General features: G+C 48.1%; 35 protein-coding genes and 4 pseudogenes. 9 read left to right on the forward strand and 30 right to left on the reverse strand.

The window, feature by feature from the left end:
* The 5 genes from KBW69_RS19640 to KBW69_RS19660 form a co-directional block, all read right to left on the reverse strand.
* Positions 1-947, reverse strand: a 947-nt coding sequence (locus tag KBW69_RS19640; protein ID WP_257281965.1) for a hypothetical protein, incomplete at its 3' end; no start/stop codon positions are given.
* A gap of 273 nt (positions 948-1,220) precedes the next feature.
* On the reverse strand, positions 1,221-1,730 hold the full coding sequence (locus KBW69_RS19645; RefSeq protein WP_257281966.1) for a rhodanese-like domain-containing protein: 510 nt from the start codon (positions 1,728-1,730) through the stop codon (positions 1,221-1,223).
* 200 nt (positions 1,731-1,930) lie between these two features.
* The gene (locus KBW69_RS19650; protein ID WP_257281967.1) at positions 1,931-2,677 is read right to left on the reverse strand and encodes an RNA polymerase sigma factor FliA; all 747 of its coding nucleotides are present in this window, start codon (positions 2,675-2,677) and stop codon (positions 1,931-1,933) included.
* A gap of 2 nt (positions 2,678-2,679) precedes the next feature.
* Positions 2,680-3,489: a P-loop NTPase gene (locus KBW69_RS19655; RefSeq protein WP_257281968.1), complete on the reverse strand. Its 810-nt coding sequence runs from the start codon at positions 3,487-3,489 to the stop codon at positions 2,680-2,682.
* A 722-nt stretch (positions 3,490-4,211) separates the two neighbouring features.
* On the reverse strand, positions 4,212-5,669 hold the full coding sequence (locus KBW69_RS19660) for a sigma-54 dependent transcriptional regulator (protein WP_257281969.1): 1,458 nt from the start codon (positions 5,667-5,669) through the stop codon (positions 4,212-4,214).
* Positions 5,670-6,084: 415 nt separating this feature from the next.
* Here KBW69_RS19660 and KBW69_RS19665 point away from each other — a divergent pair, with 415 nt between their 5' ends.
* Positions 6,085-6,393 carry an SWIM zinc finger domain-containing protein gene (locus tag KBW69_RS19665; RefSeq protein ID WP_257281970.1) on the forward strand — a complete coding sequence of 103 codons (309 nt, stop codon included), beginning with the start codon at positions 6,085-6,087 and terminating at the stop codon, positions 6,391-6,393.
* A 56-nt stretch (positions 6,394-6,449) separates the two neighbouring features.
* On the opposite strand, the gene KBW69_RS19670 is transcribed toward KBW69_RS19665, so the two are convergent.
* From KBW69_RS19670 to KBW69_RS19680, 3 genes are all read right to left on the reverse strand, one after another.
* Positions 6,450-6,635, reverse strand: coding sequence for a hypothetical protein (locus KBW69_RS19670; protein WP_257281971.1), 186 nt, complete (start codon positions 6,633-6,635; stop codon positions 6,450-6,452).
* An 18-nt stretch (positions 6,636-6,653) separates the two neighbouring features.
* Entirely contained in the window at positions 6,654-7,856 is a 1,203-nt protein-coding gene (locus tag KBW69_RS19675) for an OprO/OprP family phosphate-selective porin (RefSeq protein WP_257281972.1), read from the reverse strand.
* Positions 7,857-8,143: 287 nt separating this feature from the next.
* Positions 8,144-9,334, reverse strand: coding sequence for a hypothetical protein (locus tag KBW69_RS19680; RefSeq protein ID WP_257281973.1), 1,191 nt, complete (start codon positions 9,332-9,334; stop codon positions 8,144-8,146).
* Between the two features lie 383 nt (positions 9,335-9,717).
* Here KBW69_RS19680 and KBW69_RS19685 point away from each other — a divergent pair, with 383 nt between their 5' ends.
* On the forward strand, positions 9,718-10,755 hold the full coding sequence (locus tag KBW69_RS19685; RefSeq protein WP_257281974.1) for a hypothetical protein: 1,038 nt from the start codon (positions 9,718-9,720) through the stop codon (positions 10,753-10,755).
* Positions 10,756-10,856: 101 nt separating this feature from the next.
* Here the strand turns inward: KBW69_RS19685 and KBW69_RS19690 are convergent, their stop codons facing one another.
* On the reverse strand, positions 10,857-11,633 hold the full coding sequence (locus KBW69_RS19690; protein WP_257281975.1) for a hypothetical protein: 777 nt from the start codon (positions 11,631-11,633) through the stop codon (positions 10,857-10,859).
* 645 nt (positions 11,634-12,278) lie between these two features.
* On the opposite strand from KBW69_RS19690, the gene KBW69_RS19695 reads away from it, so the two are divergent.
* On the forward strand, positions 12,279-13,340 hold the full coding sequence (locus KBW69_RS19695; protein WP_257281976.1) for a hypothetical protein: 1,062 nt from the start codon (positions 12,279-12,281) through the stop codon (positions 13,338-13,340).
* 222 nt (positions 13,341-13,562) lie between these two features.
* Here KBW69_RS19695 and KBW69_RS19700 read toward each other — a convergent pair whose 3' ends face one another.
* From KBW69_RS19700 to KBW69_RS19710, 3 genes are all read right to left on the reverse strand, one after another.
* Positions 13,563-13,847, reverse strand: coding sequence for a hypothetical protein (locus KBW69_RS19700; protein ID WP_257281977.1), 285 nt, complete (start codon positions 13,845-13,847; stop codon positions 13,563-13,565).
* Positions 13,848-13,896: 49 nt separating this feature from the next.
* Positions 13,897-17,814, reverse strand: a complete 3,918-nt coding sequence (gene hrpA / locus KBW69_RS19705; protein WP_257281978.1) for an ATP-dependent RNA helicase HrpA — start codon at positions 17,812-17,814, stop codon at positions 13,897-13,899.
* Positions 17,815-17,956: 142 nt separating this feature from the next.
* Positions 17,957-18,112: a hypothetical protein gene (locus tag KBW69_RS19710; RefSeq protein WP_257281979.1), complete on the reverse strand. Its 156-nt coding sequence runs from the start codon at positions 18,110-18,112 to the stop codon at positions 17,957-17,959.
* A gap of 135 nt (positions 18,113-18,247) precedes the next feature.
* Here KBW69_RS19710 and KBW69_RS19715 point away from each other — a divergent pair, with 135 nt between their 5' ends.
* Positions 18,248-19,219: an alpha/beta hydrolase gene (locus KBW69_RS19715; protein ID WP_257281980.1), complete on the forward strand. Its 972-nt coding sequence runs from the start codon at positions 18,248-18,250 to the stop codon at positions 19,217-19,219.
* 93 nt (positions 19,220-19,312) lie between these two features.
* Positions 19,313-19,789: a MaoC family dehydratase gene (locus KBW69_RS19720; protein ID WP_257281981.1), complete on the forward strand. Its 477-nt coding sequence runs from the start codon at positions 19,313-19,315 to the stop codon at positions 19,787-19,789.
* A 12-nt stretch (positions 19,790-19,801) separates the two neighbouring features.
* On the opposite strand, the gene KBW69_RS19725 is transcribed toward KBW69_RS19720, so the two are convergent.
* A complete protein-coding gene (locus KBW69_RS19725) occupies positions 19,802-20,053 on the reverse strand; it encodes a YkgJ family cysteine cluster protein (protein ID WP_257281982.1) in 252 nt (83 codons plus the stop codon).
* 202 nt (positions 20,054-20,255) lie between these two features.
* On the opposite strand from KBW69_RS19725, the gene KBW69_RS19730 reads away from it, so the two are divergent.
* The gene (locus KBW69_RS19730; protein ID WP_257281983.1) at positions 20,256-21,398 is read left to right on the forward strand and encodes a M14-type cytosolic carboxypeptidase; all 1,143 of its coding nucleotides are present in this window, start codon (positions 20,256-20,258) and stop codon (positions 21,396-21,398) included.
* Positions 21,399-21,562: 164 nt separating this feature from the next.
* Entirely contained in the window at positions 21,563-23,314 is a 1,752-nt protein-coding gene (locus KBW69_RS19735; RefSeq protein WP_257281984.1) for a hypothetical protein, read from the forward strand.
* Positions 23,315-23,379: 65 nt separating this feature from the next.
* Here KBW69_RS19735 and KBW69_RS19740 read toward each other — a convergent pair whose 3' ends face one another.
* Genes KBW69_RS19740 through KBW69_RS19750 form a run of 3 tightly spaced genes read right to left on the reverse strand, consistent with a single transcriptional unit; the run spans position 23,380 to position 25,906 of the window.
* On the reverse strand, positions 23,380-24,102 hold the full coding sequence (locus tag KBW69_RS19740) for an amino acid ABC transporter ATP-binding protein (protein ID WP_368736459.1): 723 nt from the start codon (positions 24,100-24,102) through the stop codon (positions 23,380-23,382).
* Positions 24,103-24,106: 4 nt separating this feature from the next.
* Entirely contained in the window at positions 24,107-25,057 is a 951-nt protein-coding gene (locus KBW69_RS19745; RefSeq protein ID WP_257281985.1) for an amino acid ABC transporter permease, read from the reverse strand.
* A 39-nt stretch (positions 25,058-25,096) separates the two neighbouring features.
* A complete protein-coding gene (locus KBW69_RS19750) occupies positions 25,097-25,906 on the reverse strand; it encodes a transporter substrate-binding domain-containing protein (RefSeq protein ID WP_257255423.1) in 810 nt (269 codons plus the stop codon).
* 317 nt (positions 25,907-26,223) lie between these two features.
* Here KBW69_RS19750 and KBW69_RS19755 point away from each other — a divergent pair, with 317 nt between their 5' ends.
* Together KBW69_RS19755 and KBW69_RS19760 are read left to right on the forward strand one after the other, a co-directional pair.
* Positions 26,224-26,577 carry a phage holin family protein gene (locus KBW69_RS19755; RefSeq protein WP_257255422.1) on the forward strand — a complete coding sequence of 118 codons (354 nt, stop codon included), beginning with the start codon at positions 26,224-26,226 and terminating at the stop codon, positions 26,575-26,577.
* 185 nt (positions 26,578-26,762) lie between these two features.
* Entirely contained in the window at positions 26,763-27,176 is a 414-nt protein-coding gene (locus KBW69_RS19760; protein WP_257255421.1) for a hypothetical protein, read from the forward strand.
* Positions 27,177-27,227: 51 nt separating this feature from the next.
* On the opposite strand, the gene KBW69_RS19765 is transcribed toward KBW69_RS19760, so the two are convergent.
* The 14 genes and pseudogenes from KBW69_RS19765 to KBW69_RS19805 form a co-directional block, all read right to left on the reverse strand.
* Positions 27,228-28,556 carry a hypothetical protein gene (locus KBW69_RS19765; RefSeq protein WP_257281986.1) on the reverse strand — a complete coding sequence of 443 codons (1,329 nt, stop codon included), beginning with the start codon at positions 28,554-28,556 and terminating at the stop codon, positions 27,228-27,230.
* Positions 28,557-28,781: 225 nt separating this feature from the next.
* Positions 28,782-30,317, reverse strand: a complete 1,536-nt coding sequence (locus KBW69_RS19770) for a C2H2-type zinc finger protein (protein ID WP_257281987.1) — start codon at positions 30,315-30,317, stop codon at positions 28,782-28,784.
* A 179-nt stretch (positions 30,318-30,496) separates the two neighbouring features.
* On the reverse strand, positions 30,497-32,197 hold the full coding sequence (locus tag KBW69_RS19775) for a C2H2-type zinc finger protein (RefSeq protein ID WP_257281988.1): 1,701 nt from the start codon (positions 32,195-32,197) through the stop codon (positions 30,497-30,499).
* 19 nt (positions 32,198-32,216) lie between these two features.
* Positions 32,217-32,399, reverse strand: coding sequence for a transposase (locus tag KBW69_RS23925; protein ID WP_373690722.1), 183 nt, complete (start codon positions 32,397-32,399; stop codon positions 32,217-32,219).
* Positions 32,377-34,320: a C2H2-type zinc finger protein gene (locus KBW69_RS19780; RefSeq protein WP_257281989.1), complete on the reverse strand. Its 1,944-nt coding sequence runs from the start codon at positions 34,318-34,320 to the stop codon at positions 32,377-32,379. The genes KBW69_RS23925 and KBW69_RS19780 overlap by 23 nt, the downstream gene beginning before the upstream one ends.
* Before the next feature lie 236 nt (positions 34,321-34,556).
* Positions 34,557-36,905 (reverse strand): C2H2-type zinc finger protein, encoded by a 2,349-nt coding sequence (locus KBW69_RS19785; protein ID WP_257281991.1) that lies wholly within the window; start codon positions 36,903-36,905, stop codon positions 34,557-34,559.
* Positions 36,906-37,037: 132 nt separating this feature from the next.
* Positions 37,038-37,223 (reverse strand): annotated as a pseudogene (locus KBW69_RS23930) (transposase); the annotation flags it as partial.
* Positions 37,224-37,269: 46 nt separating this feature from the next.
* Complete coding sequence (locus tag KBW69_RS19790; protein WP_257281992.1) at positions 37,270-39,846, reverse strand: C2H2-type zinc finger protein; 2,577 nt, start codon at positions 39,844-39,846, stop codon at positions 37,270-37,272.
* Between the two features lie 132 nt (positions 39,847-39,978).
* Positions 39,979-40,164: pseudogene (locus KBW69_RS23935) on the reverse strand (transposase); the annotation flags it as partial.
* A 46-nt stretch (positions 40,165-40,210) separates the two neighbouring features.
* Entirely contained in the window at positions 40,211-41,977 is a 1,767-nt protein-coding gene (locus KBW69_RS19795; RefSeq protein ID WP_257281993.1) for a C2H2-type zinc finger protein, read from the reverse strand.
* A 132-nt stretch (positions 41,978-42,109) separates the two neighbouring features.
* Positions 42,110-42,295, reverse strand: a pseudogene (locus tag KBW69_RS23940) (transposase); the annotation flags it as partial.
* Positions 42,296-42,341: 46 nt separating this feature from the next.
* Positions 42,342-44,204 carry a C2H2-type zinc finger protein gene (locus KBW69_RS19800; RefSeq protein WP_257281995.1) on the reverse strand — a complete coding sequence of 621 codons (1,863 nt, stop codon included), beginning with the start codon at positions 44,202-44,204 and terminating at the stop codon, positions 42,342-42,344.
* Positions 44,205-44,336: 132 nt separating this feature from the next.
* Positions 44,337-44,522 (reverse strand): annotated as a pseudogene (locus KBW69_RS23945) (transposase); the annotation flags it as partial.
* A gap of 46 nt (positions 44,523-44,568) precedes the next feature.
* The coding region (locus KBW69_RS19805) for a C2H2-type zinc finger protein (RefSeq protein WP_257281996.1) at positions 44,569-46,073 on the reverse strand (1,505 nt) is incomplete at its 5' end.

Here is a 46,073-nt window from a genome sequence, read left to right on the forward strand (position 1 = left end):
TCCTGCCAGTTGGCTCCTTTCAGAATCACCCGCTGTCCGGCCCTTAATGACTCAAGCCTGCCGGGGATGTGCTGAATTCGCCCCTGTTGATCTACTCCGGGACCGCCCAGCAGTAAGTGTCGCCAGTGACTGTGCAAGTGACAGTCAATGAGAACGGTATGGTCATCATCCACGTTGCCTTCGACACCGGGGAGTTCAGCCAATACCGGAGGAACCTCGTTGATCTTCATCGCCTGGTCACTACCGGTCTGTGCGTTGAACTGCCAGGTATTTCCCGGCCGATTAATTCGCCGCCAAAAATCAGCACCCGGAGCGCCATCAGTCGGGCCAACCGATGCCAACTGTGCAGGATCTGCCAAAACCATTAAAGCAACATGCTCTCCCAGTGGGCTTTTCTTTTGGCTGACTTTGTCGTACAGGCAGGGGTTATCCGGGTCCAGTAGGTCGTTAAATTTTGGCAGCTCCTCACTGGTGAGTTCGCGGATATCTATCACCAGGGTGAGTGGCTTTGGACTTTCAAACAGCTTGCCTGAACCCAGAACGTGGCAACCGTCGTCAGAAATGCTCAACCGGCTCAACAGATTAGCCTGTGAGAGGTCATCGGGGTGGGAGATAAGCGTGACATCACATTGTCCCTCGCCGGTCCGGGCCACTAAAAGCTGTCGTACCTCGTCATCACTGGTGACAAAACGAAAATCGAAGGAATGAGGGACTTTTCGGAGCGGGGAATCTATTGCGGATAGGCTTCTCGCTCTGTCAGGCGATGCAATCGGAGTTGATGATAGAGTGAGTTTGGAGGTTAACTTATCGCAGATTTCTACCCTCTTTGACGATGAATCCAGCTTTGCTCTCTTCTCGGCTGGTATGTCACTACCCTGTAGATAACTATGAGTCACGTCACTAACAAGAGAGAGTTTGTTTATATCTCCACCAACTTGACCATCCATAGTCATTCTCCTTCCCGTGATCTAAAGGACTGCATTGAAATCATTTGCTTATACGTAGATTTGACCTTCAGACAGGATAAAAGTTCGATTCGGATAGATACCGGCAGAGCAATTGCCTTTGTAGGGGGGACAATTTCGTAACGAATCTTGATATAAAAGAGAGTGTGGGTACTCGCCAGCAGGTATAACTGCAAGCTTATTAACTCAAGCTGAATGATTCCCGGCTCTGCGAGCGCCTGAAGTGATTGAGCCCGAAAGCTAGCTGAAAATGACTTACTTCATCATTGCCGGGAATGTCTGTAAATTGCTCATATCTTCAATCTTTTTCTTTTCTGGCTTCCAGCCGATTATTTCTTCTGTTCCCAAGTCTGATTGAAGCGTCACCGGGTAATCAAGTGCCAACCAGGAAAAGTAGCCATCCCTGAAAAAAAACACTCTCTTGTAACCCCAGAGTGCAGCAAGGTAACTCGCGATCGCTCCCCTCATGTGGTAAGTGCTGTTGCCATAGATGACGATGGGCGTTTTCTTATCCAGAGCACCAGGCATAAACAGCTGTCTGAAGCCAGCCCTGAGATCCAGACTTTGAGACCGCTCAATATGCCCCCATTCCCACTGTTGATATGGCCTCACATCTATAAACAGGGCTCCCAGCTCATGAAGGCGCTTGGCCTGATGGGTATTAATGGTAACCACGTTTTTAATATTGACTGGCGCTTCTTGTGCGGACAAGAAACAAGAGGAAAGGGCCAGAAAGCACGCCGCAAGATAAGAATTCCATTTCATTTTAATACAGGTCCGTTATAAGACTGCTTAATAAAAACTACTTGATAAAAACCACTCAATAAAAAAGTATGTGGAGCAAGGGCCTGCGTACATTCCAGCCACAGGGTTTGGAGAAACAATGACCTTGGATAGAAACAAAAATACTTATTTCAGAGCTTGGGGCCCCCATACTCAAGGGCCCCTCTGGGTACACTGGAGGTTTAACCTAACCAGTGATGGAGCTTGGCTCTCAATCTGACAGCTGCCTGGGAGTGAATCTGACTGACTCTGGACTCGCTGACGCCCAGAACCTTGCCAATTTCCTTGAGATTCATCTCCTCATCGTAATAGAGCATCAGGACCAGCTTTTCCCGCTCGGGCAACTTCTCTATAGCTTCTACAAGGGCATACTTGAACTTCTCTTCCTGAATATCGGCCGATGGGCCGCGGTCTCCAGAACGGGCCTGCATTCTGGACTCTTCGCTGTCGAACAGTTCTTCAAAACTGAACAGTCGACAACCACGAAGGTCACTGAGAATGGTGTAGAATTCATCCAGATTGACCTCCAGCTCCCGGGCCACTTCGAAGTCTCTGGCGTCTCTTCCCAGGCGGGCTTCAACCTTCTGAATAGCCTCAGTCACTTTGCGACTGTTTCTGTAAACGGATCTTGGTCCCCAGTCACCTTTTCGGATTTCATCCAACATGGCACCACGAATACGGATGCCGGCAAATGTTTCGAAACTGGCACCTTTACTGGCATCGTACTTTGAGGCAGCTTCCAGCAAACCGATCATACCTGATTGAACAAGGTCATCGATCTGAACGCTGGCTGGCATTCTGGCGGCCAGGTGGTTTGCAATTCTTTTTACCAGAGCCTTATGAGTTTCAACCATTTCGGTTTGAATCAGTTTCTGACTCTTTTCCTGATTGGCTTTCGTAGCCTGCACTTCCTGTGCTGTAGCATCCATGCTTATACCCTCTCTTTTATTCTTGTTGGTAAGAAGAATTCGATACGACCCCTTGGCGGTGTAACCGGTATCGCCATTATCTGATGAGCAATACGGGAAATAGCTTTCGAAGCCCGGCAATCCGGATTGACTTGCAGCAGAGCCTGCTGACGGGTGAGCGATTCTGCGACAGCCTTGTCGAATGGAATCGCCCCCAGATAACGGAGAATAATTTCTACTTCATCACTCAAGTAGGATTGCAGTCTTTCAAACTGGTTCGAACCGTACCGACGGTTACTGACGGCATTTACAATCACTCCAAAACGACGAACACCGTATATTCTATAAAGCATACGGATCATCCTCACAGCATCCAGCAGTGACACAACCTCCTGATTGATGACGATAAGAATTTCTCCCGCTGCCTGAATAAGAGCTACATTGTCCGGAGCCAGTCCGGGTGCGGTATCAATGACGAGGGTATCCAGAGTGGGGGCCAGTGACTCCAGGCTTTCTATCATTCGGACAGCATGACCGGTTTCTACGGTCTCCCGCCAGATAGGCTCCCCTTTTGGCGACAACACCTTCAGACCCTGAGGGCCATCCTGAATAAAACTTGAAAAAGAGTCGCTGGCATCGAAGTGAGTCATATCCAGCTTCTTCTCAAGCCCAAGACTTATTCCGACATCAGGAACAGCAAGGTTTCCATCCATTAGAACAACACGTCTACCGTTGTTTGTAAGAGCCAGTGCGAGATTGACTGCAACTAATGTTTTACCTACTCCACCTTTACACCCCGCAACTGCAATAATTTGTTTTGTTGATGAGTTCATGGCTTTCAGCTTCTTTTAAGTGATTACTGCACAAGATCTGGAATCAAAAACGTTTTTTATTTTTTACTGCCTGTACCTTATTAATAACAAGAGCCGTGCCAATTTTTTAAAATGCCTGTTTTTCAGGCATAGCCATATCACTGACGCGGCATTATTTTGACCAGACCTCAACCAAACTCCATAACAAACTGTTTTTATTGATATTTTTTTTAACCAGCCGAATCCCCGACACGTTACTTTTTTGACAGAGTCAAGATCACTCTCAACAAAATAAATCAATCGTCGTTTTATTGAAAAATAAAAAGAAAGTTATTTGACACTGTCATTTTATAGTGACGTATTGCTGTCGCATAAAAATTTATAGAAAAGTAAAAAGTGCTATTTAACTGACTTAATAAAGATTAAAAATGGAAAATTCAAAAAACGACAAAAGAAAGTTAGTTTTAACAAACTGAAAAAAACTTACCCGAACGAAAGAAAGTGCCAAATAAATCAAAGTCACTGATCATTTAACGAACCATAAAAACGACCTTCTTTTAAGTAAAAAAAGAAAGACAGCTATCAAATAAAATTTTCAGGATTTCAAAAAACAAAAACGTTCTCGACTACTTTTTTCAGAAGAAGACGAAACCGTAACAGAGTCGATATGATGACAGGGAAAGTGCAGACAAAAAAAATGGCTATCAGCTCACGCTGACAGCCATTTTTTTGAAACGAGCTGATTAACGCATGGTTTCTTCATAACGATGAAGACCATACTTTCTCATTTTCTCAACCAGAGTTGTTCGGCGAATCTGAAGTTTGTCAGCCGCTCTGGCCACAACGCTGTTGCAGTCACTCAAAGCTTGCTGAATCAGACTTTTTTCCAGCCGGGTCAAAAATTCCTTTAGATTCAGCCCGCCCACAGGAAGGATCGCTAAATCATCGACTTTTCCAGGCCCTGCAGGTTGAATACTGTCCGGGAACAACTCGGCAACACCGTCATCATCAGAAATAGCTTCCATATGACGAAAATTCTGCGGCAAATCCTGAACACCTACGACACCGTATGGGTACATGATCGCCAGTCTTTCCAACAAATTGGACATTTCCCTGACGTTACCTGGCCAGTCATGACGGCACAGCGATAAAATGGCAGCAGAACTAAGACGAATGGAGCCACGACTCTGTTTTTCCATTGCGCTAACCAACTCATTGAGGATCAGAGGAATATCTTCCGGACGATCCCTTAGCGCCGGCATTTCAATGGGAAATACGTTCAACCGGTAGTACAGGTCTTCCCTGAACTCACCAGACTCAATCATTTCAGAAAGGTTTTTATGGGTAGCCGCTATGATTCTGACATCCACGGAAATCTGCTCCGAACCACCTACTCTTTCAATAGTGCGTTCCTGTAGAACCCTGAGCAACTTAACCTGCATGTGCAGCGGCATGTCACCAATTTCGTCAAGAAACAGTGTGCCCCCCTGTGCCAGTTCAAACCGTCCTTTTCTTGAGCTTACCGCACCGGTAAAAGAACCTTTCTCATGGCCAAACAGTTCACTTTCCAGCAATTCATTAGGAATGGCACCACAGTTTACCGGCACAAAAGGCATATCCCGACGATGGGAGTGGTCGTGCAGATTTCTGGCCACCAGTTCTTTGCCAGTTCCTGACTCACCGGTCACCATAACATTGACGTCACGGTTGGCCACCTGCGCCATGGAAGCACGAACTTTACGGACTTTGTCACTTTTACCCACCAGCCCACGGAACAGTTCTACCTGCTGGTTCATGCCGGTCTGATGAAGTTGACGCCATTGCTCGCGATACACCTGACCGTAATGCAGGCAAGAGAGTAACTGCGAACGATTGCAGGGCCAGTCAATGCGGGCAATAATCTGTCTGCGTAGAGAAGATTGAAGGTTTTCAGGAATCGGGTCGGCTATGCGAATGACGGGAACCCCGCCACTCCAGTTCTGTATGCGGGCGATCATCCCCTGCATTGAACTTTCTGCCTGGAGAAAGTCTCCAAGAAAAAGCGCACAGAAACCATTTTTGTCGGATTCCCTGATAGCATCTTCCCAGTAGGCGGAACTGACCGCTCTGGTACGATACCCCATAAACTCAATAATGGTACCTAGATCATGTCGGCGCTGCTGAGAGTCTTCTATGATCAATACCTGATCTGCTGCATCCATTGTAACGACTTTCCTTGTCATCAACGCAATGAAAATAAACAGCCTTGAAATAATATGAATCGCAATAAGCAAACTCTTATTAATTCATTTAAGGTCTAAAATTCTATTTCGTCAAATTTCTTCGTCACTTTAATTCATTTTTCGTTTTTTTTACAAAATATGACGTGAAATAGCCCTATTCATGGATCGTTTGCTGTAATAAACAGAGCATTCTATCCATCAAAAGCTGATCTCTCTGATTTTACCGCACTTTCTATGGCACCTTCTGTGACAAATTGCTGGTTTTCAGGCACTGAAGCCGAAAAGATTAACGGGAATTCCTTTTATCTATCCATGACCGAAACACTATCCCTGCCAGGTCCGAAACCCTACTGACTGCTATGCTCACACTTTTACCTTTTCCCGTCAGGACTTTATGCACTCACTGAATCCCGACCTCATTGACCTGTTCAGAGCCAAAACTGCCCAGCGAGGAGTTGATTACTTTCGTCGAAATAAGGTTATTTCACTGGAATTAGATGATGAGACAGGCATTCTAAGTGGGCAAGTCAAAGGTTCAGAAGGCAGGGTCTATCTGGTCGATATTGAGCTGAACCCTTATCCGGATGATCCTGCTGAAGATGCTGTATCAGGTACCTGCACCTGCCCCATACAGTTCAACTGCAAACATGTCTGTGCCCTAATGCTCAGGGCAGAAAAGCATTTTGGGCGCGGATCGAATTAATGCATTGCCGGGTGAAGAAAACCGGGACAATACTGAGTCAGAGGTCGACGAAATGTTCACTGATCTGGCTCAATCGTGCATTCCCGAAAAAGGCGCTCAGGCACTACCCTGCCGGATGCCCCACCACTGGATAACAAAGGTGTGGAAGAAGCTTGACTGTCGGCAGTTGTTATAGCTTCCGGAACAGCGCCATTTACGGCACCATCAAAAAGGCCCTGCAAAACAGGGCCAAGTTCATACACAAAGGAACTGACTGGGGATCAGAACACGTATTGCAGGCGGCTTACGATAGCGCTTCCCTTATCATTTTCAATGTTTTCATTGGTTTTGCCTTGAACATAGTTCAGGCTGGCACGGATATTCTTGGTCGCAAAGTAGTTCACGCCCAAAGTAGTGGTTTTCAGCTCAAGATCATCACTCACACTATCCTGGTCGATAGTAGCCTGAGTGTAACGTGCAAACACTTCCCACTGACCACCGGTTGGCTTACCAAAAGCACCTTCTTTATAAGTGCGCTTGCCACCATCCAGCATGTAAGAAATCTGTCCATAGTAGCCGGAAACTTTAGCGTCGCTGTTAGCGTTTTTAGACTTCATGTCTCTCACTGCATATTCACCCTGAAGCTGGAGTGATTGGAACTGCCCCGCCAACTCCAGAACATACTCAGAATCTTTATCAACGTTTGCGACCGTTACAGTCCTGTCTGCACCTTTTTTAGCGCCTAAGGAGGACTCTAACTCAACATCAGAACCACCATCCGGATTCTTGTTGTAATAGTTCAGACCCAGATGAAGCAGCATGTCATCATTCATGATGGGGGCATAGGTAGCACGCAAGACATAACTGGCAGTCCGTTCTACTTCTGGCTTATCTTCTTCCGCCTGTCCATCATGATGAATACCAAACACGGCGGTATAGTTATCACCACCGGTTGCTACCTGAATACCGTAGTCATTACCTTCATCGCCTTGCAGGAAGTCATACATCATGGGACGCTCAATGGCCATAATCCAGGAAGAGCTGACAGTATTTTCCAGTCCATAGTCACGACCCCAGCGACCCAAAGTCACTTCGACAGGTTTGAAGCCAACATAACTGATTTTGGCATCATCCAATTCAATTGAGTCGTCGCTTTTGGTTTTCAGCTTGAGCTTGTATTTCCAATCAGTGTACGCCTTACCACTGAAACCAATCTCGGCACGACGAATATAGCCTTTACGGGCTTCAGCGTCATTACCACTGTCTGCAACATAAAGATCATCGAGGCTTGCATAGTCCCACTGTAACTTGCCGCTCACCTTGAAAGAAAAAGCGCCGTCTTCTGTTTTCAGCGCAAGACCACCATTCTTGGTGCTGACGATTATATCTTCACCTTCTGTCTTGACGACACCAGCATGGGCAGAAGAGAGGGTCAGACCCGCAACAACAGCGGCTACCGCCAGAGAAACAGGTTTACGTTTCATTAAAAAACTCCATTTATACTGTGTTTTAGTATTTATTCATTCGTTCTAAGGAACGGTGTGTCGGCATTTTTTATCATTTACAATCCGAGAGTCCTTGCCGCCTCGCCAGACTTAGAAGCATGGCTGCAAGACCCTCATGGCTGTTTTTTTATTAACTGCGGGTGAGTATATTGGGCTGAAAATATTTCTTGGAGGTGACAAGAAAAAGAAGGTTTTATGACGCTATAATTCATCCCAATAAAACGCTGGCACCACTATTTAAGAGTCTGGGACGACTCTTAAATATTTCAGAGTGCACTTGCAGCCATAAGATACATTGAGACCAAAAGGGCAAATCCCGGCAGGTTATTAATGGAGTTTGCTTTACTGATAAGGCCTTGCCTGACGCTAGCTACACTGCCTATATTGACAGTCAGGGTCGATTTCCATTGCCTCGGACTGGCATTATCGGGTAGTGCCTCGAACAAATAAACGTCGCCATTCCGGTATTCGGGTTTGAGAATCACCAGACGCTCGCCTGCATGCTGACATAACCAGCTATCAACAATGGTTCCTTTCTCATTCAGCAGACTGACCTTGCTGTTGGGCGCTTCACAAAGTACGACCAGCGGGTGATTATCTGCTTCAGAAATATGTTTGGTTTGAGTCTGGTTGTGGCCGATCGACCACACTAACTCAATGGGTCGTGGCAGTGAATAATCATACCCGCCTGAAGTCCTTACAATGACTGTTTCGCTAAACACTTCGGCATCAGCGTCAATGTAATCATAGGTCTCAGAAACAGTAGCAGGAACAGGAACAGGAACAGGAACAGGAGTCGCTTCAGGAACATCAGTCGTTCCATGACAAGGGCCGGTTGCAGGACAAATATTTGACTTGGGATCAAATGGTCCACGGCAGTTGGGATCGGGGTCACCAGGTAGTTTACAGAAGTGAACCCTGATGCGCATATTATGTGTAAGGCAATTTCCACCTTCACTGCGCTCGATTGAAGTCTCCGAGCCATCGGATGTGGATATCAAATAGTAATCTTTACCCCCTTCCGGGATAATTTTATTAAGACGTTTAGGAAAAGTCAGTGACATATGATCAACAATCCCTGGATTATCGCATCGATAAAGACCTGCATTAGGCTCATACTTTTTATCTATCCGACAGTTATCGTAGCTCGTTTTGTTGTGGGATATCCATAAATTTTCGAAGGTTGCATAGTATTGTCGATCTTTAAATCGTTTCCTTACAACAAGTTTAAGACTTGGGCAAATAATCTTTATCTCTGAATTTGGAGTCATGTATAGGGTTGTATTCACCTCGTGCGAAAATAAATCCGGTTCCCAAAAAATGCTTTCGTAATGAACACGCCCATAGCACACTGGCGACAGTTGCAATAACAATACGAATCCGAATAAAACAGACTTCATGTTCTTTTCTCCAGTACAGCTCAGGAACAAAAATAGCAGAAATTTCTGCCAATCCATGCCTTTTTTCTTTTCGCTAAAAGTTCACGATTTAACCGAACCTTTGGTGCACTAAAGGAGCGGCTATTGGAGGTTTTAGATTATTTAGCGAGAATTGCTCACTTACGGCAATCCAAATGCCGCTACTACAGAACAATCATGCCTCAATAAACGTCGATTATCGCTCAAACCTCTGTTTGGCAATATTCATGCAATTACCGGGGCGCGCCAGCCAATGTAATGCTATACAGTTGTGTGTTTAAAAAAGTCAGGTGACTGTTATGCTCCATTTGTCTTTCCGCGTTTCCTGGAGAAAGTCCGTTGTAGTCAACTTACTGGGACTCGCCATACTACTCCAGCTGGTTGAGGCTCATGCAAATATTCACAACCCTTCAATATTTTGGATGACTGAAGCATTTTCAAAAAATGTGAATAAAAGCTTATCCCTAAAGTATGAATCAATAGTCTATTTTGTTTGTTATAATAGTGTCATTTATCTAAAGCCGAGTGAGATTCATAAAAATCCCAGCGAGCTATATGACAACCTGTGGCAAGTCGATAGAGCTGACTACGACCAATGTAAAGTGGATATCAGCAAGTCTACAAGTTTACTTTTAAAAAAATGCAAAGATCCGTTTCAAATATCCACACACAGGGCAATCTTTAGAGATTATGCTGCCGGTAATCTTCCAGTCTATAAAAAAGGTCATTCCTACTATTTTATATCCACAGCGAATGGTGCCAAGTCTTCACTCGATGACCTTGATGGCGGTCATTGCCGATCTCATAACATGCGACTTGCGGTGTATGTTTGTAAAGTCAATGATCCCGAATGCAGTGATAAAAAGCCTGAAACAACGACCTATCCTGAAACAACGACCTATCCTGAAACAACAACTTATCCTGAAACAACAACTTATCCTGAAAAAAGGATTTATACCGGGAAAGGGAATCACAGTGAAACAGTGAATTACACCGAGACAACGACTTACCCTGTTACAACAACTTATCCAGCAACTGCTCCAACAGTTCATAGTCGTTCAATTAAACAACCTTTTGAACTCGTCTGGAATATTCGCCATAACGAGAATCAGAACCTGCAAATTAACAAGGACTCAGAATTTCCGATCGTTGCGCTTTGCAAAACTAACAGTGTCATTAACCAGCTGGGTGACGAAGGTGAAACTCTCAATAGCTGGCTATGTCAGAGTGGGGATCAGCACTTGGTCATTCTAAGACCAAAATATAATAATGGTGATGTTTATATCTTTGAAGCATTTCCCGAGGAAGGAAGCTCGCTGGTATGGAAATCGTCCCTGACCGTGAATATAGCAAGTGCGAATAACCTTGAGTATCTTGCAAGTGAGGCAACCCCATCTCCCCGCTCGCCAGCACTTGCTTTTCTGATTTCATTGTATCTCTTTACTGTAAGCGTGTGGTGAACGCTATTTAAGACTGGTCAGGTCACGGCCCCTTGCACTTCTCATCCATCAGCCGCAAGTTCGTCTGCAAATGATCGGGCAGGGGACGATTCTTAAGCCTGTCAGTGTAGGCTTGCAGCAATAAAATACATTGAGGCCAAAAGAGCAAATCCAGGCAGGTGATAGAGGGAGTCTGCGTTACTGATAAAGCGTTGCCTGACGCTACCCACATTGTCTACATTGACAGTCAGGACCGATTTCCATGGCCTCACGCTGCCATACCCGGGTAATGCCTCAAACAGATAAACGTCATCACTGCGATATTCGGGTTTGAGAATCACCAGACGCTCGCCTGCATGCTGGCATAACCAGCTATCAACAATGGTTCCCCTGTCGTTCAGCAAACTGACCTTACTGTTGGTCTCTTCACAAAGCGCCACCAACGAATGATTCGCTGCTTCAGAAATATGTTCGGTTTGAGACTGGTTGTAGCCAATCACCCACACTAACTCAACAGGTCGTGGCAATGGATGATTATACCCGGCTGAAGTCGTTTCAGTCGCCCTTGCATTAACCGTTTCAGCCATTGTTGTGGTAAACGTTTCGGTATCAGAGTCAGTGTCATTATAGATTTCGGAAATATTGGTAGGAGCAGGAGTCGTTACAGGAGCAAGAGTCGTCACGGGAGCATGAGTCGTTAAATGATAAGGTTCAGCAACAGGATCGGTTGCAGGACAAATATTTGATTTGGGATCAAGTATTCTACGGCAGTTGGGATCAAGGCTATCAGACATTTTTGCTTCACAGACATGAATCCTGACACGCATATTACGTGTATGGCAACGCCCACCTTCACTACGGTGGATTGAAGACTCAGTGCCATCAGATGTGGATATCAAATAGTAATCTTTTCCCCCTTCAAATAAAGTCGGAGTGCTAGGAGGTGCGCTAGAACGACTACGAAAGATCAGTGGAATTTTATTCAATTTTGTAGGATCAGGGCATAGGTAAAGGACTGCTTTAGGATCATACTTTTTATCTATCCGACAATTATCATAGCTCGTTTTATTGAAGGCCAACCATACATTTTCGTACGTTGTAGAGACTTGTCGATCTTTGCCCCGATGCTTTACAACAATGTCAATGCTCGGACAGATAACATTTATCTTTGCATTTAGCCTTACATACAGGGTTGTATTCACCTCATGCGAAAACAAATCCGGATCCCAAAAAATGCTTTCGTATTCATCAACCGCATAACATACCGACAAAAGATGGAATAACAGTGCGAGTCCAAATAAAACAGGCTTCATATTTTTTCTCCATTACAGCTCAGAAACAAAAGTAGCAGAAATTCCTGCCTACCCATGTCTTTTGTCTTTTCACTAAAAGTTCACGACTTAACCGAATCTTTAGTGCTCTGAAAGTCTGCTATTTTACCGTGGCACACAAGCCAATGTGATGCTATAGAGTCGGGTGTTTAAAAAAATGCTCAGGTGGCTCTTATGTTCCATATATCTTTCTATGTGTCGTGGAGAAAATGTATGAAAGTCAACTTAGTCGGTCTCGTCTTGCTACTCCATCTGGCTAAAGCTCAAGCAGGCCACAACCCTTCAATCATGTGGACTATTGATGCATTTTCAAAAAATGTAAATGAAAGCTTATCCGTACTGCCTCGATCAGTGACATATTTTGTTTGTGGTAATGTTGCCATTTATCTAAAGCCCAGCGAGCACTTTAAAAATCCTGACGAAATGTATGATAACCTTTGGCAAGTCGATAAAGCCGACTATGAACAATGTAAAGTAAATATCACCAAGTCTTCAAGTTTGCTTTTGAGAAAATGCGATACACCTGCTCTTATTCGTTTCCACAGGGTACTATTTACTGAATACGGTGCTGTCGATTCGAGAGTCTATTTGCCAGGTCATTCCTACTATTTTATATCCACAGCAAATGGTACTAAATCTTCACTCGATAACCGTGAAGGCGGTCATTGCCGATCCCATAACATGCGACTTATGGTGTATGTCGAACCCGTCAAAGAATCTGAAACAACGACTTATCCTGAAACAACGACTTATCCTGAAACAACGACTCATTCTGAAACAACGGCTTATTCTGAGACAGGGAATGACACTGAGACAACGACTTACCCTGTGATAACAACTTATCCAACAACTGCCCCAACAGATTTTAGTGATTCAATTAAACAACCCTTTCAACTCGTCTGGAATGTTCGCCATAACGAGAATCAGAATCTGCAAATTAACAAGGAATCAGCGTTTCCCATTGTTGCACTTTGCGAGACTAACAGTGTTATTAACCAGTTGGGCGATGAAGGTGAAATCATCAATAGCTGGCTATGTCAGAGTGGGGATCAGCATTTGGTTATTCTGCGACCAAGATATAATAATGGTGATGTTTATATCTTTGAAGCATTTCCCGAGGAAGGAAGCTCTCTGGTATGGAAGTCGTCCCTGACCGTGAATATAGCAAGTGCGAACAACCTCGAGTATCTTGCCAGTGAGGCAAGCCCTCCCCCCAATTCGCCAGCATTCGCTTTTCTGATTTCATTGTACCTCTTTACTGCAGCCGCATGGTGAACGCTACACGCTTTTAGTAAAATCGATACTTGATGATCGATCCTTAAGAAGGGCTAGCAGCCTGTCGGACTTAAGCGTCCGTAGCGAGGATTACAAGAAATTGAGGATAAAAATTTCTGCTTCTGAGGAGAATAGCGAGCTATTTGACGAAGAAGCAGGAATTTTTAGACCAATTTATTGCAACCGCAGTAGGACAGCTTTAAGTCCGACAGGCTGCTAGAACTAATAGCCCTCTTCTATAACGCTTTCATCCTCGTCAGAATCATCATTGTATTCGTCATCATCGTACTCTCTGTCTTCGACCTCATATTCGACCTCGCCTTCTGATTCAAAGTCCTGCTCCGGGTATGAAGTCGTTTCATTCTGATGCAGATCTTCTTCGCCGAAGTCGAACTGCGCAGAATCAGTATTATTCTGTTCTTCAAAAAGATCCATTTCGTTGGCAACAGTAAACCCGAGCCCCAGAATAGCCAAAATGAAAACAGCCCCCTTCAAAAGGTTTTTCATGGACATAGCCTCCCTGCCAATCCGTGTCACTATGAGTTAACGACTTTTATCAGATTTCCTGAACCTCTTGCCAGAGCTTCCTCAGACGTTTGTCGGATACCGGGAAACGGGTTCCCAGTTTCTGGGCAAATAGTGAGACGCGATACTCTTCCAGCATCCAGCGGTAAAGCATCAGGTTTTCATCCACCATTTTATGCTTCTCATGAATGGCTTTACGTTTTTCCCAAGCCTTAAAAAGGGTAGCCAGCTCCTCTGACCAGGCCCTGTCTTTGTTGACCTGGGCAGGCAGTTTCTCCTGTCTTACCTCAATGCCTTCGAGGAATCTTGGATAGTGCCTGAGCCACTCAATGCCGGCATCACAGAGAAAACCGGGATAGATCAGCTGACCCAGATGCTGTTTGATATCGGACAGTGAAAAAGCCCGGTCAAAGGATAGGTTGCCCTTCAGTTGTTTACTGATGTTGTGAGCTTTCTGAAAAATCTCAAACAGCAAGTTATCCACCTCTTGCGCAAAAGGCACCAGCTGGTCTTTTCGCTCTTCAATCAGAGCGTTGAAAGCTGCTTCATCTCTTGGCCCCTTATTGGCAGATGACAGGGCAGGATCACCAACAAACACCTCTGAAATGAGGAACGCCTGAAGATCCGCCTCCAGTACCCTGGCTTGCATGATGCCTGTGGCCAGCAGCTTCACCTGTTTCAGATGCGTCATTTTCGTCAAGGCAAACTTCAACTGGCTGGACAGTTTGAACTGCAACAGGCGAGTCACACCCATGCGGTGAGTGGCTTCAGCCATGGCCTTGTCTTCAAACAGTTTCACGGCCACTGAACTGTTCTGATCCACCAGAGCCGGATAGGTTTTAAGTACCAGACCACCCACTTTACGGGTTATTTCTTCCGGCAGCTCACCACAAGTCCAGTCTTTCAGGCCTTCCTGCTCCAATGAACTGTCCGTGAGTCTGCGCATACTGTCTTCAGACTCCCGACCAAACTGTTCTTTGAGTCTGGTCAGATCACGGCCCTGTCCAAGCAGCTTGCCGTTCTCATCCATCAGCCGGAAGTTCATCTGCAAATGATCGGGCAGATCATGGCTATCCCAGTGCTCATCCAGAATACGCACACCGGACATACGATGCAGGTGATGTCCCAGTATATCGGTCAGGGGTTCATCGCAGACAGACATAGACTCCATAGCGCCCCGAATATAATCCGGTACCGGGACAAAGTTTTTGCGCACCGCCTTGGGCAAGGCTCTGACCAGGGCGACACACTTGTCGTAAAGCATACCGGGCACCAGCCATTCCAACCGGTGTTTAGGCAACAATCTCAGAGCCTGTACCGGTAATGTCAGCGTCACCCCATCGTCCGGGGCACCTGGTTCAAAATGATACGACAGTGGTAGCTCCAGTCCGTCCCAGCGGAAACAATCCGGGTATTTGTTCTCAGTTACCTCACCTGCGTCGTGCCTCATCAGATACTCTTTGGTGAGGTACAACCGCTGAGCATCCTGTTTCTCAGCTTCCTTACGCCACTTTTCAAAACCCGCTCCGTTGTGGATATTGGCGGGCAGCTTTTCATCGTAGAACTGATAAAGGGTTTCCGGGTCTACCAGAATATCTCTGCGTCGAGACTTGGCTTCCAGTTCATCCACTTCCTGAATCAACGACAGGTTGTGGGACTGGAACTTGCCCTTTGACTGATAATGCCCCTCTACCAGAGCTTCCCGGATAAAAATCTCACGGGCTACCACGGGGTCAATAGCGCCATAACCGACCCGACGACGACCCACAATAATCAGGCCGTAAAGAGTCACCTGCTCAAACGCCAGCACCTGAGCTCTTTTCTTCTCCCAGTGGGGTTCAAAATAATTTTTTTTGACCAGATGACCCGCCAGCGGCTCAATCCACTGAGGCTCAATTTTGGCATTGGTGCGGGCAAACAGTCTGGAGGTTTCCACCAGCTCAGCCGTCATCAGCCACTTGGGCTTGCGCTTATTCAGTGTTGATGACGGGAAGATATAAAAGCGACGGTTACGCGCACCCAGATAATCCCCGTCATCGTCTTTGCTGCCCAGATGAGAAAGCAAACCCGCCAGCAGGGATTTATGAATATCCGCATAACTCGCTTCGTCATCATTCACTTTCAGACCGACCTCTTTACAGGCCAGCGCTAATTGCCGGTGCAGATCCCGCCACTCACGCATTCTCATAAACGACAGGAACTGCTGTTTGCAATATTTACGCAACTGGTTCTGGGACAGCTGCTGACGCTGCTCTTCATAGGTATTCCAGAGCTGAACCAGACTCATAAAATCCGAGTCGTCGTGATAATGTTCACGGTGTCGCTGATCAGCAGCCTGCTTTTTCTCTGCCGGTCGCTCTCTTGGGTCTTGAATCGCCAGAGCACTGGTGATGACCAGCAATTCGCCAAGAGCACGGTTTTTATCGGCTTCCACCAGCATTCGGGCCATTCGGGGATCAACCGGCAATCTGGAAATCTGCTGACCGATGCGAGTCATACGACGTTTTTCGGTGACGGCACCCAGCTCCTGCAACAGCTTAAAACCATCGTTGATCGCCTTGGTATCCGGCGCATCGACAAAAGGAAAGGCAGCAATATCACCCAACCCCAACCGGAGCATCTGCAAAATAACCGCCGCCAGATTGGTTCTGAGAATTTCGGCATCGGTAAATTCAGGACGTCCCAGAAAGTCTTCTTCAGAATAAAGTCGGTAGCAAATACCTTCTGCTACACGACCACATCGACCTTTTCGCTGATTGGCCGAGGCCCGGGATATCGGCTCAATGGGTAGCCGTTGAACTTTCGAACGGACACTGTAACGGCTAATTCTTGCCGTACCCGGGTCAATAACGTATCGAATCCCCGGTACGGTCAGGGAGGTTTCCGCTACGTTGGTGGACAGGATAACTCTTCGACCACCGCCATGAGGCTGAAAAATGCGGTTTTGTTCTGCCGCAGAAAGGCGGGCATAAAGAGGGAGAATCTCGGTATGGGCCAGCCGGGCGTCCTTGAGGAACTTGTTGGTTTCCCGGATTTCCCGCTCACCGCTGAGAAATACCAGCACATCCCCCAGACGTCCGCCATTGCGTGAACGTTCGAGCGCTTCTATATCTCGCAGACAGGACAGTATGCCCTGCTGAGCCCTCAGGTCCGCATCCCGACCTTCCAGTTCCAGATCTTCCAGGGGGCGATAATTGACATCGACGGGATAGGTTCGGCCAGACACCTCAATGACAGGCGCATGGTCAAAATGCTTTGAGAACCGCTCAACATCGATGGTGGCCGAAGTGATAATCAACTTCAAATCGGGTCTTTTGGGTAACAGAATTTTCAGATAACCCAGCAGGAAATCAATATTCAGGCTGCGCTCATGGGCTTCATCAATAATGAGGGTATCGTAGCGGTTGAGGAAACGATCATTCTGAATCTCTGCCAGCAAAATACCATCGGTCATCAGTTTAATCAGGGTATTCTGATTGCCATGATCAGTGAATCGAACCTGGTAGCCTACCTGTTCACCCACAGGCACTTTCAGCTCCTGCGCTATCCGGCTGGCGACTGAACGCGCTGCCAGTCTTCTCGGCTGAGTGTGGCCTATCTGACCAACAATGCCCCGACCGGCTTCCAGACAGATTTTCGGAATCTGGGTGGTTTTGCCGGAACCTGTTTCACCCGCAATAACAACGACCTGATGTTTTTCAATCGCTTCACGGATCTCATCACGACGGGCTACCACTGGCAGCGCCTCATCGTATTCAATCTCAGGAACAGCCTGTTGCCTTTCCTCAACTCTGGAAGTGGAAAAAGCGATTCTTTCCTGCAGCTTATCCATCGCCGCCTGATCGCTGGTTTTCAGTCTCTGAATCTGCCTGCGAATGGGAAAACGATCCCTGACCATGCATTGGTCCAGAGCGTCATACAGTGCTTTCTTCTGTGAGTGGCCGGACACTCATATCTCCCGGAAAATGCATTTCAATCAAAACGCGCGATTATACTCGCTCTGAGCCTTGATATCCGTTTTTCTTTTCTAGGAGGCTGACCGGCGGGCCAGGTATTTAAAGCTCTCGTTTTCTCAACTCTGCATCACGTAATTAACGACAAAAAATCTTACCGGGATCAGTGGTCGGCAATGCCTCCCGAAATTCAATCTGTTCAGACACTTTGAAGCCGGTCAGATGCTTGCTTTTCAGTTTCCCCGATAGAGAGCCGGTTGAAAAAAACCTTAAATCATTTACTAATTGTTTCATTTTTGCCATAAGATGTTTAGTGACTATACGAGACAAGTCTTGAACCGCCCTACTCCGCCTACCAGATAAAGGGACTTACCCAATACCCAAGGCTAAAGAGCAGAATTTCAACAATAACCAGAGCAGCTCCACGGCATGAAAATTTACACACTGAAAAGCGACGACCATAACATTCCTCTCTATTGTTGGAATCACCTTCCGGAATGCGTCAACCGCAAAGGCATTGTTCACATCAGCCATGGCATGGCGGAATATGGACAGCGTTACCGTTCTTTTGCCACAGAACTGAATCAGGCAGGCTACATTGTCTTCGCTCATGATCACAGAGGGCACGGTGCCTGTATTGAGCAAAATGGTGAAGGCTATTTCGCCAGGCAGCGTGGCTGGCATAAAGTGGTGGATGATCTGGCAACCGTTGTTGAGTTTATCCAGAAAAAATTGCCCGGCGTCCCGCTGATCCTTATGGGTCACAGTATGGGGAGCTACATTCTTCAGAGCTATCTGGTCCAACATACTCCCAGGCTGGCAGGCGCTATTCTCTCCGGCTCAAATTATGCTCCCAGACTGTTACTGGAAGCTGGCCTGCTAATAGCCAAAGTTGAATGCCGCCGACAAGGCAAGAAAGGCATAAGCCCACTGATCAGGCAATTGACCTTCTCCAGCTACAACCGCCAATTCAAGCCAAATCGAACTGAGTTCGACTGGCTCAGCAGAGACCCGGATGCGGTGGATGACTACATCGCCGATGAACTCTGTGGTTTCCACTGCAGCAATCAACTGTGGCACGATCTCTTCAGGGGGTTGCTCCACATCAGAGCCTGCCACCACCTTAAACAGATTGAATCGGAGCTGCCTGTTCTGGTCATGGGCGGTGAAAAAGATCCGGTCAGCGCTCCGGAAGGACAACAGAAACTTACCAAAGCATTACGGAAAGCCGGTTTAAAAAATGTCACACTGAGCCTTTATCCTGAAGGCCGTCACGAAATGTTGCATGAAACGAATTCTCAGCAAGTGACACAACGCCTGTTACAATGGATTGATCAAACAATCAGGAGCAATGAATGCTCTTCAGTGAATGACACCATTCCAATGGTTACAGAGCCCTGATCACAAAAAGTCTCTCAGGGCATTAATGGATTTTCAGTCGGCAGTATTTACTGCCGCCCTTTTTTGTTATTTTGCCTCTAAGGGCCAATGATAATGCGTAAACTGGAAAACACCCCGTTTGATGAGCTAAAAATCGGGGATAAAGAAACTCTGACCCGAACACTGACCGAACAGGATCTTCTGCTGTTCGCCAAAGTGTCCGGTGATACCAACCCGGTACATCTGGACAAGGATTTTGCCGCCACCACCCAGTTTGAGGGACGGATTGCTCACGGAATGTGGACCTCCTCTCTAATCTCCTGCGCCCTCGCAACAAAGCTGCCCGGACCCGGCGGAATTTACCTGTCACAGGAAGTCAGGTTCATGCGTCCTGTCAAAATTGGTGACACAGTTACCGTTGAACTGGAAGTGGTAGACCTTAATGAACGTCGCAAGCGGGCAACCCTCTCCACGAAGGTGGTCAACCAGAACGGTAAAACAGTGGTTAAGGGCAAAGCAGAAGTCATGCCCGCCATTGAAAAAGTGGTGGTGGATGAATACCCGTTACCCGATGTAGAGCTGATTAACTGAGCCTGACCACCTTCAGCCGGTCAGCGTTTCCAGCGCTATCAAATTACTTAGGGCAACAGAGTTTTTCTGACCACACACAGCTCTGTCTGCCTTGAAACCAGAACAAACTTCAGGACGGTCAGACTGACCAAAGATTTTGCAAAGATTATTGTCATCAAGCTGAACACAACGAACCCCGGCGGGCTTGCCTTCAGGCATACCCGGTATAGCAGAAGAAATTGAAGGTGCTATACAACAGGCACCGCATCCGAGACGACATTCCACTTACCTACCCTCGTAATCCGAAAAACAATCAAAAACCCCCTGTTAATGAATGAAACTGACAGGCGGCGGCATTCTAATGCTTCGATGGCCCGATAGAAACAAGGATATCTCGCAAGGTACAAACACACATCCCGAAAGGTATATTTTTCACACCTGATAGGTTAGCGTAGCCGCGAATCATTGAAAGAAGTAAAGAAAGTTCATGACATCACTCCATATCTCCAGCCAGTTTGATGGCGGTAACATCAGGGTTATCAACAAGGACAATCCGGAGCATATTCAGCTGGAAATCAACAAAGACGTTAATTCCGGGTTTTATCAGTGGTTTTACTACCGGGTCGGAGGCGCTGAAGGTCAACCCCTGACTATGCATCTGAATAATGCCCCGGAATCATCCTACGCAAAAGGCTGGATCGATTACCGAGCGGTTGCCTCCTATGACAGAGAGCACTGGTTCCGTGTCGATACCGCTTACGACGGTGAAAAACTGACCATTCAGCACACTCCCGAATGTAATACGGTCTATTACGCTTATTTTGCCCCCTACTCCATGGAACGCCATCATGACCTGATTGCCTGGGCTCAGCAATCGGCCATTGTCCAGACGGAAACCCTGGGAGACACCCTGGACGGGCAACCCATGGACCTGTTAAAAATTGGTGCTGGCGAAGGCAAGCGCACATGCTGGGTCATTGCCCGACAACACCCCGGTGAAACCATGGCGGAATGGTGGATGGAAGGCTTCCTTCAGCGACTGCTGGACCCTGCCTGCCCGGTTGCTCGTGAACTGTTGAAAAAAGCCGTTTTCTACGTCGTGCCCAACATGAATCCAGACGGCAGCCGTCGTGGTTACCTGCGCAGTAATGCCTGTGGTGCCAATTTGAACCGGGAGTGGGCTGCCCCCACCCCGGAAAGAAGCCCTGAAGTGCTGCTGGTAAGGAACAAAATGGATGAGACTGGTGTCGACCTGGCTCTGGATGTCCACGGTGACGAAGCCCTGCCCTACAATTTTATTGCAGCGGCTGAAGGCATTCCTTCCTGGACCGATCGACTCAATGCTTTAACCGAAAACTATCTGCAGGCCCTGGTTCAGGCCAGCCCGGATTTCCAGACAGAATTCGGTTATCCAAAAGATGAACCCGGCAAGGCCAACATGACGGTTTGCACTGCAGCCCTGGCTGAACGCTTCGATTGTTTATCAATGACTCTGGAAATGCCTTTCAAGGACACAGTGGACTCACCGGATGAGTACCAGGGCTGGAGCCCTGAAAGAAGTCAGGCTCTGGGAGCCGCCAATCTCAATGCCATGTTCGCAGTCATTGACCACTTGCGCCAGGACGCTTAAATAAAGGGTATGGTCTTCACTCGGAAGGCCATGCCTTACAAAAAACATTTCCTACAAGATAGCCCGATTAAAGAAGATTCTGAGGAGTGACTGGCAACTATTCCGAAGCAAGCTACTGTGATTTAGCAACTTAGCGATCAAACCTCTTAACGGGAGTGTGCTTCATGAATTATATAAATCCTCAACTTATAAAATCAGGTTTAGTTTCACAACGGTTGTTGTTTTTTCTAACCTTCGCGACCCTGTCACTATTGATCAATGCGACACCGGCCAGATCTGAGTTTGCTGATTGTTCTCTCATTGTTAAACCCGACGGGGCATCTGCCGGATATGGTCGCTGTCCTGTCGATAAACGTTGTAACGCTTCAGATGTTGCAAACGATTGTATACCGGAGTTCGGACCCAAACTGAAAAATGGCCGGTTCGGTCCTTCTATTCGCCAATGGGGAAGTTCCAGAGTCGGGAGCCTGAACAAGCCTGTCGCTGTGGCAGAAAACCCCAATGCAAGAGGTCAGCTCTTTGTCTTGAACAGTGCCGATGACAGCATAAGCATCTTTTACTGTCCCGGTGTCAAGGCTTCATACGAGCCTGAACATCGTCGCGACCTGGCTTCCTGCCATTTCATGCACCGACCCACAGATATCGCCTTTGGTGGCTCACCCACCTTGGGTGATGTCCCCGAATTTAAAGGGCAGAAGGTTCATAATTTAAGCAAGACCGGAACATTTGCTACCACAGGTGGGAGCTGTAATGATTATACGGCATCTGCCTTTATGGGAGAGTATTTCACCCAGCGAACCTGCTCGGACTTTATGGGACCTTCTCTTTGGGCAAACAACCTTAAAACATTCGCTATTCAAAACAATAATTTTTTTCCAGATAATCTTAAAGAAAAGCCTTATGGTTCCCACATCGACATGGTTCATCAAGAGCCCTTCTCAATGGGCATCACCTGGGAAGGCCGGGAAGCCGGTTTTTGGTCATGGGACGTCGGCCCTGACTCTAAATATGGAAGTATTGTGTACACCAATATTACCCGCACCCATGGATATGGTGGGCATGAGCATAGCTATGCCTATCTCTATCGGTATGAAAATACAACCATGTATAAAAAGACGGGACGTAATCTTGTTCCCGGACACATGGCCAGATTCGACAGATACCTGTTCGTGGCCAATCCTGCAGGAGGCGTGATCAACGTTCTTGATACTGATAGCGGGACGGTAGCAGGTGATGTAAAGCACAGAGATGAATGGCGTGAAAAATACGCCGCTTACTCCAAAATATCAGGCGCCCGCTTTACTGAGCTCAGTGTCGCCGGACTTGAACTAAAAAGTCCCAGCGGTCTGGTCATTTCTGATAGTAAGCTGTTTGTCAGCGATTCTGATACTGGAAAGATCCATGCTATTCGCCTGGACACTTCAGGAAACCATACCTACATTGGCAGTATTCAAACACCCGCAAGCCAGATTGCAGGTCTCGAAGTCGATCAGAAGACCCAACGCATCTGGTTTGTTGATGCTGTGTGGCACACACTGAATGTTGTTGAACCCCTGTGCCAGAGCCGCGATGACTGTGAATCTGAATCACCCTGGGGTCAGGAATGCGCCCCTGACACCGATGAAAATGGCAAGACTGTTTGGCAAGCGCATCTGGATAGCTCTGGCAACCATGAAAATTGGCAAGGTTGCGCCAGATACTACTACTATGTGTGCCCGGGGGGTAATTCACATCAAAACAGCAAGCTTCCCGTTTGCCATGAACAGGGGGGCACATGGAGAGATGCGCTGGTAAGCTGGGTTGATGGCAAGAGCACCTGCAGATGCATGTCCTCTGAATCAAGTCGGATCGTTGCTTCCGCCTGGCTGCCACTGGGTGCTTTATCAGTACTGGCTCTTCATTACCCGCACAGGTAGTCATGCTTCAAGGAAAGACATGGTTTTGACCCAAAAAGCCATGTCTTCCAAAACCTGGTTATGACTTAAATCACCTGACTCAGAAAGGACTGCAGGCGTTCACTGTCTGGATTATCAAAGAAGCTATCAGGAACACTGTCTTCTAACAGTTCACCAGACTCCATGAACAGAACCCGGTCGGCTACTTCGCGGGCAAAGCCCATTTCATGAGTCACCACAACCATGGTCATACCTGAACGAGCCAGTTGTTTCATAACTTCCAGAACCTCACCGACCATTTCCGGGTCCAGTGCAGAAGTCGGCTCATCAAACAACATGATCTTCGGCTGCATAGCTAATGCCCGAGCTATGGCTACACGTTGCTGCTGACCGCCCGATAACTGAGGTGGAAAACTCCCGGCTTTGTCAGACAGGCCGACTTTGGCCAGCAGCTCTACTGCCCGGTCTTCTGCATCGTTTCTGGAGATACCACGAACTTTCATGGGCGCCAGACAGATATTGTCCAGTACACTCAGGTGAGGAAACAGGTTGAAGGACTGGAAGACCATCCCCACTTCTTCCCTCAGTTTATTGACATCTCCGGGAGTGGTCAGGGAGATTCCGTCCACAACGATTTCACCGGCATTGATAGTTTCCAGCTGATTCAGGGTACGCAGAAAAGTTGATTTGCCTGAACCACTGGGCCCAACCACGACCACCACTTCCCCTTCCCTGATGGTCTGACTGACATTCTTCAGGGCGTGAACACCATTTGGGTAGACCTTGTGAATATCTGTCACGGTGATAATAGCGTCAGCTTCTTGCGGCATACTTCACCTCCATCCTTCTGACGACATACGACAGGATACCGGTCAGCACCAGGTAAAGTGCCGCAACCGTGAACCAGACTTCAAAGGGACTGAAGGTACTGCTGACCGTTTCCCGACCGGCTTTGGTCAGATCAGTCAGAGAAATAACCGAAACCAGTGAAGAGTCCTTGATCAAGTTGATAAACTGACCGGCCAACGGTGGCAGAACCCGTTTGAAAGCCTGGGGCAGGATGATATATCGCAAGGTATCACCCCGGCTCATTCCAAGACTGCGTCCGGCTTCCATCTGACCTTTATTGATCGACTCAATACCGGCTCGAATAATCTCTGCAATGTAGGCACCAGTGAAAATCGACAGCGCCGCAACGCCCGCTGTGAAACGATCCAGATGAAGAACCGTGCCAATAAAGAAATAAACAATGAAAATTTGCACCAGCAGCGGGGTGCCACGAATGACCTCGACGTAGAGTATCGAGAGATTTCTCAACGCCGGATTGGGAGAAATTCTCGCCAGTCCTGAAATCACCCCCAGGAGAATGGCAAAGACAATGGAGACCAGCGACAGCTTGATGGTCATCACCAGACCATTGGCTATGGGCCCGGCTTTCCATTCATAACTGACGGCCAGCAGATCGCCTTCAAAGACCAGATCACCGTCATAAACCTGAACGTCGGAAAATCCTTTAATAACAGTCTGCTCTGAGTCATTAAAGTCATTCACCAGGACCAGTTGCCCACTGTCGTTAGTTGCAACCGTACCGTCGAATTCTGCTCTGAGTGGATTTTCTGCCTTGTAGAAGACGTATTGAGGAATGCGCTCCCAGCGCCAGATATAATCAATCGACTGACTTGACTTGTAGATACCCACGCCCATCAGCAGCAATAACACACCGAAGACCAGGTTCCACAGAACCTGGTTCGGCTGTTTTTCCATTTGCAACGGACGGCCGGCTACGGGTTTACTGCTCAGCACTTAGTTCAGAGTCTTCTGCCATTCGGAGCTTTCGAACCACTTGGCATAAATCTTATCGTAGGTGCCATCGGCCTTGATTTGACTCATAAAGTTATTCAACCAGTTTTCGAAGTCAGGATCTCCTTTACGAATACCCCAGGCCAGAGGCTCATGAGTGAAGGCAGTGTCCAGATGAGTCAGCTTGCCTTCATTCTGGCTGGAGTAAATCGCATTGAATGGAAAGTCGTATACGAAAGCATCTGCTTTGCCATTGGCGACTTCCAGAGCACCATCGGCTTCCGTTTCAAACAGACGGATACTGGCTTTACTCAAGTAACGCTTGGTTGCCTGTTCACCGGTAGTACCCAGCTTGGTAGCCACGGTGTACTTCTTGTTATTCAGATCCTTGTAGCTCTTGATTTCACCTTCCAGGCCCTTACGCAGCAGGATGCTTTGACCTACGACAATGTAAGGCTGGGCAAAGTTGATCTGCAGGTTACGTTGTGGCGTCAGGGTCATGCCGGACATAATGATGTCAAACTTGCCGGTCAGCAGGGCAGGAATGATTCCATCCCATGCAGTGTTGACCAGTTCCAGCTCGACGCCCATGGCTTTGGCCATCTGACGGGCAATGTCCACATCAAAACCAACAATATCACCACGTTTGTTGGTCATTTCAAAAGGCATGTAGCCTGCTTCCATACCAACACGCAGGGTTTTGCGCTCAATGATTTCGTTCAGGGTAGACTCTTGCCAAAGCTCTGTATCAGCAGCAAACAGGCTGGTGCTAAAAGCCAGCATAAACGTCAGAAATACCATTATTTTTTTCATTATTTTTCACTCCAGGGTTCCGGTTTGCCCGGAACTCAGTCACTACCAGTTTTTATAATGTGAAATAGGCTGCCAAAGCAGAACAGTATCTCGCTTTTTATCGTTTTATTCGGCCTTCAACAGAAGGTCATTTCATTTGCCTACAAGACTCGGGTATTTTACATATACAAGTCGATTTGAACAGTACTTTAGTGCTATTTAATACTGAACTGAGAAGTTCGCTAAAGTGTGGAGCAACGACCACTTGTTTTTCTACCTTTGACTTCAGGATGGTATAAAGTGCACAAAACGTTGAAGCCATCTGGAGAGTGTCTGCCATGCTGAGTCTGATTCTGTACTTCCTCATCAACGGTCTGGCTGTTTTCATCACCGCCAGAATCCTCAAAGGTGTAGACATTGAAAATTATGGCAGTGCGCTGCTGGTATCGATCCTGCTGACAGTGGTCAATACCTTTGTCAAACCGATTCTGTTTTTCCTGACGCTGCCCATCACCATCCTGACTCTGGGTTTATTTTCTTTGGTACTGAATGCCCTGATGCTGATGATCGTTGATTACTTTATGGACAGTTTCAACATTAAAAACTTTGGCTGGGCGCTGATCATGAGCATTGTTCTTTCTATCGTCAATGCAGCATTGCTCTTTCTCATACCGGGCGTAATGGCGCTGTAAAACAGAAGGAGCAGGTCCCGGGCCTGTTTCTGATTAAGATTATTTCCTGCAGACTAATACATCATTATTCGACATGGTGGATTCAAAGATTCAGAACAGGCACTTATGCCCATCTGACCATATATGTAGAACGGCGCACCTTATGTTTTCTACCTTGCTGTCGAGACATATTTGCAGAGACTCTGATGAAAGGAACCCTGATGAAAAGGATCACTCTGGGACTGGCCAGCTTCTTCGTCCTGCTCATTTTGCCACTGACCCAGACCAACGCACAGGAAGCGGCTTTGAACTTTTATTTTCAGGAAGATCCGGGTACCAGGGGATATGCGGTCACGCTGCCACTGATGCTGAACCCCTCTTCTCGAAATCAACCTATGGAGTTCAATGAATTTCCAGCTTTCAGAGTATCCGTTCAACAGAGTATGCAGAGACTGGATATTCTTTTCTACGACAAACTTTCCGGCAAGTTGCTGACCAAGGTGCGTTACCCGATAGTGAACCGCATGAAGAATACTTTTCAGACACAGGGATTTACCGGGCTTCAATATATACACCATCCTAATGGAGCTGTATTGCAGTTTATTGGAATGGTGAGGTAGGCAACAGTGTCTGATTAACCGTCTGGATCATCCTGAAACTCGTCGTCAAGATTAGAGCTCCCGCTTCTGTTCCGGGCCGGAGAGGCAATCGACTCTTGAGCAGACACTATCGATATGCTCCTGCATGCTCACATTATCACAACCTTGCAGAGTGTGAGAGCATAGCGGGCAGCTGATCTGACAGTGGAAAAACGCCCAGTGATTAATCAGTTCTTGTTGCGACCCCAGTGGCAGATCAACCGTAAAATTCGCATTCCCGAACTGTTGAAGACGGCCTCCCATCAGAATCAACCGAAGCAGGGACCCCTCCCCCTCATCACCCAGACAGGAGCCGCATCGATATGAATCAATATGAGTAGCCAGATGGGTTTGCAGGGCTTGCTGGTTACTGATGGTCTCAAAACAAAAACCACATCTGTATTGCAAATGTTCATTCATATGCGAAGCAGTAGGCCGGATGTCGTCAGACTCATTAAATGGGCATTCAAATAACGGACATCCGGCCCGCTCCCGATGTGAGGCCTCAAAATGAGCGGTGTTGTCTGTCTCTGCTGTCAAAATAGTAAAACAGGATTCGAAACAGAAAGCATAACAGTGTGATGACAGAGTATTCAGGAGTTGTTGCAGAGGAAGTTGTAATACTTCCGTATGATTACAATGATGGCAAAATTCATTGACAACGCCTACGCATCGCTGTTGCAGATGCTGCGCAGTAAGATGTTCCCTGACACCCTGCTGATCGAGTTCCATCGCCTCATAATCAACAGGACACAGATTACAGTGAATTCCGGGCCTTCTTTTCTTGCCACAGCATGGACACTTGGCAGGTGAGGCTCCAAAGCGCTGATAACAGTCTTCACAGAGACCTCTGCGACAACAGGAGTATTGCCAGGAGACCCCGTTTTTCTGACAATGCCAACACAGACAAGGATTCTTTTTATCTTCAGACTTATCCTTGCGCTCATCGCCATTATTCTCATTGTGATCATCCCCCCCAGTCGAAACAGGCATAACTGACTGAGAAGCGTCCTCTTCCATACCGTCATCGTCTTCTTCATGACCCAGTCCGCTATCGGTAGATCTGCTCATTTCACCGATTCGGCTTACAGCGACACCCCACTGCAAAATTCCTGGCAGGATGCTGTAAAGAGAGATCAGACTATTAGCCTCAACCGGTTCAGAAGCCCTGTCAACAAAGCTTGAGTCCCTGGTCTGGACCGCTTTTAGCTTCAGGCTGGAATCAGCAGGCAGATAGGCATTGAGCAAGGGATTCAGAAAAATCAGCAACAGAGTTTCATGACAAAAAGACACACCCGGCTTTTCGTCCATTGCAGCCTGAGCAGGGCCCCACCAAACCAGTGTGGCCAGTGGCAGGAACATCAATATCCTTAAGGCTCTGTACACCATAAGACAGATTAATTATTTTAATGAGACTGTGAATATAGTTGCTGAGTTTCACTCTGCCAATGAGGTACTTTTCAATATGACCAGTACTCTCCGATATGAAATGAGTCTCACCGTGCTGGATCTGTAGGAATCTTGTACTTCAGATCACGCACAGACGTGTGCACTGCCTTGCCCTTCTGAGCCTGTGACAAGCAGAAATCAATCACTTGACTGTACATTACAAAGCTTTCGTTTTCGTTGTTGCCTTCTGTGATCCGCCAGGGCTTTCAAGTTGGGCAGGATCTTCTGGCACTCAGGGCAGGTTTGCTCCGGGGTGTGATATTGACTTCTGTGAACCGACAGGGCTTGAGCGTTTGGCAGGGTCTTCTGGCACTCAGAGCAGGTTTGCTCCGGGGTGTGATCTTTTCTTTTGTGAACCGACAGGGCTTGAGCGTTTGGCAGGGTCTTCTGGCACTCAGGGCAGGTTTGCTCTCCGGTGTGATATTGACTTTTGTGAACCGACAAGGCTTGAACGTTTGGCAGGATCTTCTGGCACTCAGGACAGGTTTGCTCCGGGGTGTGATCTTTTCTTTTGTGATTCGATAGCGCTTTAGCATTTGGCAGGGTCTTCTGGCACTCAGGGCAGGTTTGCTCTGGGGTGTGATCTTTTCTTCTGTGAGCCGACAGAGCTTGAGCGTTTGGCAGGATCTTCTGGCACTCAGGGCAAGTTTGCTCTGGGGTGTGATCTTTTCTTTTGTGATCCGACAGGGCTTGAATGTTTGGCAGGATCTTCTGGCACTCAGGACAGATCCGCCCTCCGGTGTGATATTGACTTTTGTGAGCCGTCAGGGCTTGAACGTTTGGCAGGATCTTCTGGCACTCAGAGCAGGTTTGCTCTGGGGTGTGATCTTTTCTCTTGTGATTCGACAGAGCTTGAACGTTGGGCAGGGTCTTCTGGCACTCAGGGCAGTTTCGCTTTCCGGTGTGATATTTACTTTTGTGAGTAGTCCGTGAGGCTTGAGAGCTAAATGATTTTTCACAGCCGGGGTGATCACATCGGTATTTTTTGGAGCCTGCCTTTCTTTGTTTTTTCGCAGAAGGCGGATTAAATTTTAATGATGGACCGGTTGTACTGTCAGCTCCCGAGACAACTGCCGGAGCTCCGGCAGGATGGCTTACCGGGCCAGATTCCTGATCGCCTGTTTGCCAATAGACATCTGCTCTGCAAGCGAAAGAGTCGTCTGAGGTTGAACACCGGATAGTTGTTGATGGAGCGAAGATACAGCGTCCTCGTCGATGACAACAGGGCTGTTCATGGCAATTTTCATCAAGGCTATGTCGGGAGTCCGTGGGCCGACCTGAATTTTCATCATTATGGTCGTTGTCGTATAGATAATACGATTTTTCTGAATGACTATTGAATGACTGACCATGATCTTCTGGCTCCGTTGTCCGGGAATAGTTACCGCCGCCCGCTCCGTTCATCAAAGTGATGATCTGAAATTTATTTCGCCTACAGTGTTTGTCATCAGGCGGTGAGCCCGACTCTGGATATCCGTTTGTGCAGGTAATGTGTGATGGTTCGTTTTGCATCGGCCCCCAATCGGTCATTGGCATCGCAGATAATGTGCCCGGCTCGTTTTTTACAGAAAAACTCTGGCTTGTCGAAACCCCATTCTGGTTAACCTCAACGATAAAATGGTAAGCCTGCGGCTCAACCGGGCAGATGAAAGGCACAAACACCAATACGTGCAAGAGTAGACTTTTAATGGTTCTATCCTTTGTTTTCTATGGCCAGGAGCAATGAGGATAGACGAGATTTGTCATCGGTTAACCCGCCGCAGGTGATAAACAGATGGACATATACATTGCACTTCAGATCATGCCCAGACGTATGCAGTACCTTTCTCTCTTCAGCCTGTGACAAGAAGACATCAATCACTTGACTGTACATCATCAAGCTTTCGTTTTCGGTGTTGCCTTCTGTGATCCGACAGGGCTCTCGCATTTGGCAGGATCTTCCGGCACTCAGGGCAGGTTTGCTCTCCGCTATGATGTTGACTGTTGTGATTCGACAGGGCTTTCGCGTTTGGCAGGGTCTTCTGGCACTCGGGGCAGATTTGCTCTCCAGTGTGATCTCTTCTTTTGTGAGACGTCAGGGCTTGAGCATTTGGCAGGGTCTTCTGGCACTCAGGGCAGGTTTGCTCTCCGGTGTGATATTTACTTCTGTGAACCGACAGGGCCGGAGCGTTTGGCAGAGTCTTCTGGCATTCAGGGCAGGTTTGCTCTCCGGTATGATCTTTTCTTTTATGATCTGACAGGGCATTCGCATTTGGCAGGATTTTCTGGCACTCAGGGCAGGTTTTCTCCCCGGTGTGATATAGACTTTTGTGAACCGACAGGGCTTGAGTGTTCGGCTGGGTCTTCTGACACTCAGGACAGGTTTGCTCCGGGGTGTGATCTTTTCTTTTGTGAACCAACAGTGCTCTCGCGTTTGGCAGGGTCTTCTGGCACTCAGGGCAGGTTTGCTCTGGGGTGTGGTACTTTCTTTTGTGATCCGACAGGGCTTCAGTGTTTGGCAGGATCTTCTGGCACTCAGCGCAGGTTTGCTCTGGGGTGTGCTCTTTTCTTTTATGATGCGACAGCGCTGGAGCGTTTGGCAGGGTCTTCTGGCACTCAGGGCAGGTTTGCTCCCCAGTGTGATCTTTTCTTTTGTGAGTCGACAGCGCTTGAGCGTTTGGCAGGATCTTCTGGCACTCAGGGCAGGTTTGCTCTGGCGTATGATATTTTCTTTTGTGAACCGACAGGGCTTGAGCGTTTGGCAGGGTTTTCTGGCACTGAGGGCAGCTTTGCTCTCCAGTGTGATATTGACTTTTGTGAGATCTCAATGAGCCCTGAGAGCCAAGTAATTTTTCACAGCCGGGGTGATCACATCGGTATTTTTTGGAGCCTGCCTTCCTTTGTTTTTTCGCAGGAGGTGGATTTGATGTTAATGATGGGCCGATTGTGCTGTCAGCTCCCGAGACCACTGTTGAAGTTTCTTCAGGATGGCTTACCAAGCCAGATTCCTGATCGCCTGTTTGCAAACAGACATCTGTTCTGCAAACGAAAGAGTCGTCTGAGGTTGAACGACACTGAATACTTCTAGAGGGAGCGAAGATACAGCGTCCTTGTCGATGACAACAGGGCTGTTCATAGCAACTTTCGTCAAGGCTATGTCGGGAGTCAGTAGGTCGGCCCGAATTTTCATCATTATGTTCGTTGTCGTATAGATAATGCGATTTTTCTGAATGCCCACTGAATGACTGACCATGATCCTCTGGCCCCGTTATCCGGGAATAGTTGCCGCCGCCCGTTCCGTACATCAAAGTGATAATCTGAAATTTGTTTCGCCGACAGGGTTTGTCATCGCAAGGCGTGCGTGGCCCTGAATATCCGTTTGCGCGGGTAATGTGTGATGGTTCGTTTTGCACCGGCCTCCCATCGTTCATTGGCATCGCAGATAATGTGCCCGGCTCAGTGTTTATAGAAAAACTATGGCTGGTCGAAGCCCTATTCTGGTTAACCTCAACGATAAAACGATAGGACTGCGGCTCAACCGGGCAGACAAAAGGTACAAAGACCAATACGTGCAAGAGTAGGCTTTTAATGGTTCTATCCTCTGTTTTCTGCGGATAGGAGCAGTGAGGATAGACGAGATTTGTCATCTGTTAACCCGCCGCAGGTGATAGACCGATGGGCGTGAACATTGCGATTGAGATCATAACCGAACGTGTGCAGTGCCCTTCTCCTCTGAGCCTGTGACAAGCAGGCATCAATCACTTGACTTTGCGTCATCAAGCTTTCGTTTTCGGTGTTGCCTTCTGTGATCCGACAGGGCTTGAACGTTTGGCAGGGTCTTCTGGCACGCAGAGCAGGTTCGCTCTCCGGTATGATATTGACTTTTGTGATCCGACAGGGCTTTCGCGTTTGGCAAGGTCTTCTGGCACTCAGGGCAGGTTCGCTCTACAGTGTGATATTTTCTTTTGTGAGCTTTCAGGGCTTGAGCGTTTCGCAGGGTCTTCTGGCACGCAGAGCAGGTTCGCTCTCCGGTATGATATTGACTTTTGTGATCCGACAGGGCTTTCGCGTTTGGCAAGGTCTTCTCGCACTCAGGGCAGGTTTGCTCTCCGGTGTGATATTGACTTTTGTGAGCCGACAGGGCTGGAGCGTTTGGCAGGGTCTTCTGGCACTCAGGGCAGGTTTGCTCTCCGCTGTGATATTGACTTTTATGATTCGACAGGGCTTTTGCGTTTGGCAGGGTCTTCTGGCATTCAGGGCAGGTTTGCTCTCCTCTGTGATATTGACTTTTATGATTCGACAGGGCTTTTACGTTTGGCAGGGTCTTCTGGCATTCAGGGCAGGTTTGCTCTCCTCTGTGATATTGACTTTTGTGAGCCGACAGGGCTTTCGTGTTTGGCAGGGTCTTCTGGCACTCAGGGCAGGTTTGCTCTCCAGTGTGATCTTTTCTTTTGTGAGACGTCAGGGCTTGAGCGTTTGGCAGGGTCTTCTGGCACTTAGGGCAGGTTTGCTCTCCGGTGTGATATTGGCTTCTGTGAGCCGACAGGGCTTTCGCGTTTGGCAGGGGCTTTTGGCACTCAGGGCAGGTTTGCTCCGGGGTGTGATCCTTTCTTTTATGATCCGACAGGGCTTGAGAGTTTGGCAGAGTCTTCTGGCACTTAGGGCAGGTTTGCTCTCCGGTGTGATATAAACTTTTGTGAACCGACAGGGCTTTGGCGTTTGGCAGGGTCTTCTGGCACTCAGGGCAGGCTTGCTCTCCGGTATGATCTTTTCTTTTGTGATCCGTCAGGGCTTTCGCGTCTGGCAGGGGCTTCTGGCACTCAGGGCAGGTTTGTTCCGGGGTGTGTTTTTTACTTTTGTGATTCCACAGGGCTATCGCGTTTGGCAGAGTCTTCTGGCACTCAGGACAGGTTTGCTCTCCGGTGTGATATTGCCTTTTGTGAGTGCTCAATGAGGCTTGAGAGCCAAGTGTTTTTTCACAGCCGGGGTGATCACATCGGTATTTTTTGGAGCCTGTCTTCCTTTGTTTTTTAGCAGGAGGTGGATTTAATGTTAATGATGGACCGGTTGTGCTGTCAGCGTCTGAGACAACTGTCTGAGCTTCAGCAGGATGACTTACCGAGCCCAATTCCTGATCGCCCGTTTGCAAATAGCCATCTGTTCTGCAAGCGAAAGAGTCATCTGAGGTTGAACGACACCGGATACTTGTGGAGGGAGCAAAGATACAGCGTCCTTGTCGCTGACAACAGGGCTGTTCATGACAATTTTTGTCAAGGCTATGTCGGGCGTCGGTGGGCTGGCCCGAATTTTCATCATTATGGCTGTTGTCGTATAGATAATGCGATTTCTCTGAATGTCTATTGAATGACTGACCATGATCCTCTTGCCCCGTTGTCCGGGAATAGTTACCTCCTCCCGTTCCGTGCATCAAAGTGATGATCTGAAGTTTGTTTCGTCTACAGGGTTTGTCATCGGTTGGTATGCCTGACCCTGAATATCCGTTTGTGCGGGTAATGTTTGATAGTTGGTTTTGCATCGGCCTCCCATCGGTCATTGGCATCGCAGATAATGTGCCCGGCTCAGTTTTTATAAAAAAATTCTGGCTTGTCGAAGCCCCATTCTGGTTAACCTCAACGATAAAACGGTAAGTCTGCGGCTCAACCGGACAGACAAAAGGCACAAAGACCAATACGTGCAAGAGTAGACTTTTAATGGTTCTATCCTTTGTTTTCTATGGATAGGAGCAGTGAGGATAGACGAGAGAATAAGGGGCAATAAACTAAAACAGAGTGGTTCATGGATTCTCCCATCCATAGCAAACATGCCTGCCAGGGGCGAGCCTTTCATGGCACAGTCAAAGCAGGTTGATGATTTCGTAGTGCCACATGGCCATCAAAGATCAGCTTGCCCTCCTGAGCCTATGACAAGCAGAAATCAATCACTTGACTGTGCATCATAAAACTTTCGTTTTCGGTGTTGCCTTTTGTGATCCGACAAGGATTTCGCGTTTGACAGGCTCTTCTGGCACTCAGGGCAGGTTTGCTCTCCTGTATGATCTTTTCTTTTGTGAACCGACAGGGCTTGAGCGTTTGGCAGAGTCTTCTGGCACTCAGGGCAGGTTTGCTCTCCAGTGTGATATTGACTTTTGTGAGTCGTCAGTGCTTGAGCATTTGGCAGGGTCTTCTGGCACTCAGGGCAGGTTTGTTCTCCGGTATGATCTTTTCTTTTGTGATTCAACAGGGCTTGAGCGTTTGGCAGGGTCTTCTGGCACTCAGGGCAGGTTTGCTCTCCGCTGTGATCTTTTCTTTTGTGATCCGACAAGGCTTTCGCGTTTGGCAGGGTCTTCTGGCAATCAGGGCAGGTTTGCTCTCCGCTGTGATCTTTTCTTTTGTGATGCGACAGGGCTTGAGCGTTTGGCAGGATCTTCTGGCACTCAGGGCAGGTTTGCTCTCCGGTGTGATATAAACTTTTGTGAGCCGACAGGGCTTGAGCGTTTGGCAGGGTCTTCTGGCAATCAGGGCAGGTTTGCTCTGGGGTATGATCTTTTCTTTTGTGATCTGACATGGCTTGAGCGCTTGGCAGGGTCTTCTGGCACTCAGGGCAGGTTTGCTTTCCGGTGTGATATAAACTTTTGTGAACCGACAGGGCCCGAGCGTTTGGCAGAGTCTTCTGGCACTCAGGGCAGATTTGCTCTGGGGTATGATATTTTCTTTTGTGTTCTGACAGGGCTTGAGCGTTTGGCAGGGTCTTCTGGCACTCAGGGCAGGTTTGCTCTCCGGTGTGATATTGACTTTTGTGAGCCGACAGGGCTTGAGCGTTTGGCAGGGTCTTCTGGCATTCAGGGCAGGTTTGCTCTGGGGTGTGATCTTTTCTTTTGTGTGCCGACAGGGCTTTAGTGTCTGGCAAAGTCTTCTGGCACTCAGGGCAGGTTTGCTCTGAGGTGTGCTCTTTTCTTTTGTGAACCGACAGGGCTTTATTGTTTGGCAGGACCATCTGGCACTCGGGGCAGGTTTGCTCTCCGGTATGATATTGACTTTTGTGATACGACAGGGCTTGAGCGTTTAACAGGGTCTTCTGGCACTCAGGGCAGGCTTGCACTGAGGTGTGATCTTTTCTTTTGTGAGCCGACAGGGCTCTCGCGTTTAGTAGGATCTTCTGGCACTCAGGGCAGGCGTGCTCTCCGGTGTGATATCGACTTTTGTGTTCGGACAGGGCTTTCGCGTTTGGCAGGGTCTTCTGGCACTCAGGGCAGGTTTGCTCTCCGGTGTGATATAAACTTTTGTGAACCGACAGGGCTTTGGCGTTTGGCAGGGTCTTCTGGCACTCAGGACAGGTTTGCTCTCCGGTATGATCTTTTCTTTTGTGATCCGTCAGGGCTTTCGCGTCTGGCAGGGGCTTCTGGCACTCAGGGCAGGTTTGTTCCGGGGTGTGTTTTTTTCTTTTGTGATTCCACAGGGCTATCGCGTTTGGCAGAGTCTTCTGGCACTCAGGGCAGGTTGGCTCTCCGGTGTGATATTGATTTTTGTGAGTCTTCAATGAGGCTTGAGAGCCAAGTGATTTTTCACAGCCGGGGTGATCACATCGGTATTTTTTGGAGCCTGCCTTCCTTTGTTTTTTCGCAGGAGGCGGATTTAATGTTAATGATGGACCGGTTGTGCTGTCAGCGCCTGAGATGACTGTCGGACCTTCAGCAGGATGGCTTACCGAGCCAGATTCCTGATCGCCCGTTTCCAAATAGACCTTGGTTCTCCAAGCGAAAGAGTCGTCTGAGGTTGAACGACACTGGATACTTGCAGAAGGAGCAAAGATACAGCGTCCTTGTCGATGACAACAGGGCTGTTCATGACAATTTTCGTCAAGGCTATGTCGGGCGTCGGTGGGCTGGCCCGAGTTTTTATCATTATGGCTGTTGTCGTATAGATAATGCGATTTCTCTGAATGTCTATTGAATGACTGACCATGATCCTCTTGCTCCATTGTCCGGGAATAGTTCCCTCCTCCCGTTCCGTGCATCAAAGTGATGATCTGAAGTTTGTTTCGTCTACAGGGTTTGTCATCGGTTGGTATGCCTGACCCTGAATATCCGTTTGTGCGGGTAATGTTTGATGGTTGGTTTTGCATCGGCCTCCCATCGGTCATTGGCATTGCAGATAATGTGCACGGCTCAGTTTTTATAAAAAAATTCTGGCTTGTCGAAACCCCATTCTGGTTAACCTCAACGATAAAACGGTAAGTCTGCGGCTCAACCGGACAGACAAAAGGCACAAAGACCAATACGTGCAAGAGTAGACTTTTAATGGTTCTATCCTTTGTTTTCTATGGATAGGAGCAGTGAGGATAGACCAGAGAATAAGGAGCGTGCCTGCCTGACAGAAGGTTTCATCAAACGATAAGGATCTTATGAATCCTGCAAATTCAGACCGAAGACATATGCCCATTAAAAAATATTCCCGAACCCATCAAGTTGGTGATTTCCTGGTGCCACATGGGCATTAAGACCTGCTTGCTAAAGAAGACGTCCTTCCATGTCTTTTTGTCATCGGTTAACCTGCCCCAGGTAATAGACAGATGGACGTGAACATTGCACTTCAGCTCATGCCCAAACGTTTGTAATTCCTTTCCCTCTTGAGCCTATGACAAGCAGAAATCAATCACTTGACTTTGCATCATCAAGCTTTCGTTTTCGGTGTTGCCTTTTATGATTCGACAGGGCTTGAGCGTTTGGCAGGGTCTTCTGGCACTCAGGGCAGGTTTGTTCCGGGGTGTGATCTTTTCTTTTGTGATTCGACAGGACTTGAGCGTTTGGCAGGGTCTTCTGGCACTCAGGGCAGTTTTGCTCTGGGGTGTGATCTTTTCTTTTGTGATTCGTCAGAGCTTTCGCGTTTGGCAGGGTCTTCTGGCACTTAGGGCAGGTTTGCTGTCCGGTGTGATATTGACTTTTGTGAGCCGACAGGACTTGAGCATTTGACAGGGTCTTCTGGCACTCAGGGCAGGTTTGCTCTCCGCTGTGATCTTTTCTTTTGTGATCCGACAGGGCTTTCGCGTTTGGCAGGGTCTTCTGGCACTCAGGGCAGGTTTGCTCTCCGCTGTGATCTTTTCTTTTGTGATCCGACAGGGCTTTCGCGTTTGGCAGGGTCTTCTGGCACTCAGGGCAGGTTTGCTCTACGCTGTGATCTTTTCTTTTGTGAGCCGACAGGGCTTGAACGTTTGGCAGGGTCTTCTGGCACTCAGGGCAGGTTTGCTCTCCGCTGTGATCTTTTCTTTTGTGAATCGACAGGGCTTGAGCGTTTGGCAGGATCTTCTGGCACTCAGGGCAGGTTTGCTCTCCGGTATGATCTTTTCTTTTGTGATCTGACAGGGCTTGAGCGTTTGGCAGGGTCTTCTGGCAATCAGGGCAGGTTTGCTCTCCGCTGTGATCTTTTCTTTTGTGATCCGACAGGGCTTTCGCGTTTGGCAGGGTCTTCTGGCAATCAGGGCAGGTTTGCTCTCCGGTATGGTCTTTTCTTTTGTGATCTGACAGGGCTTGAGCGCTTGGCAGGGTCTTCTGGCACTCACGGCAGGTTTGCTCTCCGCTATGATCTTTTCTTTTGTGAGCCGACAGGGCTTGAGCGTTTGGCAGGGTCTTCAGGCACCCGGGGCAGGTTTGCTGTCCGCTGTGATCTTTTCTTTTGTGATGCGACAGGGCTTGAGCGTTTGGCAGGATCTTCTGGCACTCAGGGCAGGTTTGCTTTCCGCTGTGATCTTTTCTTTTGTGAGCCGACAGGGCTTGCGCGTTTGGCAGGGTCTTCTGGCAATCAGGGCAGGTTTGCTCTGGGGTATGATATTTTCTTTTGTGATCCGACAGGGCTTTCACGTTTGGCAGGGTCTTCTGGCACTCAGGGCAGGTTTGCTCTCCGGTATGAGCTTTTCTTTTATGCTCTGACAGAGCTTGAGGGTCTGGCAGGGTCTTCTGGCACTTAGGACAGGTTTTCTCTCCGCTGTGATCTTTTCTTTTGTGAGCCGACAGGGTTTTCGCGTTTGGCAGGGTCTTCTGGCACTCAGGGCAGGTTTGCTCACCGGTGTGATATTGACTTTTGTGAGCCGACAGGGCTTGAGCGTTTGGCAGGGTCTTCTGGCATTCAGGGCAGGTTTGCTCTGGGGTGTGATCTTTTCTTTTGTGAGCCGACAGGGCTTTAGTGTCTGGCAGGGTCTTCTGGCACTCAGGGCAGGTTTGCTCTGAGGTGTGCTCTTTTCTTTTGTGAACCGACAGGGCTTTATTGTTTGGCAGGGCCATCTGGCACTCGGGGCAGGTTTGCTCTCCGGTATGATATTGACTTTTGTGATACGACAGGGTTTGAGCGTTTAACAGGGTCTTCTGGCACTCAGGGCAGGCTTGCTCTCCGGTGTGATATCGACTTTTGTGTTCGGACAGGGCTTTCGCGTTTGGCAGGGTCTTCTGGCACTCAGGGCAGGTTTGCTCTCTGGTGTGATATTGCCTCTTGTGAGTGCTCAATGAGGCTTGAGAGCCAAGTGTTTTTTCACAGCCGGGGTGATCACATCGGTATTTTTTGGAGCCTGTCTTCCTTTGTTTTTTAGCAGGAGGTGGATTTAATGTTAATGATGGACCGGTTGTGCTGTCAGCGTCTGAGACAACTGTCCGAGCTTCAGCAGGATGGCTTACCGAGCCCGTTTTCAGACAGAGATCTGTTCCGCAAGCGAAAGAGTCGTCTGAGGTTGAACGACACTGGATACTTGTAGAGGGAGCAAAGATACAGCGTCCTTGTCGATGACAACAGGGCTGTTCATGGCAATTTTCGTCAAGGCTATGCCGGGAGTCGGTGGGCTGACCCGAATTTTCATCATTATGTTCATTGTCGTATAGAAAATGCGATTTTTCTGAATGTCTATTGAATGACTGACCATGATCCTCTTGCCCCGTTGTCCGGGAATAGTTACCTCCTCCCGTTCCGTACATCAAAGTGATGATCTGAAGTTTGTTTCGTCTACAGGGTTTGTCATCGGTTGGTATGCCTGACCCTGAATATCCGTTTGTGCGGGTAATGTTTGATGGTTGGTTTTGCATCGGCCTCCCATCGGTCATTGGCATTGCAGATAATGTGCACGGCTCAGTTTTTATAAAAAAATTCTGGCTTGTCGAAGCCCCATTCTGGTTAACCTCAACGATAAAACGGTAAGTCTGCGGCTCAACCGGACAGACAAAAGGCACAAAGACCAATACGTGCAAGAGTAGACTTTTAATGGTTCTATCCTTTGTTTTCTATGGATAGGAGCAGTGAGGATAGACCAGAGAATAAGGGGCGTGTCTGCCTGACAGAAGGTTTCATCAAACGATAAGGATCTTATGAATCCTGCAGATTCAGACCGAAGACATACGCCCATTAAAAAATATTCCCAAACTTATCAAGTTGGTGATTTCCTGGTGCCGCATGGGCATTAAGACCTGCTTGCTAAAGAAGACGTCCTTCCATGTCTTTTTGTCATCGGTTAACCTGCCCCGGGTAATAGACAGATGGACGTGAACATTGCATTTCAGCTCATGCCCAAACGTTTGTAATTCCTTTCTCTCTTGAGCCTATGACAAGCAGAAATCAATCACTTGACTTTGCATCATCAAGCTTTCGTTTTCGGTGTTGCCTTTTATGATTCGACAGGGCTTGAGTGTTTGGCAGGATCTTCTGGCACTCAGGACAGGTTTGTTCCGAGGTGTGATCTTTTCTTTTGTGATTCGACAGGGCGTGAGCGTTTGGCAGAGTCTTCTGGCACTCAGGGCAGGTTTGCTCTCCGCTGTGATATTGACTTTTGTGAGCCGCAAGGGCTTTCGCGTTTGGCAGGGTCTTCTGGCACTCAGGGCAGGTTCGTTCTCCGGTATGATCTTTTCTTTTGTGATCTGACAGGGCTTGAGCATTTGGCAGGGTCTTCTGGCAATCAGGGCAGGTTTGCTCTCCGGTATGATCTTTTCTTTTGTGAACTGACAGGGCTTGAGCGTTTGACAGAGTCTTTTGGCACTCAGGGCAGGTTTGCTCTCCGGTGTGATATCGACTTTTGTGAAGCGACAGGGCTTGAGCATTTGACAGGATCTTCTGGCACTCAGGGCAGGTTTGCTCTGGGGTGTGGTCTTTTCTTTTGTGAACCGACAGGGCTTGAGCATTTGACAGGATCTTCTGGCACTCAAGGCAGGTTTGCTCTGGGGTGTGATGTTTTCTTTTGTGATTGTACAGGGCTTGAGCGTTTGGCAGGGTCTTCTGGCACTCAGGGCAGGCTTGCTCTCCGCTGTGATCTTTTCTTTTGTGAGCCGACAGGGCTTGAGCGTTTGGCAGGGTCTTCTGGCACTCAGGACAGGTCTGCTCTCCGGTATGATCTTTTCTTTTATGATCAGACAGGGCTTGAGCGTTTGGCAGGGTCTTCTGGCACTCAGGGCAGGTTTGCTCTCCGGTGTGATATAGACTTTTGTGAACCGACAGGGCTTGAGCGTTTGGCAGGGTCTTCTGGCACTCAGGGCAGGATTGCTCTCCGCTGTGATCTTTTCTTTTGTGAACCGACAGGGCGTGAGCGTTTGGCAGAGTCTTCTGGCACTCAGGGCAGGTTTGCTCTCTGGTGTGATATTGCCTTTTGTGAGTGCTCAATGAGGCTTGAGAGCCAAGTGTTTTTTCACAGCCGGGGTGATCACATCGGTATTTTTTGGAGCCTGTCTTCCTTTGTTTTTGAGCAGGAGGTGGATTTAATGTTAATGATGGACCGGTTGTGCTGTCAGCGTCTGAGACAACTGTCCGAGCTTCAGCAGGATGGCTTACCGAGCCCAATTCCAGACAGAGATCTGTTCTGCAAGCGAAAGATTCATCTGAGGTCGAACGATACCGGCTACTTTTGGAGGGAGCGAAGATACAGCGTCCTTGTCGATGACAACAGGGCTGTTCATGACAATTTTCGTCAAGGCTATGTCGGGCGTCGGTGGGCTGGCCCGAGTTTTTATCATTATGGCTGTTGTCGTATAGATAATGCGATTTCTCTGAATGTCTATTGAATGACTGACCATGATCCTCTTGCCCCGTTGTCCGGGCATAGTTCCCTCCTCCCGTTCCGTGCATCAAAGTGATGATCTGAAGTTTGTTTCGTCTACAGGGTTTGTCATCGGTTGGTATGCCTGACCCTGAATATCCGTTTGTGCGGGTAATGTTTGATGGTTGGTTTTGCATCGGCCTCCCATCGGTCATTGGCATTGCAGATAATGTGCACGGCTCAGTTTTTATAAAAAAATTCTGGCTTGTCGAAACCCCATTCTGGTTAACCTCAACGATAAAACGGTAAGTCTGCGGCTCAACCGGACAGACAAAAGGCACAAAGACCAATACGTGCAAGAGTAGACTTTTAATGGTTCTATCCTTTGTTTTCTATGGATAGGAGCAGTGAGGATAGACCAGAGAATAAGGAGCGTGCCTGCCTGACAGAAGGTTTCATCAAACGATAAGGATCTTATGAATCCTGCAAATTCAGACCGAAGACATACGCCCATTAAAAAATATTCCCGAACCCATCAAGTTGGTGATTTCCTGGTGCCACATGGGCATTAAGACCTGCTTGCTAAAGAAGACGTCCTTCCATGTCTTTTTGTCATCGGTTAATCTGCCCCGGGTAATAGACAGATGGACGTGAACATTGCACTTCAGCTCATGCCCAAACGTTTGTAATTCCTTTCCCTCTTGAGCCTATGACAAGCAGAAATCAATCACTTGACTTTGCATCATCAAGCTTTCGTTTTCGGTGTTGCCTTTTATGATTCGACAGGGCTTGAGCGTTTGGCAAATTCTTCTGGCACTCAGGGCAGGTTTGCTCTCCGGTGTGATATCGACTTTTGTGAAGCGACAGGGCTTGAGCGTTTGACAGGGTCTTCTGGCACTCAGGGCAGGTTTGCTCTGGGGTGTGGTCTTTTCTTTTGTGAGTCGACAGGGCTTGAGCATTTGGCAGGGTCTTCTGGCACTCAGGGCAGTTTTGTTCTCCGGTATGCTCTTTTCTTTTGTGAGTCGACAGGGCTTGAGCATTTGGCAGGATCTTCTGGCACTCAGGGCAGTTTTGTTCTCCGGTATGCTCTTTTCTTTTGTGAGTCGACAGGGATTTGGCGTTTGGCAGGCTCTTCTGGCACTCCGGGCAAGTTTGCTCTCCGCTGTGATCTTTTCTTTTGTGATCCGACAAGGCTTTCGCGTTTGGCAGGGTCTTCTGGCAGTCAGGGCAGGTTTGCTCTGGGGTGTGATCTTTTCTTTTGTGAGCCGACAGGGCTTTAGTGTCTGGCAGGGTCTTCTGGCACTCAGGGCAGGTTTGCTCTGAGGTGTGCTCTTTTCTTTTGTGAACCGACAGGGCTTTATTGTTTGGCAGGGCCATCTGGCACTTGGGGCAGGTTTGCTCTCCTGTATGATATTGACTTTTGTGATACGACAGGGCTTGAGCGTTTAACAGGGTCTTCTGGCACTCAGGGCAGGTTTGCTCTCCTGTATGATCTTTTCTTTTGTGAGCCGACAGGGCTCTCGCGTTTGGCAGGATCTTCTGGCACTCAGGGCAGGTTTGCTCCCCAGTGTGATATCGACTTTTGTGTTCGGACAGGGCTTTCGCGTTTGGCAGGATCTTCTGGCACTCAGGGCAGGTTTGCTCTGGGGTGTGATCTTTTCTTTTGTGATCTGACAGGGCTTGAGCGTTTGGCAGGATCTTCTGGCACTCGAGGCAGGTTTGCTCTGGGGTGTGATCTTTTCTTTTGTAGGCCGACAGGACTTGAGTGTTTGGCAGGGTCTTCTGGCACTCAGGGCAGGTTTGCTCTGGAGTGTGCTCTTTTCTTTTGTGAGAGTTCAATAAGCCTCGAAAGCCAAGTGATTTTTCACAGCCGGGGTGATCACATCGGTATTTTTTGGAGCCTGCCTTCCTTTGTTTTTTCGCAGGAGGTGGATTTAATGTTAATGATGGACCGGTTGTGCTGTCAGCTCCTGAGATGACTGTCGGACCTTCAGCGGGATGGCTTACCGAGCCAGATTCCTGATCGCCCGTTTGCAAATAGTCATCTGTTCTCCAAGCGAAAGAGTCGTCTGAGGTTGAACGACACTGGATACTTGTAGAGGGAGCGAAGATACAGCGTCCTTGTCGATGACAACAGGGCTGTTCATGACAATTTTCGTCAAGGCTATGTCGGGCGTCGGTGGGCTGGCCCGAGTTTTTATCATTATGGCTGTTGTCGTATAGATAATGCGATTTTTCTGAATGTCTATTGAATGACTGACCATGATCCTCTTGCTCCATTGTCCGGGAATAGTTCCCTCCTCCCGTTCCGTGCATCAAAGTGATGATCTGAAGTTTGTTTCGTCTACAGGGTTTGTCATCGGTTGGTATGCCTGACCCTGAATATCCGTTTGTGCGGGTAATGTTTGATGATTGGTTTTGCATCGGCCTCCCATCGGTCATTGGCATTGCAGATAATGTGCACGGCTCAGTTTTGATAAAAAAATTCTGGCTTGTCGAAGCCCCATTCTGGTTAACCTCAACGATAAAACGGTAAGTCTGCGGCTCAACCGGACAGACAAAAGGCACAAAGACCAATACGTGCAAGAGTAGACTTTTAATGGTTCTATCCTTTGTTTTCTATGGATAGGAGCAGTGAGGATAGACCAGAGAATAAGGAGCGTACGTGCCTGACAGAAGGTTTCATCAAACGATAAGGATCTTATGAATCCTGCAAATTCAGACCGAAGACATACGCCCATTAAAAAATATTCCCGAACCCATCAAGTTGGTGGTTTCCTGGTGCCGCATGGGCATTAATACCTGCTTGCTAAAGAAGACGTCCTTCCATGTCTTTTTGTCATCGGTTAACCTGCCCCGGGTAATAGACAGATGGACGTGAACATTGCACTTCAGCTCATGCCCAAACGTTTGTAATTCCTTTCCCTCTTGAGCCTATGACAAGCTGAAATCAATCACTTGACTTTGCATCATCAAGCTTTCGTTTTCGGTGTTGCCTTTTATGATTCGACAGGGCTTGAGTGTTTGGCAGGATCTTCTGGCACTCAGGACAGGTTTGTTCCGGGGTGTGATCTTTTCTTTTATGAGCCGACAGGGCTTGATTACTTGGCAGGGTCTTCTGGCACTCAGGGCAGGTTTGCTCTCCGCTGTGATATTGACTTTTGTGAGCCGACAGGGCTTTCGCGTTTGGCAGGGTCTTCTGGCACTCAGGGCAGGTTTGTTCTCCGGTATGATCTTTTCTTTTGTGATTCAACAGGGCTTGAGCGTTTGGCAGGGTCTTCTGGCAATCAGGGCAGGTTTGCTCTCCGGTATGATCTTTTCTTTTGTGAACTGACAGGGCTTGAGCGTTTGACAGGGTCTTCTGGCACTCAGGGCAGGTTTGCTCTCCGGTGTGATATAGACTTTTGTGAACCGACAGGGCTTGAACATTTGGCAGGATCTTCTGGCACTCAAGGCAGGTTTGCTCTGGGGTGTGATCTTTTCTTTTGTGATTGTACAGGGCTTGAGCGTTTGGCAGGATCTTCTGGCACTCAGGGCAGGTTTGCTCTCCGGTGTGATATCGACTTTTGTGAACCGACAGGCTTTTCGCGCTTGTCAGGGTCTTCTGGCACTCAGGGCAGGTTTGCTCTCCGCTGTGATCTTTTCTTTTGTGAACCGACAGGGCTTGAACATTTGGCAGGATCTTCTGGCACTCAAGGCAGGTTTGCTCTGGGGTGTGATCTTTTCTTTTGTGAGCCGACAGGGTTTGAGCGTTTGGCAGGATCTTCTGGCACTCAGGGCAGGTTTGCTCTCCGCTGTGATCTTTTCTTTTGTGAGCCGACAGGGCTTGAGCGTTTGGCAGGGTCTTCTGGCACTCAGGGCAGGTTTGCTCTCTGCTATGATCTTTTCTTTTGTGAGCCGACAGGGCTTGAGCGTTTGGCAGGTTCTTCTGGCACTCAGGACAGGTTTGCTCTCCGGTATGATCTTTTCTTTTGTGATCTGACAGGGCTTGAGCGCTTGGCAGGGTCTTCTGGCACTCAGAGCAGGTTTGCTGTCCGGTGTGATATAAACTTTTGTGAACCGACAGGGCCCGAGCGTTTGGCAGAGTCTTCTGGCACTCAGGGCAGATTTGCTCTCCGGTATGATCTTTTCTTTTGTGTTCTGACAGGGCTTGAGCGTTTGGCAGGGTCTTCTGGCACTCAGGACAGATTTGCTCCGGGGTGTGATTTTTTCTTTTGTGATTCGACAGGGCTTGAGCGTTTGACAGGGTCTTCAGGCACTCAGGGCAGGTTTGCTCTCCTGTATGATCTTTTCTTTTGTGAGTCGACAGGGCTTGAGCGTTTGGCAAGGTCTTCTGGCACTCAGGACAGATTTGCTCTGGGGTGTGATTTTTTCTTTTGTGATTCGAAAGGGCTTGAGCGTTTGACAGGGTCTTCTGGCACTCAAGACAGGTTTGCTCTCCTCTGTGATATAAAC

It is taken from the genome of Endozoicomonas sp. ISHI1, from assembly GCF_024606225.1.
Lineage (GTDB): Bacteria > Pseudomonadota > Gammaproteobacteria > Pseudomonadales > Endozoicomonadaceae > Endozoicomonas_A.

What these genes read in the sequence shown, in the direction of transcription:
- KBW69_RS19645 (WP_257281966.1), bottom strand. Translation starts at nt 1,730, where the DNA reads ATGAAATGGAATTCTTATCTTGCGGCGTGCTTTCTGGCCCTTTCCTCT.
- KBW69_RS19650 (WP_257281967.1), bottom strand. Translation starts at nt 2,677, where the DNA reads ATGGATGCTACAGCACAGGAAGTGCAGGCTACGAAAGCCAATCAGGAA.
- KBW69_RS19655 (WP_257281968.1), bottom strand. Translation starts at nt 3,489, where the DNA reads ATGAACTCATCAACAAAACAAATTATTGCAGTTGCGGGGTGTAAAGGT.
- KBW69_RS19660 (WP_257281969.1), bottom strand. Translation starts at nt 5,669, where the DNA reads ATGGATGCAGCAGATCAGGTATTGATCATAGAAGACTCTCAGCAGCGC.
- KBW69_RS19665 (WP_257281970.1), top strand. Translation starts at nt 6,085, where the DNA reads ATGCACTCACTGAATCCCGACCTCATTGACCTGTTCAGAGCCAAAACT.
- KBW69_RS19675 (WP_257281972.1), bottom strand. Translation starts at nt 7,856, where the DNA reads ATGAAACGTAAACCTGTTTCTCTGGCGGTAGCCGCTGTTGTTGCGGGT.
- KBW69_RS19680 (WP_257281973.1), bottom strand. Translation starts at nt 9,334, where the DNA reads ATGGATTGGCAGAAATTTCTGCTATTTTTGTTCCTGAGCTGTACTGGA.
- KBW69_RS19685 (WP_257281974.1), top strand. Translation starts at nt 9,718, where the DNA reads ATGACTGAAGCATTTTCAAAAAATGTGAATAAAAGCTTATCCCTAAAG.
- KBW69_RS19695 (WP_257281976.1), top strand. Translation starts at nt 12,279, where the DNA reads ATGAAAGTCAACTTAGTCGGTCTCGTCTTGCTACTCCATCTGGCTAAA.
- KBW69_RS19700 (WP_257281977.1), bottom strand. Translation starts at nt 13,847, where the DNA reads ATGAAAAACCTTTTGAAGGGGGCTGTTTTCATTTTGGCTATTCTGGGG.
- KBW69_RS19710 (WP_257281979.1), bottom strand. Translation starts at nt 18,112, where the DNA reads ATGAAACAATTAGTAAATGATTTAAGGTTTTTTTCAACCGGCTCTCTA.
- KBW69_RS19715 (WP_257281980.1), top strand. Translation starts at nt 18,248, where the DNA reads ATGAAAATTTACACACTGAAAAGCGACGACCATAACATTCCTCTCTAT.
- KBW69_RS19720 (WP_257281981.1), top strand. Translation starts at nt 19,313, where the DNA reads ATGCGTAAACTGGAAAACACCCCGTTTGATGAGCTAAAAATCGGGGAT.
- KBW69_RS19730 (WP_257281983.1), top strand. Translation starts at nt 20,256, where the DNA reads ATGACATCACTCCATATCTCCAGCCAGTTTGATGGCGGTAACATCAGG.
- KBW69_RS19735 (WP_257281984.1), top strand. Translation starts at nt 21,563, where the DNA reads ATGAATTATATAAATCCTCAACTTATAAAATCAGGTTTAGTTTCACAA.
- KBW69_RS19745 (WP_257281985.1), bottom strand. Translation starts at nt 25,057, where the DNA reads ATGGAAAAACAGCCGAACCAGGTTCTGTGGAACCTGGTCTTCGGTGTG.
- KBW69_RS19750 (WP_257255423.1), bottom strand. Translation starts at nt 25,906, where the DNA reads ATGAAAAAAATAATGGTATTTCTGACGTTTATGCTGGCTTTTAGCACC.
- KBW69_RS19755 (WP_257255422.1), top strand. Translation starts at nt 26,224, where the DNA reads ATGCTGAGTCTGATTCTGTACTTCCTCATCAACGGTCTGGCTGTTTTC.
- KBW69_RS19760 (WP_257255421.1), top strand. Translation starts at nt 26,763, where the DNA reads ATGAAAGGAACCCTGATGAAAAGGATCACTCTGGGACTGGCCAGCTTC.
- KBW69_RS19765 (WP_257281986.1), bottom strand. Translation starts at nt 28,556, where the DNA reads ATGTTCCTGCCACTGGCCACACTGGTTTGGTGGGGCCCTGCTCAGGCT.
- KBW69_RS23925 (WP_373690722.1), bottom strand. Translation starts at nt 32,399, where the DNA reads ATGACGCAAAGTCAAGTGATTGATGCCTGCTTGTCACAGGCTCAGAGG.